Annotated in this window: 38 protein-coding genes; 17 read left to right on the forward strand and 21 right to left on the reverse strand. The window is 58.9% G+C overall.

Annotation, left to right across the window (positions count from 1 at the left end):
• Positions 1-1203 (forward strand): sodium:solute symporter family transporter (locus VSS37_RS09605; protein WP_324694694.1); only part of this gene is annotated, 1203 nt, incomplete at its 5' end.
• Positions 1204-1345: 142 nt separating this feature from the next.
• Here VSS37_RS09605 and VSS37_RS09610 read toward each other — a convergent pair.
• The 15 genes from VSS37_RS09610 to VSS37_RS09680 all read right to left on the reverse strand — a co-directional run bounded on the left by VSS37_RS09610 (position 1346) and on the right by VSS37_RS09680 (position 18545).
• Complete coding sequence (locus tag VSS37_RS09610) at positions 1346-2158, reverse strand: DUF481 domain-containing protein (protein ID WP_324694696.1); 813 nt, start codon at positions 2156-2158, stop codon at positions 1346-1348.
• Positions 2159-2308: 150 nt separating this feature from the next.
• Positions 2309-3562 (reverse strand): sulfotransferase family protein, encoded by a 1254-nt coding sequence (locus VSS37_RS09615; RefSeq protein WP_324694699.1) that lies wholly within the window; start codon positions 3560-3562, stop codon positions 2309-2311.
• Between the two features lie 68 nt (positions 3563-3630).
• On the reverse strand, positions 3631-4290 hold the full coding sequence (locus tag VSS37_RS09620) for a sulfotransferase family 2 domain-containing protein (RefSeq protein ID WP_324694701.1): 660 nt from the start codon (positions 4288-4290) through the stop codon (positions 3631-3633).
• Between the two features lie 4 nt (positions 4291-4294).
• Positions 4295-5368, reverse strand: a complete 1074-nt coding sequence (locus VSS37_RS09625; RefSeq protein ID WP_324694703.1) for a Glu/Leu/Phe/Val dehydrogenase family protein — start codon at positions 5366-5368, stop codon at positions 4295-4297.
• Positions 5368-6609: a pyridoxal phosphate-dependent aminotransferase gene (locus tag VSS37_RS09630; RefSeq protein WP_324694704.1), complete on the reverse strand. Its 1242-nt coding sequence runs from the start codon at positions 6607-6609 to the stop codon at positions 5368-5370. Before VSS37_RS09630 ends, VSS37_RS09625 begins: the two co-directional genes overlap by 1 nt.
• A gap of 14 nt (positions 6610-6623) precedes the next feature.
• Complete coding sequence (locus VSS37_RS09635; protein ID WP_324694706.1) at positions 6624-7682, reverse strand: isocitrate/isopropylmalate dehydrogenase family protein; 1059 nt, start codon at positions 7680-7682, stop codon at positions 6624-6626.
• Positions 7683-7702: 20 nt separating this feature from the next.
• Positions 7703-8977, reverse strand: a complete 1275-nt coding sequence (locus tag VSS37_RS09640; RefSeq protein WP_324694708.1) for a 3-isopropylmalate dehydratase large subunit — start codon at positions 8975-8977, stop codon at positions 7703-7705.
• Positions 8978-9002: 25 nt separating this feature from the next.
• Complete coding sequence (locus VSS37_RS09645; RefSeq protein WP_324694709.1) at positions 9003-9524, reverse strand: LeuD/DmdB family oxidoreductase small subunit; 522 nt, start codon at positions 9522-9524, stop codon at positions 9003-9005.
• Between the two features lie 56 nt (positions 9525-9580).
• Positions 9581-10810 (reverse strand): hydroxymethylglutaryl-CoA lyase-like TIM-barrel protein, encoded by a 1230-nt coding sequence (locus VSS37_RS09650; RefSeq protein WP_324694710.1) that lies wholly within the window; start codon positions 10808-10810, stop codon positions 9581-9583.
• Positions 10807-11667, reverse strand: a complete 861-nt coding sequence (locus VSS37_RS09655; protein WP_324694711.1) for a sulfotransferase family protein — start codon at positions 11665-11667, stop codon at positions 10807-10809. The genes VSS37_RS09650 and VSS37_RS09655 overlap by 4 nt, the downstream gene beginning before the upstream one ends.
• Before the next feature lie 21 nt (positions 11668-11688).
• Positions 11689-13470 carry a thiamine pyrophosphate-binding protein gene (locus VSS37_RS09660; RefSeq protein ID WP_324694713.1) on the reverse strand — a complete coding sequence of 594 codons (1782 nt, stop codon included), beginning with the start codon at positions 13468-13470 and terminating at the stop codon, positions 11689-11691.
• A 71-nt stretch (positions 13471-13541) separates the two neighbouring features.
• Positions 13542-14642: an agmatinase family protein gene (locus VSS37_RS09665; protein WP_324694715.1), complete on the reverse strand. Its 1101-nt coding sequence runs from the start codon at positions 14640-14642 to the stop codon at positions 13542-13544.
• The gene (locus tag VSS37_RS09670; RefSeq protein WP_324694716.1) at positions 14639-16549 is read right to left on the reverse strand and encodes a thioester reductase domain-containing protein; all 1911 of its coding nucleotides are present in this window, start codon (positions 16547-16549) and stop codon (positions 14639-14641) included. Before VSS37_RS09670 ends, VSS37_RS09665 begins: the two co-directional genes overlap by 4 nt.
• Positions 16550-16561: 12 nt before the next feature.
• Positions 16562-17854, reverse strand: a complete 1293-nt coding sequence (locus VSS37_RS09675; protein ID WP_324694717.1) for a coproporphyrinogen-III oxidase family protein — start codon at positions 17852-17854, stop codon at positions 16562-16564.
• A 109-nt stretch (positions 17855-17963) separates the two neighbouring features.
• A complete protein-coding gene (locus VSS37_RS09680) occupies positions 17964-18545 on the reverse strand; it encodes an acyl carrier protein (RefSeq protein WP_324694719.1) in 582 nt (193 codons plus the stop codon).
• On the opposite strand from VSS37_RS09680, the gene VSS37_RS09685 reads away from it, so the two are divergent.
• Both VSS37_RS09685 and VSS37_RS09690 read left to right on the forward strand, forming a co-directional pair.
• Complete coding sequence (locus VSS37_RS09685; protein WP_324694721.1) at positions 18544-20010, forward strand: class I adenylate-forming enzyme family protein; 1467 nt, start codon at positions 18544-18546, stop codon at positions 20008-20010. The genes VSS37_RS09680 and VSS37_RS09685 overlap by 2 nt on opposite strands.
• Entirely contained in the window at positions 20007-20822 is an 816-nt protein-coding gene (locus tag VSS37_RS09690; protein ID WP_324694723.1) for a hypothetical protein, read from the forward strand. The genes VSS37_RS09685 and VSS37_RS09690 overlap by 4 nt, the downstream gene beginning before the upstream one ends.
• A gap of 79 nt (positions 20823-20901) precedes the next feature.
• Here the strand turns inward: VSS37_RS09690 and VSS37_RS09695 are convergent, their stop codons facing one another.
• The 4 genes from VSS37_RS09695 to VSS37_RS09710 all read right to left on the reverse strand — a co-directional run bounded on the left by VSS37_RS09695 (position 20902) and on the right by VSS37_RS09710 (position 28246).
• Entirely contained in the window at positions 20902-23718 is a 2817-nt protein-coding gene (locus VSS37_RS09695; RefSeq protein WP_324694725.1) for a beta-propeller fold lactonase family protein, read from the reverse strand.
• Positions 23719-23928: 210 nt separating this feature from the next.
• Entirely contained in the window at positions 23929-24648 is a 720-nt protein-coding gene (locus VSS37_RS09700; protein ID WP_324694727.1) for a 3-keto-alpha-glucoside-1,2-lyase-like domain-containing protein, read from the reverse strand.
• On the reverse strand, positions 24645-25841 hold the full coding sequence (locus VSS37_RS09705) for an anaerobic sulfatase maturase (protein WP_324694728.1): 1197 nt from the start codon (positions 25839-25841) through the stop codon (positions 24645-24647). The genes VSS37_RS09700 and VSS37_RS09705 overlap by 4 nt, the downstream gene beginning before the upstream one ends.
• A gap of 101 nt (positions 25842-25942) precedes the next feature.
• Positions 25943-28246 (reverse strand): arylsulfatase, encoded by a 2304-nt coding sequence (locus VSS37_RS09710; RefSeq protein WP_324694730.1) that lies wholly within the window; start codon positions 28244-28246, stop codon positions 25943-25945.
• 401 nt (positions 28247-28647) lie between these two features.
• Between VSS37_RS09710 and VSS37_RS09715 the strand changes: the two genes are divergently transcribed.
• The 4 genes from VSS37_RS09715 to VSS37_RS09730 all read left to right on the forward strand — a co-directional run bounded on the left by VSS37_RS09715 (position 28648) and on the right by VSS37_RS09730 (position 34841).
• A complete protein-coding gene (locus VSS37_RS09715; RefSeq protein ID WP_324694731.1) occupies positions 28648-30612 on the forward strand; it encodes an MATE family efflux transporter in 1965 nt (654 codons plus the stop codon).
• A 185-nt stretch (positions 30613-30797) separates the two neighbouring features.
• A complete protein-coding gene (locus VSS37_RS09720; protein ID WP_324694732.1) occupies positions 30798-32456 on the forward strand; it encodes a bifunctional sulfate adenylyltransferase/adenylylsulfate kinase in 1659 nt (552 codons plus the stop codon).
• A gap of 32 nt (positions 32457-32488) precedes the next feature.
• Positions 32489-34483, forward strand: a complete 1995-nt coding sequence (locus VSS37_RS09725) for a heavy metal translocating P-type ATPase (protein WP_324694734.1) — start codon at positions 32489-32491, stop codon at positions 34481-34483.
• Between the two features lie 112 nt (positions 34484-34595).
• Positions 34596-34841: a hypothetical protein gene (locus VSS37_RS09730; protein ID WP_324694736.1), complete on the forward strand. Its 246-nt coding sequence runs from the start codon at positions 34596-34598 to the stop codon at positions 34839-34841.
• Positions 34842-34861: 20 nt separating this feature from the next.
• Here the strand turns inward: VSS37_RS09730 and VSS37_RS09735 are convergent, their stop codons facing one another.
• Positions 34862-35725, reverse strand: a complete 864-nt coding sequence (locus VSS37_RS09735; RefSeq protein WP_324694739.1) for a YcjF family protein — start codon at positions 35723-35725, stop codon at positions 34862-34864.
• Positions 35726-35872: 147 nt separating this feature from the next.
• On the opposite strand from VSS37_RS09735, the gene VSS37_RS09740 reads away from it, so the two are divergent.
• The gene (locus tag VSS37_RS09740) at positions 35873-36628 is read left to right on the forward strand and encodes a P-type ATPase actuator domain-containing protein (RefSeq protein ID WP_324694741.1); all 756 of its coding nucleotides are present in this window, start codon (positions 35873-35875) and stop codon (positions 36626-36628) included.
• A 30-nt stretch (positions 36629-36658) separates the two neighbouring features.
• On the opposite strand, the gene tssA is transcribed toward VSS37_RS09740, so the two are convergent.
• Positions 36659-37717 carry a type VI secretion system protein TssA gene (gene tssA, locus VSS37_RS09745; protein WP_324694744.1) on the reverse strand — a complete coding sequence of 353 codons (1059 nt, stop codon included), beginning with the start codon at positions 37715-37717 and terminating at the stop codon, positions 36659-36661.
• Positions 37718-37889: 172 nt separating this feature from the next.
• Between tssA and tssB the strand changes: the two genes are divergently transcribed.
• The 9 genes from tssB to VSS37_RS09790 form a co-directional block, all read left to right on the forward strand.
• The gene (tssB, locus tag VSS37_RS09750; RefSeq protein WP_324694745.1) at positions 37890-38438 is read left to right on the forward strand and encodes a type VI secretion system contractile sheath small subunit; all 549 of its coding nucleotides are present in this window, start codon (positions 37890-37892) and stop codon (positions 38436-38438) included.
• A 3-nt stretch (positions 38439-38441) separates the two neighbouring features.
• The gene (gene tssC, locus VSS37_RS09755) at positions 38442-39932 is read left to right on the forward strand and encodes a type VI secretion system contractile sheath large subunit (RefSeq protein WP_324694747.1); all 1491 of its coding nucleotides are present in this window, start codon (positions 38442-38444) and stop codon (positions 39930-39932) included.
• 43 nt (positions 39933-39975) lie between these two features.
• Positions 39976-40461 (forward strand): Hcp family type VI secretion system effector, encoded by a 486-nt coding sequence (locus tag VSS37_RS09760; RefSeq protein ID WP_324694749.1) that lies wholly within the window; start codon positions 39976-39978, stop codon positions 40459-40461.
• Positions 40462-40485: 24 nt separating this feature from the next.
• A complete protein-coding gene (locus tag VSS37_RS09765) occupies positions 40486-41295 on the forward strand; it encodes a type VI secretion system accessory protein TagJ (protein WP_324694751.1) in 810 nt (269 codons plus the stop codon).
• Positions 41249-41887 carry a type VI secretion system baseplate subunit TssE gene (tssE, locus tag VSS37_RS09770; RefSeq protein WP_324694752.1) on the forward strand — a complete coding sequence of 213 codons (639 nt, stop codon included), beginning with the start codon at positions 41249-41251 and terminating at the stop codon, positions 41885-41887. Before VSS37_RS09765 ends, tssE begins: the two co-directional genes overlap by 47 nt.
• Positions 41888-41896: 9 nt before the next feature.
• Positions 41897-43762: a type VI secretion system baseplate subunit TssF gene (gene tssF / locus VSS37_RS09775; protein ID WP_324694754.1), complete on the forward strand. Its 1866-nt coding sequence runs from the start codon at positions 41897-41899 to the stop codon at positions 43760-43762.
• The gene (tssG, locus tag VSS37_RS09780; protein WP_324694756.1) at positions 43726-44760 is read left to right on the forward strand and encodes a type VI secretion system baseplate subunit TssG; all 1035 of its coding nucleotides are present in this window, start codon (positions 43726-43728) and stop codon (positions 44758-44760) included. The genes tssF and tssG overlap by 37 nt, the downstream gene beginning before the upstream one ends.
• A gap of 25 nt (positions 44761-44785) precedes the next feature.
• The gene (locus tag VSS37_RS09785; RefSeq protein ID WP_324694758.1) at positions 44786-46705 is read left to right on the forward strand and encodes a vWA domain-containing protein; all 1920 of its coding nucleotides are present in this window, start codon (positions 44786-44788) and stop codon (positions 46703-46705) included.
• A gap of 3 nt (positions 46706-46708) precedes the next feature.
• A partial coding sequence (locus tag VSS37_RS09790; protein ID WP_324694759.1) for a serine/threonine-protein kinase occupies positions 46709-47793 on the forward strand: 1085 nt, incomplete at its 3' end.

A 47793-nucleotide genomic window follows, 5' to 3' on the forward strand; every position in this document is an offset into this window, starting at 1 on the left:
GGACTTTCAGTCCCTCTCGCAAACCCACCAGCTTTAGCTGGTGCGTTGTTTAGTGGCTATGTGATAGGCTACTTTGTATTTTACATCTTTGCGCGAAAAATTCACCAGGAATCCAAAGAATGCCATTATTACAGCATGGCAGACTATTTTCAGCACCATTATGGAAAAAACGCTGGCATCGCCATCAGTGCCCTCTCCATACTATCCGTGGGTGGCTGGATACTGACAAACCTGATTGCCGGAGGCATGCTGCTCAGTATCATTAGTGGCTGGCCAACATTATTCACCACCTCATTTCTTGCCCTTATCATTGCCCTTTACTTAATAAAAGGCGGGTTCAATGCCGTCGTCAAAACGGACATTATACAGTTCTATTCTTTAATCATCATTGGCTCAATCATTTCCATTGCCCTTTATCATGCAGACGGAAACCTGCCGCAAGCCAACATTTCCATCTGGGGAAGTGAAAGCTTACCTATAGGGAAAGTGATCTTCTTTATTTTTATTGGCTTATTGTTCCCCATGGGTTCCGTTGAATTATGGCAACGCGTTTATGCTGCGAACACCACCATGGATTATTTCAAGGCCACCACCATTGCCTCCGTATCATTTTTTATATTTGGCGGGATACTGTCCTTCATTTGTTACAAATTAATGCTAATGCAAAACCTTCAAAACATTGACCCTGAATTGAGGCTGGTGACAGGTGTCGCGGAGATCATGAATGGCATTCATCCTGCTTTGACCGCATTATGGTTTCTGGTCTTTTTTGCCGCCATTTTATCTTCGGCTGACACCTTCATGTACACAACAGCCGCTTCATTAGTACAAGACATATTGTTAAGGATGGGTTGGATAAAAGAAACAGCCGTCGTCAAATGGATAAGAATCAGCATCATCATGCTCGCCATCATTGGGACTGCTGGCTCTGTCATTTTCAAAGATATTGTGTCAGTGACATTTTATTTCTTGGGATTGACACTGATACTTTCCACCATCGCTTATGCTGTATGGATCACTGATAAACTGACAACTTGGGCATTGTTGCTTCCGATGGGGATTGGTTTTATTGCAAGCACTTATTCTGCCATCTCCCAAGGCATATCCATAACAACCTCAATGATTGCCTTGGTCGCCACCGTGGGCACCTTCATCCTTCAATTAATAGGCACCCACATCGCCAAACACTTTGCCCAAAAGTAATGGCTGCCAAGCTAACCCTAGAACCCCTGCACGCGACAATTTGCCTTGTGACCCTGCAAGCCATCAGCTTTTTTGTCGCGCACAGAGGAACACCCCCCTCCCGAGAAAGAGCCGTGCTCAGGTTTAGTTAACAGCACCTCTCCTAGAAATCAATTTCCAGATTGAGCTTGGTGGTGCTGTCAGTCTTGTCAATGGCACTAAGCGGAATATAGGTGTTGTGCGTGACTTCATGTTTCAGCACCACACCCACCTTATCCGTAATCGCATATTTCAGGTCGGTCTTGGCCCTGGAGGTGGTAAAGGAGCTGCCAGCCAGCACCACGATGCGCTCGCTGATACTGATGCTGTCCGTTATTTTTCCTTTATAGTCAACGGCAAAACGGCCAGCCGTTTCATCCAAGCCGTCAGTCCCGTCATTGTAATCACGGGAAATATAGGCAGCCCCAAGGGAAGCGGACAATTTATTCCGTTTGTTCTGGAACAGCTTTCTTGAATAGGCGGCACCGGCTGAATACTCAGAATCCAGCCCGGCAATCTTATCGCTTTCATAACCCACATAGCCAATCAGCGTATCTCTGGGGTTCAAGGCATATTCGGCTTTATAGGTGGCGGTGCTGGCGTTCTGCATTTCCGTTTTCTTTCTTCCCCGGCCTGCGGCACGCTCGCCGTAATCAGCGCTGCCCGCAATGGTATGCTTCCAATTGGTCTGCGGATCATAAACCAGGCTTAGGTCTGCATTACCCGACCCGGTATTGGTATTGCCTGTTATGGATTTAAGGCCAAATGAAAATGTCCCCGACCAGCCAGGTTTTTCCTCCTCGTCAGCCGCTGCCGCAACCTTTTTATCTTTGCCCTTATCCTTGGCCAGGGCATAACCCGGCATGGCGAAACTTACCAGGCAAAAGCCGCATAACAGGGCTTTCGGCACATTTCCAACAACATTATTTGCAGACACGGGCACCCTCCAATTTGTGATATTGAGCCTAATGCATACGGGAACCGATTCTAGTGACAGAACCCACCCCTCGAAAATAGCTCGCAACATTTCTTAACATTTCTCTTGTTGATTAGCGGGGCATGCCCAATCAAAAAACACTACTCAGCTTCAAGCACCTCCCTGTCCCGCTGCAATCCTGGCGACGAGGGAATCCAACCCTGGCAGCACCAACTCCAGCTCATCGGCGTGCTTGCGCCATTTTTCGGGGTGCGGCGTCGACAAGGTCATGCTCGACACCGGCAAAGTGTCCGCAACATGCTGATCCACATTGTCATGCCAACGCCAATCGGCAAAGCGGGCGATGTCCCGCACCGTTTTGCCCGGCTCCTGGATCAGGTCGGCATAATTCACCCGCAGCCAGTCGCTGGCTGGCAGCTGTTGCAGATCGTCCAGGATGCGCTCGTTGGTGAAACGCCACTGGCGGGCGGCGATTTCCACCAATGGCCGGGAATGCAGCTCCCGCCAGCCGGGGATCAGCATGAAACACCAAGTGCGGTGCGGCCAACCCGGCAACCGGGAATAAAAGCTGAAGCGGCGCGCGCGCCAGCCTTCCAGCATGCTGCTGATGTTGCCGCATGGCTCGCGGTACAGGAACAGGAAACGGGCACCGGGAAATGCCGCTTTCAGGAAGGGGATCCGCAAGGCGTTCTTGGGGGTTTTTTCCAGGAAGCGCACGGCGGCGGGGCGCATTTCGGGCGGCAGGGAAACATAGGTCTGGCCGTCGTGGTCCCGCAATTGCCGGGTAAAGCGTTCACGCAGGCTGGCGACGGCCTCCGGTGCAGCGTCCGCCGCGCCCAGGCAATTCGACCCATAGCCATGCGCCGCCGGATGCAAGGCCGGGATGCCTTCCACCACTTCATGGCTTTCCATGCCGATCGTCCACAACTCCGGGAAGCGCGACAAGGTTTCGAACAGGAGCGTGCTGCCCGAACGGGGGGCAGAAACAATGAACACTGGCCGGTCAAATTCAGGCGGTGGCACGCTGGCGGCGTTGTTGGCGGCGGCGCGGAAAACCCTGGCGCGCAACTGCAACAGGTGCTGGTCCAGGCGCTTGCGCTCATCCGCTGGCGGCTCCAGAAAGCAAAGGATTTTTTCCGCCGCGTATTGGCTGTCTTCGTGCAAATGCCGGTTCACAACCGGGACAATTTTTTCCCGGAAATCCAGCAGCAAATCCTGATACGCCAATTCGCCCGCCAACCCCCGCCCAAAGCGGGCAAACGCCACTCCCCAGCCATGCCGGAAGGTTTCCACATTATCGGTGAATTCCGCCAATACCGCCTGCGGCAAGTCAGCGCGCCCGCCATCCGCCAACAACTGGTTGGTCAGATCATTGATTTCTTCCGGGTTCAACAGGTTCAGCATCGGCTCACCCTCCTTGCCGGGTGCGGCGGTTAACAGGTTCTGCCGCTGGCAGACGCGCGGTTATCGGCTCAGTCCCCAAACCGGTACTGGAACAATGCAATATCCGTCTCGAAATGCTCCGCCACCATCCGCCGGGTGCGGTCGTTGTAATACGTGCGGTAATCATGGTGGCTGCTCTTGTTCAGGTGCGGCAGCGCAGCTTCCACGCCTATTTGCTGGCACACCTGCTGGAAATCCTGCGGCAGGCTTTCATAACGGCCCACAAAATCCACCAGCAACTCGCCCTGCCCATCGGCGATGGCTTCATACTGGTATTTCAGCCCGCCTTTGGGGTAAGGCCTGGGCGTGGCGACCACCCATTCCAGAAACGGTTCGAAACCACCCATGGACTTCACCAGCTCATGACGGATGTGGGTTTCCTCCCGCAGGATGAAATGGTACATCGACACCTGCCAGTCCCACGGGTTGCGGACAAACGCAAACTTGAAGTAACTGCCAAAGCTGTCCCCCGGCAATTCCTTGCGCGCATCCTGGGCGGTCGCATGCAGCAGCAGCGATTCCCAGATTTCGTAAAAAGGGTTGGGCTTCCCCTTGATGGACACAGGCGGGCGCGGAATGCGGAAGCGCTCCGGCTCCTCGCAATACGGGCCGAGCGCCTTGCGCACGCTGATGCCTGCGGTTTTCGCAATATGGAAAAAGATGAAGCGGTGGCTATGGGAAATGAGCATGTGGTCAGGCGTCCCGTGGTGGTAATGACGCCAAGGACTGCTGGGCAATCCTGAGGGCGGCGGCGGGGGTGGGAATCGCTTCTTCCGCCGCCAAATCCAGCAGCCGTTGCAAGGCTTGCCGGACATGCCCGCTGACGTTTTCCGTTGTCTGCGCCAGCGTCCAGCCGCATTCCTCCAGCCCGCCGACCGCCATGGCCCCACCGATGTTCACCACGTAATCAGGCACATACAGGATATTGCGTTGCTGCAACAGGTTGATGGCGTCAGGCTCGGCCAGTTGGTTATTGGCCCCACCGACCACGGCGCGGCATGCCAACTGGGGAATGGTGCCTTGGTTCAGCACGCCCCCCAGCGAACAGGGCGAGAAAATGTCACAGTGGGTGGCGTATGCTTCCGCAGGCGGGATGAACCCGGCTGTCGGCCATTCACTGGCGACGCGGCGAACCGCCTGCGCATCCACCTCCGTGAACAGCACCTGCGCCCCGGCGGACAACAGCCGCCCGATCAGCGCGCCGCCAACACTGCCAGCACCCTGCACCAGCACCTTGCGCCCCTTCAAATCAGAGCTGCCGAACAAACGCTGGCAAACAACTTCGATGCCGGTGAAAACACCCAGTGCGGTGAAAAATCCGGCGTGGGCGGACGAATCCCCCGCTGCCACATAATTCCCTGCGGTGGCGGCGATAATGTCCATGTCCTGCGCCGAAGTCCCCACATCCGGGCCGGTCAGGAACGAGCCACGCAACTGCGCCACCAGGCTCCCGTAGCGGCGCAGCAACCCGTCCCGCTCCGCAGGGTCGAAGCCTTCCGGCAGGGCGATCACCGCCTTGCCGCCGCCATTGGGGATTTGCGGGATGGCCAGCTTCCAGGTCATGGCTTCCGCCAGCCGCAAGGCATCCTGCAAACCGGCAGTCCAGTCGGGGTAAACTTTCATGCGGGTGCCACCTGCGGCGGGGCCGGCAAGCGTGGAGTGGATGGCAATAAACAGCCATGCCCCCGTCTGCTGATCATAACGGACTACGACATTTTCGCCGCCCCATTGGCGCAACAGCGCCTCCACCTTGCCGTCGCCACCCATCACAGGTTCCCCAATACATTCGCAGACAAAAAATTACTCATAAGGTATTCCCGGTTTTTGCCAGTCCTGGCCGTCGGGGGGCGCGCGCCGGTTTGTTCCGGTTGCTCAGGGTCAGCCAGATAAGCGGCCAGCCGCGCCAAGCCTGGTTCGATTTCCTGTGCCGCGCAAGCGAAATTCAGCCGCAGGAAGTTATTGTCCCGCTCCTGAAAATCGATGCCCGGGCTGGAGCTGATGGCGTGTTTGCGCGCCAGCTCCAACGCTGCCTGCATCGCATTGCGCCGGGAACCGGACACATCCAGGGTGGTGAAGAAACCGGCTTCCGGACGGGAAAGCAGCTTCAACCCCTGCTGTTTGGCGGCACGTTCAAAGATAGACCAATTGCTGATCAGCATTTCCCGGTGCTTGTTGACTAGGCTGTCCCAATGTTCCAGCAGCCTTTCGGCAAGCACTTGGCTGGGCAGGCTGGTGCACATGTTCAGGATGGCCTTGATGTTCGTCATCAATTGCATCTGGGGTTCCGGCACAATCAGGTAACCGACCCGGAAACCCGCAATCGCCAACGATTTGGAAAAGCTGTTCAGCACCAGATGCCGGTCAGAAAAACGGATGGCGCTGGGGATAACCGCCTCACTCAACGCCAGTGGCTGGTACACCTCATCAAAAATGACCGGGACGCCCAGGCTGGTGACGGCTTCCAATTCCTCTTCACGCAAAAAGGCACCATACGGGTTGCTGGGCGAATTGATGATGATCGCCTGCGTCTTTTTGGTGATCAGCTCCGGCAGGCGTTCAATGTCGATACGCCGATCCTCCCGCAGCGGAATGAAGCGGAACTTGGCTTCAAACACCTGCGCCAGAATCTTGTAGGCCGGGTAACAGGACTCCGGCAGCAAAATTTCACCGCCGGACTCCACCAGCATGGCGAACGCAATGGTCAGGGCACCGGACGCGCCATCGGTGATGCAGACCCGTTCCGGCGAGAGCTCGTAGTCAAACTTTTCCGCATAATAGCGGCACACCGCCTGCCGCAAGCTCATCAAGCCATTGATGTCGCCGTAGCTGACATGATTGCCCAATTGCTCATTGGTGAGCGGAATATCCAGGTAGGCAAAGGGGTTGAAGGTCGACACCCCCTTGCCAAAATTGACAGGCTCCAAACCGCGATGGTTTGCCCTGGCGAACACATCCATCACCTTGTCCATCGCCAAGGGGGGATAAAACCTGTAATTTCTGGAAGTCACGCCCAGCCCCTCCCTTACAAGGATGAACCAAGATTGGCGATCACCCGGTCACCCATTTCGCTGGTGGACACCAGCGTGCAACCGTTCTCGTAAAGGTCGGCAGTGCGGTATTCCGCCAGCGTCTTCTCGACTGCCGCCTCAATCAGCTGCGCGGCCTCTTCATGCTTGAAGGTGTGGCGGCACATCATCGCAACCGACAGGATGGTTGACAGCGGGTTGGCCTTGTTCTGCCCAGCGATGGTCGGCGCGGTGCCGCCAATGGACTCGTACAGGCCAAAACCGTACTCATTGATGCTGGCGGATGGCAACAAGCCAATGGAGCCGACCACACCCGCGCCCAAGTCACTGAGGATGTCGCCAAACAGGTTGGAGCACAGCAGCACGTCAAACCCGGTCGGTTGCAGCACCATCTGCATCGCCATATTGTCGACCAGGATGTCCTGGCAATCGACATCCGGGAAATTCATCGCCTCTTCCTTCAGCACGGCGCGCCAGATGCCGAAAATGTCGATCAGCACATTGCCCTTGTGCACCAGGTGCAGCTGTTTGCGGCGTTGACGCGCCACTTCCAGCGCTTTGCGGGTGATGCGGCGCATTTCGGTTTCGTGGTAGTACATCGCCTGTTGCGCCCAACGGCCTTGCTTGTCGAAGCCGCCGGAGTAGTCGCCGTAATAGATGTCGGAAACCAGCTCGCGCACGATCATGATGTCAGTGCCCTGCACACGCTCGGGGCGCAGCGGCGAAGCGAAGCTGATCTGCGGGTAAGCGCGGATCGGGCGCAGGTTGGCGAACAGGTCGTAACGCTTGCGCAGGATGCCGATCGGCTCATTGCTGACCGCGCCGAACAGAATCCCGGCGTTGGGGTTGGTTTGCAGCTCGTCGCACAATTTCTGGGTGGCCGCATACATCGGGTAGCCGGTTTCCGCCTGCACGGATTCGCCGACCTGATGCTGGGTGATGTCCACATCCAGGTTGTACAGCTTGCAGACCGCACGCAGCACACGTTCGCCTTCACGGACGATTTCAGGGCCGATACCTTCACCCGGCATGCACAAAATCTGATATTTGCTCATGGTTGTTGTCCTTGTCTTGATTAGTCGGTGATGTAACCGGCCACAGCGGTTTTGGCCGCCACGATCGGGGAGGCCAAGTAAACGCCGGAACCTGGGTTGCCCATACGGCCCTTGAAGTTGCGGTTGGTGGTGGAGAGGCAGACTTCCTCGTCGCCCAACACGCCGCCGTGCGCGCCGTAACAGGCTTTGCAGCCGGGGGATTCGATCACCGCGCCGCTGTCCATCAGGGTCTGCATCATGCCGCGCTCCAGCAGTTCGCGGTAAATGCGCATGGAGCCAGGCACCACGATCAGGTTGATGCCGGGGGCCGCTTTCTTGCCGCTGATTTCACGGGTGAAGGCTTCCAGGTCTTCCATCTTGGCGCCGGTGCAGGAACCGACATACACCTGATTGACCTTGATCTTTTCGCTCTTGGCCTGTGCGATGGTGCGGGTGTTGTCCGGGCGGTGCGGGTACGCCACCATCGGGGTGAGCTCTTCAGCCTGATAGAAAATTTTCTGGCTGTATTCGAAATCCGGGTCGGTGGTCACTTCATCGAAGCTGTCGCGGCCGGTTGCCTTGCGCAGGTATTCACGCGCGGCGTCGTTCATCGCCATAATGCCGTTTTTGGCACCGCCTTCCACGGTCATATTGCACAGCGTCATGCGCTCTTCGGCGGACAGGTTCTCAATGGTGGAGCCGGTGAATTCCAGCGTCTTGCCGGAAGCGCCCGCCATGGTGATGTCGCCCAACAGGCGCAGGATAATGTCCTTGGCCATCACGCCTTCCGGCAGTTTGCCTTCCACGCGCACTTCGATGACTTCCGGCACGCGGAACCACAGCTTGCCGGTGCGGAACACATTCAGCATGTCCTCCACGCCCACGCCGCTGCCGAAGGCATTGAACGCGCCGTAAGTGACAGAATGGGAATCGGTGCCGAGGATCATCTGCCCCGGCAACACATGGCCGCGCTCACACATCATGATGTGGCAGATGCCGTAGTTCTGGCCGTAAGGGTAATACTTGCTGATGTCCTGTTCGCGGGCGAAATTGTCCATCGCAATCGCCAGATGGCGGCTGCCTGCATCCTTGGCTGGCACCAGGTGATCCTGGAACAGGGCGATGCGGGTCGGGTCCCAGACGCGGGCGTCCGCACCGAATTCCTTGTAGAAATACTTGCGGATGATTTGCAGGGCCGGGTCATGGGTGAAGCACATGTCAATGTCGGCTTCGAGGAAATCGCCGGTGGCGACCTGCTCACGGCCACTGGCGCGGGCCATGATCTTGTGCGTCATGCTTTGGGGGATGTTGCTCATGTTACGTGTTCCTATCCTAATCCGTTCAGGCCAGTTCGCCAGCGGCGATGCGCTGCTTGGTGTAGTTGGTCAGGCCGCCCGCGTTGATGATCGGCCACAGCGGGCCAAAGTCGCCAAAGGTGTATTGCTTGTCCCCGACCTGGAAGTAACGCCCTTCCACATTGACGGTCACTTCCTGGCCGACAATGCCTTCGTCATACGGGTGGTCGTAGATGATCGGCAGGATCACGCCGAGATTGACGCAGTTGCGGAAGAAAATGCGCGCAAAGCTGCGGGCGATCACCACTTTGGCACCTGCCAGCGCCAGCGCCATCGGCGCAGTCTCACGGCTGGAACCGCAGCCGAACTCTTCCCCGGCGAAAATCACCGTAAAGGGGGAGCGGCCAGTGGCCGGGTCGACGAATGGCGGGTTGGCCTCATAATCGATCAGCGCAATACGGGCCAGCGCTTCATCATCGCCGAACGGTTCAAAACGCCCTGGCGACATCACATCCGTATCGACGAAATCACCGCAATAAAAAGCTTTTCCAGTAATTATGTTTTCCACACTAATGCCTCGTATCAAATCATTGCTTTCAATAAAATCCCTGCATCGGCGCGGCGTCAGGCGAGGCCACGGCCAGCAAAGTAACGGCGGATGTCATCGCCGTTCATCCAGGTGTTCTGCGACTTGGCGTATTCCAGCAGTTCGCTGGCCAGCTGGTCGGACGGGGGCAGGCCGATCTGCTCCAGAATGTAATGCGCGTTGTATTTGCCGCTGGTGGGCGTGACCACCACATCCTGCACCCGGCCCAGTTCACGCGCCGCAATGCTGGAAAACACCGCATCCTCAAACTCAATGCCCAGTTTGCGCGCTTTCAGCACGGCGGCGGAATGCGTGCCTGCGCCGGTCGCAAACGCTTGTTTGCCCACCAGGGGCATGGACGGCATGATGGCAATATCGGCGTATTCCGACCATTTTTCGCAGTAAGGCTGAATCGCCGCCAAGTTGTATTTCTCATTGCCTGCCTGATGCAGCAGCATAATGACCTGCTCCAGCGGGGTGTTGCCTGCCCGTTCGCCAATGCCGAGGAAGGTGCCGCTGATGGTGTCCGCCCCGGCGGAGGCAGAGGCCAACGCATTGGCCACACTCAAGCCCTTGTCGTTATGGCCGTGCCAGACCAGCTCGACATCCTGGCCGGACTGTGCAATCCGCTCCATGTAGAACTCGGTGATCCTGGCGGCACCATCCGGGGTGCAGTCGCCGACCGTATCGCAAATGGCCAGATCCTTGACGCCTGCATCCAGCGCCAGTTTGATGGCACGGTCCAAATCCTGCGGCGGCGCACGGGTGCCGTCCTCCAGGGAAATGCCGAAGTCGGTGTTGTTGTCGTTCAGGAACTTGCCCACTTGCGGGATGCGCGCCAAATTGGCTTCGAAATCCCAACCTTCCACTTTGCGGCGCAGCGGGCTGGTGCCAATGAACATTTCCGCCCGCACCCGGTTGCGGGGACAGGCTTCGTTCAGGGCGACAATCGATTCCAGATCCTGAACCGCAAGGCGTGACAGGAACGTCGGCAACACATCATAGCCTTGTTGCTCCACATGCTTGAGCAGCACCAAGCATTCCTCATACTCCTGCGGGGAAACCGCCGGGTAGCCCAACACGATGCTGTAAGTGCCGGTCTTGATGCTCAGATCCAGCAGTTCCTTGCGCTCTGTCAGCGAGGGGCGGCGGATGAAGGCGGCCTGCATGCCGTCGCGGATGTCGTCATCAATCCGCACGGTTTTCAGGTGAGCCGGTGGCTGTGCATTCCAGCTATACAAATAATCGTTAAGGTTTTCTTGGCTCATGGGTTTGCTACCTCCTTGCTTGTTTGTGTGACCCAGTTGTCTCCGGCATAACCCAATTCCCGCAACAACTCACCAGCGATGTCATCAAATTGCTGTTGCTGCGCGGCCGAGAGTTCCTCCTGCCAGTTGCCAGCTTTGCCCTTGCGGTAAAAGCCAGGGGGCATCTTGTATTCGGAAGAGGCGGATTTGCGCGAGCTTTGTAATTTTTCAAATGCCTGCTGTTCCAGAATGTCACCCACCTGGGCTTCGGTTATCGGCAGGTTGCAGAAATCGAACACTTTTTTCAGGGTGGCAACGCCATCTTCCAACAGGTCTTCGTAGCGTATTTCCAGGTATTGCCCGGCGAAACGGCTGGCGACCTGCGCTTGCCGCACTTTTTCATCCCAACGGGTAGCCGCTTTCTGCATGGTGTCGGTCTGGAACCAGAAATCCCGCGCCGCCGCCATCATCGAGGTCGCCACGTCGCGCCCGTCACGGATGATGTGGATAAAACGCGCATTGGGCAGCAGGGTCTGGATGGTTTCGACATGCTCCGAATAAGACGGGCGCTTGTCGAGCACATGGGTGGCTTCTGGCTTGGTGGCCAGCGCACGTTCGTAGGTCTTGTAGATGAAATCCTGCAAGAAACCGTGAAACTCCTGCTCCGTCCAGAACAGGTTCAGGCCAGGGCGATGCGCGTTTTCCACCTCATGCCGCCAAGTTTCCATCCACTGGCCGATGTAGCGGTCAAACAGGGTCAGCTCGACCGAGGTGCACACCTGCGGATGCTCGCCCAACATAATCTGCAACCAAGTGGTGCCACTGCGCGGCGCGCCGATAATGAACAAAAACTGCTTGTCTTGAATCGTACTGCTCATCTGTGTCTTCCATTCGCCTGTTCAGGAAATGCCTTGTGGCAGCATTTCCGCCGCATCGATATAAACATTCACCAGGGTCGGGCCTTTGCGCGCGCACATCGCCCGCCAGTCCAGCGCGGCGAAATCCGCCGGTTCACGCACGGTGACGCCTTGCGCGCCCATCGCCTCCGCCAGTGCCGCGAAATCCACCGGCGGCACATCCAGCTTCACGGCGGCTTCACTGGTCTGGCTGTGACGGTTTTTCACCATCCCCAACGCCTGGTCATTCAGCACCACGAAAATCACCGGCAGTTCTTCGCTGACCGCCACGGTGAGTTCCTGCCCATACATCAGGAAGGCACCATCACCGATCACCGCCACCACCGGCGTGCCACGCGCGCCCATGGCAATGCCGACCGCCGTGCCGGGGCTGCTGCCCATCGACGACTGGCCAAACAGGATGCGGTAGTTTTCCGGATGCTGTTGGAACAGGTAATGCGCCGTCCATGGCAGGCTGTTGCCAATGTCGATCATGAAACGGGTTTCCGGCGGGCAATGCGTGGCCAGCTCGTGCATCAGCCGCTGCGGCTTGATGGGGCAACTGCCGTCCTGCATCAGCGCTTGTTTCTGCACCTTGATCTGGGCGGGGACGCCGCCCCGTTCGCGCGCCGCCAGCCGTTGCTCCAGCATTGGATTGGCCGGGACGCCAGCGGCCTGCAACCGCCCGATCAGCTCGCGGAACACGCGTTTGACCACGCCCCGGACATGCAGGCGCGCCATCGGTGCCCGGGTGAAAAATGTCTCGGTGGGGTGGATATGGACCAGACGGTCGTTCAGCACACCCGCATCCCAGGCACCGGTCGCCGCCTGGGTCAGGCTGGTGCCGACCGCCAGCAGCAAATCCAACGGCTCATCCAGCACCTGGAAAGCGCTGGGGTGGCCCCACAATGGCCCGAAAATCCCCCGCGCCAATGGGTGGTAGGGGTCGACCCAGGCACGCCCACGCACGGTGGTCATGATGGGGGCATCCAACATTTCCGCCAGCGTCAGGATTTCCTCACTGGCTCCTGCGCATTCATGCCCGACCAGCAATGCCACCCGACCCTTATTGCCCACCACGGTCTCAATTTCTGCCCACAGTTTTTCCAACGCTGGGGCTTCCACGAAATCCGGCTGGCTACCCAGCAAGGCACCCAGGCCGGGGTAGGCAATGCTGTCCGACTGCGCCGGGGCTTCCAGAATATTCGGCGGGATGGCCAGATGCGCCACGCCCCGCACCGGCCCCTGCAGGGCGGCAGTCATGGCGGCGGCGACCTTGCCTTCCAGTTGCAACGGCGTGGTGACGACGCTGTTGTAGGTGGTGCAATGCTGCAACATGCCAGTGGCATCGATAATGTCCGGGAAATAGGCTTCATACGGCGAGGATTCCTGGATGGCACCCAACCCGAAAGCGTGGGTGACCGCCTGCCCGCTCAACACCAGCACCGGCAGGTGCTCGGAATGGGCGGAGGCGATCCCTGTGATGGCATTGGTGATGCCCGGCCCAGCAGTGGCGCAGCAGACGCCCAGCTTGCCAGTTTCACGCGCATAACCGGCGGCCATGAAGGCGGCACCGCTTTCATGCCGGGTCAGCACCGCGCGCGGCCCGCCCCGTTTGGCGCTGCGTGCCAGCGCCTCATACAGGCCGATGACGTGTACGCCCGGAATGCCAAAAACGTATTCAACGCCCAGCAACTCCAGGTAATCGACCAACAGGTCGCTCAGGGTTCGGGAGTTCGTGCGCTTCTGCGCCGCTGCCGGTTGTGCAGGGATAGGGGTTGTCATTGTCGCTCACAAATCCTGGTTAAAAACGGTTGTCCGCCAGTGCACCGCTGCTGCGGGCGTCCCGGCGCTATTTATTCCTCGCCAGCTGCAATGGGGTGCAGGTAGCGTTTGCCCGGAATCTCCAGCCTGCGTTGCGCCATGCCACTGAGCGCCTCCAACACCGCCCGGCGGGCGTACATGGCCGTGGTGTAGCCGGGGTCCAGATGCGGGGCGACTTCCACGATGTCCATGCCCACCACCTGGGTTTCATGGCAAATGCGGCGGATGGCAGGCAGCAGTTCGCGCGGGGTCAGGCCACCCGCTTCCGGTGTGCCGGTGCCGGGCGCAAACGCCGGGTCCAGCACGTCAATGTCAATCGACAGGTAAATGTATTCCGGGCCGTCCAACGCTTCCTCGATGGCTTTTTCCAGCACCGCCGCAAAGCCAATGCGGTCGATTTCCGCCATGTAGTGCGTGCGCATGCCGCGTTCGCGCATCCATGCCATCAGCTGTTCATCCGGCTGGGCGAAACTGTGCAAGCCGACCTGCACGAAGTTCTTGCCGGGAATATGCTCATCCTCAATCAAACGGGCGACCGGCGTGCCATGCGACGCCAGATGCCCGAGAAAGCTGCTGGAACAATCCGCATGGGTGTCGAAATGCACCACCCCGACCTTGCCGGGGCCGTACACGTCGGCAATCGCAGCCGCGTTCGGCCACAGGATGGAATGGTCGCCGCCAAGGATGATCGGCACCGCGCCGATTTCGGCCACTTCCCGCACCATCGCGCGGATCGGTTCCATCGAGTTGTCGATGCTGAACGGGTCTACCGGCGCATCACCGTAATCCACCACTTTCAGGGTGGCGAAGGGGCGCACCCGGGTGTCCGGGTTGATCATGGCGCGCGGGTTGTGCCACAGGGTGCGTTCATCACAACGGATGTAACGCGGGCCGAACGCAGCACCTCGCTGCCCGGAGGAGCTGTCCACCGGCGCGCCGAGGATGGCGACATCCACCTGCCCGGCTTTCAGGTCTTCCTGGTTCATGCACAACGGCACGCCCATGAAGGTCGGGATGCCCGCATAATGCGGCAGGGCGCGGAAGCGTTGCAGGTCGATCGGCCCCGGCTCCCGGGCGGGATTGCGCTGGGGAGGGCGCTCCTGTTTCCAATCGCCGCCGAGGTCGTTGCTCATGCGCCATCCCCCGCATCAGCCACCAACGCCGCACGTTTCAGCAGTTGATAGATTTCCAGTGAATAGTTGTTGGCGTTGGGGAAGCGCTTGTTGGTCAGCAGTTGCAGGCTCCAGCCATACTGGTCAGCAAAGCGGTGCAGGATGCCAACATCGCCGACCGAACTGGAAAAGCCGATCAGCAAACGGCCACCGGGCTTCACATAACGGCCACCGTCACGGAAGTAGGTTTCGATCGCGCCATAGCCCGGATCGTGCATGGCGAGGATTTCCAGGCTGCGGTCGTCTTCCGATGCCTTGTCGATCACTGCGACATAGGGCAGGTTGGCAAACACCAAGTCAAACTGTTCCTCATCCGGCAGCGCGGCGAACATGTCGCCCGCATACGCCTGCACCTTGTCCGCCACGCCGTGCAAGCGGGCGTTTTCCAGCGTGTTGTCAATGGCATGGGGGTTGATGTCAGCGGCCACCACCCGGCTGGCACCTTTCATGGCGGCGATCACCGACAGCAGGCCAGCGCCGCAGCACATTTCCAGAAACGTTTCGCCCGCCCGGATGGGGATCTGGCGGATGTAGAAAAAAGTGTCCTTGAACAAGGTCGGCGAGAACACGGTCGGGTAGGCGACGAATTCCATCTCCTGCCAAGTGAAGGGCTGTTTTTCCTTGAAGGTGCGGCTTTCCGCCAGCAGCCGGTTGGTGAACGCCACAAACTGGCTGCGGTCAGGGCGCGGCACCAGCCCCGCCTGCTGGAAATGCCTGAAATAGGCACCGACCAGATTCATATCGACTGGCGGCGCGCTTAGGCCCGTACCTTGCAAACCGGCGCGGGCGTTGGCATCGTCAAACGCCGGTTTCTTGCTGAAGATATTGTTGGGCATGCGCTCAATCATCTTCAGGTACTTGTACAGGCTGTTGTCCGGTTCCTGTTTGGCGCGTTTGCCCACTTCCTCAAACCAGTCCGCCACGGACACCTGCGCCAGCGGATAACCGAGCGAAGCAATCTTTTCAAACAGGCTGACCCAAGATTCCGCTTGCGGGTTGGTCAGGTGAAAGGTTTTGCCAAACGAATCCGCTTGCTGGGAAAGCGCCACCAACGCAGGGCAGGCGTAATCCACCGGCACGAAGTTGATTTCACCCTCCACCGCCGGGTATTGGTTCATTTTGACGACGCCTTCGAAAATCAGGTAGAGAAAGTCGTCAAAATTGCCAATCACGCCATCACGGCTATGCCCCATCACCCGCACCGGGCGGTAAATGCTGGCGGGCAGGCCACGGGCGATCGCCTGGTGCACCAGTTGCTCCGCCACCCACTTGCTCTGGGTATAGCCGTTGCGCTGCAACGCCGGGTCGACCGCATCCGTTTCCAACACCCGCTCAGTCGGCTGGTTAAAAACGATGCCCATGGTCGAGACGTAATGCAACGGCTTGGTGCGCTCCAGCCCGGCCAACCGCAGCACTTCCTGCGTGCCCTGCACATTGGCGGCCCTGGCCTGCGCATAAGGCGTGACGATATTGACGGCGGCGCCATTGTGGTAAATCGCCTCCACCGCCGCACCCAAACTGGCGAAAGCAGCCGCGCCCAGCCCCAAGCGCGGCTGCGCCAGATCGCCGCATACCGCGACAATCCGTTCTCGCCATTCCGGTTTCCACAAGCCGTAAAATTGCAGATGCTCCTGCAAACGCTGCGCCGCTGCGGCAGCGTCCGCCGCCCGCACCAGGCAATGCACCGTCGCTTGGGTGGTGTCCAGCAATTCCGCCAACAGATAGCCGCCAAGAAAGCCGGTGGCGCCGGTCAGCAGGATGGCGCTGGGTGCCGTGGGGCATTCAACCAACGGCGCATCAAAGCGGATGGCGGGGTCTAACGCCGCGTCCGCCTGCATGGCCTGCAATGTGTTGGCTTGGGAAGTCATGTTCGGCGCTCCTTAGTGGTACATCCGCATCAGGGATTGCGCGATGCGCTTGCCGGAATAGTCGCCATGCAGGACACCCTTGGGCGTCAGGCGGATTTCTTCCTCGCTGACATCGATGTAGCCTTCGTTGCGCAGTTCGCCGATGGCATCCGCGCACAGCTTTTCCAAACGGAAGCCGTACTTGGCCTGGAAGTTGTCCAGGTTCAGGCTGACCAGTTTCATGGTCAGCACCACGTCACGGGTCATATTGTCCTGGCTGGTGAGGAAGTGGCCGCGCTGCACCGGAATCTGGCCTTCGTCGATAAACTGGAGGTAGCGCTCTTCCTCATTGCTGTTTTGGAACACCCAGTCGCCCAAGCGCCCAAACGCAGACACGCCAAAGGCATAGCAGTCGTCGCCCCGGAAAATGCTGGGGGAATGCTTGTGCACGTTCTCGCCATTTTTGGTGAAGGTGTAGAACGACCACGGCTGGTAACCGGCTTCCATCAGGCGGTCTTGCGCATGCTGCATGTAGACCAGTTCCTCTTCATCCGTAGGCAGGACAATGGCCTGGTCGCGCAATTGCTTGTAATAGGTGGAGTTGGTGTACAGCTCGGTCTTGTAGACCGTGATGCTTTCCACGCCAGTGGACAGCGCCCGGCCAACGGAATGCCGCCAAGTGTCCATGGTTTCACCGGCCAGGCCGCTCATCAGGTCGATATTGATGACCGCACCCGTCTGTTTGGCGATCTCAATGGCTTTCAGCGCCTTTTTCTCGCTATCGGAACGGTTGGAACCCTTGATGATGCCATCATCGAAAGACTGCACGCCCATGCTGATGCGGTTGACATTCAGGCTTTTCAGCAACTCGGCCTTGCCCGGCGTCAGGGTGATGGGTTCGGCTTCCAGGGTGAATTCTGGCTGATGCCCCAGCTTGAACGTGTCTTGCAACGTTTGCGCCACGCGCTCCAACAGGGCTTCCGGCAATAAACTGGGTGTGCCACCACCAAAATAGATGGAGTTAATTGGCCGATTGCCTAACTGATAATGGTCGGCGGCCAATTTAATTTCCTGGCACAGCGCATTGACATAACGCTCCATACGGGCATTTTTGTCCGTACCACGCAAATTCGTGGTTTTGTAATAACAGTAACTGCAACGTTGCACACAGAAAGGCGTATGCAGGTATAAGTTCAGGGGTTTTCCCTCTGTACCCATTTGCCCGCTTTCCATACGCCGCCATTGCATGAAGTTGGGGTAATTGGTGACGAAGCCGGTTCTATTGGGATCCCAATAGTCATGTTCCTTGCGGGTATTAATGGTCATAAACCCTACCTTGATAATGTGTAAGATTGAATCCAGTCAAAACTGAAAATCACGAGCCTGGGCGCGGCAGGAAACTAGTACACTCAAATCCCGCCAAAGGTATTATGGATTAAGCCGAAGCGGCCGCCTGCATAAGGGACGCATCGCCATTAGCGATACATTCCGCTAATGTGCGTAAGTTTTTGAAATTATCCATATCCAAACCGCCTTCCTTGAAACGGTAGCCGGTGTTTTCTTCAATCAGCGTAATGAATTCCACAATGGCAATTGAATCCAGCCCCAAACCGTCCTCAAATAAAGAGACATCAGGATCAATCTCATCCCGGCTGATATTCACATCCATCTTTTCAGAAATAATTTCTTTCAATTGCCCAATCAAACCTTCAACTGCAACTCTGTCTGGCGTCATCTGAATCATTCCTGTGCCAATAAAACCAAAAAATAAAAACTGTGTGGCCCTGACGGGCAAAATAAACAAATGTCTATGATTTGCAGCCAACAACCACCTCCAGACTGCCATTTCAGGATGTTCCAAAAACCAACAGTGGTCAAAGGAAGAAATGTTAAGAAATGTTAAGTACAGTGTTGACTCGCAAGGTGCCATAGTAGAATCCTTGACCATACTTGCCGGTTTAATTTCCCCTTGATAAACCGCGCTCCCGAACCCAATCCAACACGCCCAAACCAGCATGACGTTTGCAGAAACCATCACCCAAAACGCAGGTTCGCCCCGCATCCAGCACAACCCCATCACGGATGGCGCGAGTGCCTGCACTTATGCGGAACTCCCCGCCCTGCTCGACCAACTGGGCAACCTGCTCCAGGCGCAAGGCGTCGGCAGCGGCGATTGTGTGGCGGTGGAATGCGCCAACTCGCTGGCAGGGGCGCTCACCCTGCTGTACCTGCTGCAACAAGGGCGCAGCTTTATGCTGCTGCCGCCCACCGGCAAACAGGATCAGGATCTGAAGCCGGTTCCGGCGTTCTGCCAATACCGGCTGGTGATTGCCCCGCCCGCCGCCCGCAGCATGGACAAGACCATCCCGCAGCAATTGGCGGATGCCCTGCGGGTGGAACGGCTGGACAGCTACGACCCGGCGCAGGATCACGCCGACCGCAGCACTGCCCGGTTGTATTTGCGCACTTCCGGCAGCATGGGAACCGCCAAGATTGTCGTCCATACCCACGACGCCCTGTTGCGCAATGCGCAGAACTGCGTGGCGCATTACGGTTACGCCAGCGACGACCGGGTCTGCATCCCCGTGCCCATTTTCCACTTCTACGGTTTCGGGGCCGCCTTCCTGCCAGCGGTGTTGGCGGGTGCCGCCATCGATGTGCAGCACGGTGCCAACCTGATCAAATACCTGCACCGCGAGAAACATTTCCACCCCAATATCGCCGTCCTGACGCCGAGCCTGTGCGAAATGCTGTCACATGGCTTCCAACAGCCGCGCCACTACAAACTCGCCGTCACCTCCGGCCAACGGATCAAGGCGGAGCTGTTCCGCAGCTTCGACCAAAGCGTCGGCGGCTGCTTGGTCAACCAGTACGGCAGTTCGGAAATGGGGGCCACCGCCGCCTGCCTGCCTGCCGACCCGCTCGAGACACGCGCCCTGATGGTCGGCAGGCCCATGCCCGGCGTCGTGTTGCAAGCCGCAGCGGAAGCCGACGGCGCAGCACCGCAAGGCGTCCTGCGCTGCCAGCATCCCTGCGGCTTTGAAGGCTATGTGGATGAAACCGGCGCATGGCTCCACCGCACCGTTCCGGGCGGCTGGTATTCCACCGGCGACCTGGTCAAGACCCACCCCGATGGCGAACTGGAGGTGCTGGGCCGGGCGGACAACAGCCTCAACCGCCGGGGCTATCTGGTGCTGCTGACGGATATTGAAAAAGCGCTCGAGCAGATTCCCGCCATCAGCCAAGCCATTGTGGTCGCCAGCGAACAGGAAAACATGCAGGGCCAGCAGCTCACCGCCTTTTGCCTTCCCCACCCTGGCAGCCAGCCATCAACGGAACAAATCCGCGCCAACTGCTTTGAGATGCTCCCGCCTTATGCGCGCCCTGACAGCATCCAGCTCATCGACCGCTACCCGATGCTGCCCAGCGGCAAAATCGACCGGCAGGCGCTACGCGCCCGAACCCTGGAGCCAACGCCATGACCAACAACCGCCTCCAGACCCTCTGCAATGAATGCGAGCAGATGCTGCATACCTGGCGCGAACCGCTGGCGGCCAAAAATATCCATACCCAGCAAGCCCTGCTGGAAATATTCAAGCTGGATTTCGAGAAGATCATCCACGCCATGCTGGAGGCGCACAGCAGGCCCGCCCAGCAGATCGTCGCCGACTTCTTCCACGGGCAGACCGAGATGCTGGATGAGCTGGCACCGGACTTTCAGGACAAGCGCCTGTATCACCTGGGCTTTGAGGTGCTGGAGCCGCTGGATTTGGTGCTGCAAGGCTTCGACAACTGGTTCGGCAAAGCCCGCCAGCTGTTGGGCGTCAACGTCCAGGTCAGCAAAATCCTGCGCTTTCCCGCTTCCCAGGCGTTTCAGGATCGCGTCGGCGCCTACACCGAAATCATGCGGATCTGGATACACATGGACCAGCGGACCATCATGCTGGAGCTGTTTGACATCCATCACCCCCTGCACATTTCCCCGACTGCCAGCAATGGGAACAATCGCCTGTTACAAAACCTGCGCCTGCAAAGCGGCTATTTGCCCGGCCACCGCCGCACCATGCGGCAGTTGTTCCATGCCGACCCGATCTGGCATTACGCCCTGTACGTCAATACGCCGGACAAAGTGCGCAACCTGCACGCCCGTTTCCAAACACTCGTCGCCCAACGCCCGCACTACCGCCTCGCCAGCGCCAACCCGATTGAAAACAAGCACGACAAATCTTTCCACACCAAGCTCATCAACCAGAACGCCCAATTGGAAATTGAATTCGTCACCCAATTGCACTGACGGCCACGCAACCGCGTTTTGCCGTAAAAACCGGCCAGCCACAAAGCAACTGGCCGGAATGCCGTTGGCAATGGAAAACTTATTCCCCAGTCAAAGTACGTGCCGCACCCAAGCGCTTGCGCAACCTGCCGCCCAGCAAACCCGCCAACGGCAGCAGGAGCATGACGGCAAAGTCGAAGCTGCCGCCGCCACCGCCGCCAGTGGACGTATCGCTGTCTGAGCTGGCACTGGTTGTGCTGCCCGCATCCAGCACCGGCCATACCCGGCCCATCGGGAAGCCATACTGGCTACCGCTGCCGTTTTTGGCGTCCGCCCAGTAAGCGCCGCTCCGCATCCCGGTAGCCCAGGCGCGTGACGCTGTGTTGGCAGGCGCATGCCCATCGGAAGTGGAGCTCCAGTACAAGACGTTGGCGACATTGTTGAACGGATTGCCCGCTGTCCATTTGCCTTGGCCACCGGTGTTGGCGATGGCAGGCGCACCGAGGCTGAAGTCAACCAATGTCTGGATTTCGCGGATATTGGGCAAACGCCAGCTGTATTTGCCTGCGCTGCACTTGTCATAGGTCTTGCTGTTGATGCCCTTGACGAAATCCAGCGCTTGTTGCCACGTCACCGTACCATCGCCTGCCGTGCCTTGCTGGTCATACTCGGGGTATTCCGTGCGCAAGCAATCCGCATTCTGCAACCAGCTCAAGCCGGTCAAAGCGTCGGTCACCACACCATCGCCCATCTGGAAGCGCGGGCTAGGCGTTTTCAGGCCCGCCTGCACTTCGCCATCCTGGCCGGTGCCGGTACAGGAAATGAAATTGCCGTCCACGTCATAGCAGGACTTTTGCCCAGTCTCGGCCACTGCCGCCACACCCTTGGTCTGGCCGCGCACCGGTAGCACATATCCCCTGAAGCCAGGGAAAATGACCGGCGTGCCGCCCTTGTCATCCGCCGTGGATTCGCCCGTTTTCATGCTGACCGACCAGGCGCGCCAAGTGGAACCTGCACCCGTTGTATAGAAGGCGGCGAAGGAACCTGGGTCATTTTCATCCGAAGTGGAAGACCAGTAAAAATCGCTGGCCAGATTGTTGAAATATTCCTTGCCCGCCATCGCTGGCTCGCCAGCGCCGTAATCAATCAGGCTTTGCAATTCATGCACATTGGGCAAGCGCCAGTCATTATGGCCGGAGGCGCAGTTCGCATAAGCCCCCTGATTGATGCCCTTGACGAAGGTCAGGCCCTGCTGCCAGGCGACCTTGCCGTCACCGACTTTCATGTTCTGGTCGTACTGCGGGTATTGGCTGCTGATGCAGTTGGCGTCCTGCAACCATTCCAGCCCAGTCCAGGTGTCGGTGACAATGCCGTTCGCCTGCACGAAACGCGGCGTTGAACCGCTGACGCCTGTCGGTTGGTCACCATTTTGCCCCGAACCCGCGCAGGTGACGCCAGCACCATTGGCGTCGTAGCATTCCGTCTGCCCAGTTTTCAGCACTGGGGCCTTATCCGCTGCACCAAAGCTGGTTTTCACTTCCACCGGAATGGTTTGGGTGAATACGCCATCGCGGTTTTCAGCCGTGACCTTCACCGTATACTGCCCGGCATTGGGCCAGTTGAAAGTGGCCTTCGCCCCTTCCGCGCCAGTGACCGGGCCGACGCTGCGGCCATCGGAGGTTTCCCAGCGCCAGGTAAAGGGGGCGCTGCCTTTCACCTTCGCACTGAAGGCGTCATCCGTATTGGCCAGCAGTTTCTGCGCGCCTTCGGCGGAGCCGATCGGTTTGCGGTACTGGTCGCCAAACGCCAGCGCGCCGCCATTGCGCTTGAACCAGACAGCGGCATTGTCGACCCGGCTGACGGCATAGACATTAGCCCCCTCCGGATCGACGATCATGTCACGCACATAGGTCATGCCGTCGATGCCTTCTTTGCCTTGTTTGGCCGCCTTGGGGTTGCTCAATGCGCCTGTCCCGGCGGCACGGTCAAACACGGCGATTTCGTTGCCATACAAAGCGCTGACATACACATTGCCGCCATCCGGGCTGACTTCCACCGCCAAAGCGCCCCACATGCCCGGCACGTCGCCGCCATCCGGGGTTTTGTTGGCATGGGTTTCGACAAACCCCAGCTCGCCGGTGTCAGGGTTACGGCTGAACACCGCAACCGTGGAATTAAGGCCAAGCTCAGTCCCCCAACTGGCCGCGTAGACATTCAGGCCATCCGGGCTGACAGTCAAACCGCTGATACCTGCCAGACCGTGCTCATTATTGGCACCCGCCGCCATCACCTGGGAGAAATGCAGCGCGCCGGTTGCGGCATCACGGGCAAATACGGCGATTGTGGATTCCGACCCGCCGCCGACATACACGCTCTTGCCATCCGGGCTGACCGTGATCGGGAAAGAGCCGCCAATGCCCTGGACACCGTTCTGGCCGTTTTCAAGCACGCCGGTATAAGCCAGCCTGCCGCTGGCGGCGTCACGGCTGAAGATTGAGACTTTCGAATCATGCCCGGCGGTGGCGTAAACATTCTTGCCATCCGGGCTGATGGCGACGCCGCTGGCTTCATGCAAACCATCCACGCCATCCACGCCATTTTTCAGCACCTGCACAAACGTCAACGCGCCAGTGGCGGCGTCACGGTGGAACACGGAAATGGCGTTTGCCAGCCGCCCTACCGCATACAAATATTGGTTATCCGGGCTAAGGACGATTTCGCTGACATAGCCCAAGCCATCGACGCCATCCTTGCCATCATAATACGCCTGCACGAACGCTAGGGAGCCGTCGGCTTTGACCTCGAACACGCTGATCGCGTTATCATCCCGCCCGGCGACATACAGATGGCGTTTGGCACCACCGGTATCCTTGCTCATGGCGACCGAAATGGCACCATTGAGGCCTTCAACAGGCACAGGCGTTGCCTGTGCAGTGGCAGTCAGGCTGACTGATGCCAGGCACAAAAGCGCACCTGCCATACTTTTTGAGCAGCATTGCAACATTTTTTTTCTCCCGATCACTTTTCTTGACACACAAATCACAGGAACAGCGAACCTGCGCACATGGGGACACTCTGGCGCGCTCTAGCGCCAGCCCACTACTCCACACCCCTCACTGGCCAATGCTTATTTGGGCGTAATGACCAAATTGGCAAAATACGCTTTGCTGCCGGGGTTCACCCACAGTGCGACGCCGCCGCCGCGCGTTGCGCCCAGCTTCAGGTCATTGACTGTCAGTAACGGTTGCCCATTGACGTACACCTTGGCGACTGCACCATCCACCTCGATCCGCAGTTTTATCCACTCGCCCAAGCCAATATCCGCGCCGGTTTCATACACGCCGGGGTTGGTTTTCCTGGAGACATCGAAGTGGAAATCCGGATGGGAAATGTATTGCAGGGCGCGGGTGCGGCGCTCCGGGTCGTCAATCCGCCCGTTTGCCGGACGCAAATAAATCGCCTCATAAGAATTGAGGTCAGGCGCAACCCGGAAAGCGATGCCGATGAAGCCGCGTGCCATGCCGCCGCTGCCTTCCGGAATGGTGCTCGCCAGATCCGCCTCGATCACGCCATTGGTGAACGACGAACCGTTCAACATGGCGATGGAGTTCGGGTTGCTGCCCAGGCCGACCAGGCTGCGGGCAAGGTTCAACCAGTCGCGCCAATCACCCCAGTCATACTCGACGACGGTGGCAGGCTTGCCCTGGAACTCGCCCTGGCTGATCAGGACTTTGGTCGAGGTGTATTCCGCAGTCTTGGCAATGGGCGTGGACGCTGGCAATGGCGTCAACAGCAACAGCGCAATCACCGCCAGCAACAGCAATGTGACCAGAAGCATTTTGTTCATATCCTTGAACCCTTTACTGATAATGAAATGGATCTGACCGGGATGGCCTGCACTGGTGCGGCGGCCATGTAGTGCTTGCGGTACAGATCGGCGAACATCCTGAAATCCTTGTCCGCCCGCTCAAAAAAGTATTTATAGGAAGCGCAAAAGTGGTTGTGCCCCCCGTCCCGTGGGTCATGCAGGCGGTCTTTGATGCAACCGCCATAACATTGGTGCAGCCATTGGCATTGCTGGCATTCCTCACCGTAGTCCGCCTTCATCGCACCGAACTGCCGGTGCGCTTCCGAATGGAAGGCGGCGTCCAGCGGCGTGGCGTGCAGGTTGCCCAGGAAGGTGTCGCGGGAAACCAGGAAGTCGCAGGAATACAAATCCCCATTGTGCTCCACCACCAGGTACTGGTTGCAGTGCTTGTGCAACACGCAGTGATCGGGCTGCATGCCGACATAACGTTTCAACAATTCGTCAAAAAAACGGATGGAGGTGTTCTGCTTCAAGGCGTGGAAATCAAAATCCTTGACCCAGAGCTTGAAAATTTTGGTCAGGAACCTGCCATAGGCGTCCGCCGATACGGTATAGGGCGCCGCGATCTCCGGGTTGTCCGGATTCAGCTCCACCACCGGGCTGAACTGCATGAAATGGAAGCCGTTATCGACGAAAAAGTGATAAATTTCACGCGGATGCTGGGCGGAGCAATCGTTGACGGTGGCCAGGATATTGACCGGCACCTGATGCTCCAGCAGCATTTTGGCATTGGCGAACACGCGCTCAAACGTGCCTTTGCCATGCACGTCCTTGCGGTAATGGTCATGGATTTCCTTGGGGCCATCCATCGACAGGCCCACCAGGAAGTTTTCCCGCCGCAGGAATTCGGCCCAGTCTGCGGTCAGCAAATGCCCGGCGGTTTGGAGGGCGTTGGAATAAGGCTTGCCATGCGCATGTTTGCGCTGCAAACGCACCACCTTTTCAAAGAACTCGACACCCAAGACAGTCGGCTCGCCGCCCTGCCAGGCAAAGGTCGGGTTCGGGGAACAGGCGAACATCTGCCGGATGAGGTTTTCCAAGGTCTCATCGTTCATCTTATGCGTGGATGGAGGGCCCTCGTAAAGCTCATGTTTTTGCAAATAGAAGCAATAAGCGCAACGCAGGTTGCAGAATGAGCCGATCGGCTTGATGACAATACTGTTGAGCAGCATTCCGTTCCCATCCTGTAGAAAATGCAGCCGACCAGCCGCCTAAGCGGCCAATCGGCAATGACGCAGGCATACGGGTTTCTGCTGTCAGAAATCCTGTGTGCTTACTTTTTCAGGCGCTTTCTCAGCAAACCCAACCCCGGCAACAGCGACAGGAACAGCAGGTCGAAACTGCCGCCACCGCCACCAGAGCTGGTGGTGGACCCACTTGTGTCACCGGAGGAGGAGCCGGTTCCGGTATCCGTACCGGCCTTGGCCGCAACCGTCCCCTCAATCGGGGTTTTGTTGCTGACCTTGGTCCCATCCGCCAACACATAGCCGAACTCAACCGACAGGTCGCCAGCGCCGAACTTCTGGGTCGCCAGCGGAATAAAGTGCCGTGTTTCCAGCGGAACGCCGGTGTACAGGAATGGCTTGTTATCTGCGGAAACCTTGGTCAGCCCCTGTTGCGTGGCGGCGTAATAGGTTTTCTCACCGCTAGGCGACGTATGGGTCAGGTAGGCGAAGATATTCGCTGTCTGCCCCAGATGCGCCGGGGACGGGATGATATTGAGCGCAACATCCACGGTGTCGGCAGTGGTGAAGCTATTGGTCGCCTTGTCCGCATAGTAGACATTGTAAGGGTCTGCCGGATCGACCTTGATCATGCCGCCGGTGAAGCTCGCATCCGTCGCGCCATTCGTTTGCAGCAGCGGAATCCGCTTGGTCGGGATATTGACGACGCCATTTTTCTTGGCGAAGTCATCATAAGCCGCCAGCATGGTCTTGAGCTGGGCTGGGTTGCTGGCTGACAGGTCGGTGGTTTCCGCCGGGTCGGTGGCCAGGTCATACATATAGATATGCTCATCGTTACGCTGTTGCGACAGCTTCCAGTCGCCGACGCGCAAGCCCTTGACGCCATCCAGCTCCCACGCCAGGTTGCGTTGCGGACACGCCGTGTTGCCTCTGAACAGGCCTGCCATCGAGACACCCCCCATCGGGGCCAGCGGTTCGCCCTTATAGGTGGTGGGGTAGGAAACGCCCGCCATATCCAATGCGGTGGGGGCGATGTCCATCAAGGAGAACAGGCAGTCGCTGCGCTGCGGTGCCGCCACGCTTTGCGGGTAGTACAGGATCGCTGACGTGTGCACGCCGCCTTCAAATGTGGTCGTTTTATGACTATTGAACGGCGTATTGCTCACCATAGACCAGCCCAGCCCGTAGCTGACGTAGGATGAGGCTGAACCCATATTGTCGTAATTGTCGTCCTTGGTGAAATGCTCACCACGGAATTTTTCAGCCGCTGCCGTTTCTGGCACGAAGTAGGCGGCTCCATTGTCGCTGGCGATCATGAAGACCGTATTGTCGTATTGGCCAATCTGTTTCAGATGATCGAGCAGGCGGCCAATTTCCGCATCCATCACCTCAACCATGGCGGCATAGATCGCCATTTTTTTGGCTTCGGTTTTCTTTTGGTCAGCGGACAGGCTATCCCACGCGGCCACATCCGCCCAGCGTTCTGGCACTTTGGCGTCAGCCGACAGCAGCCCCATGTTGACCAGCCGCTTGATGCGTTCCGCCCGCAGGACATCCCAGCCTTTTGAATACACGGACAGGTACTTGTCAGTCACTTCCGCTGGAGCCTGCAACGGGAAGTGGGCCGCCGTGTAGGAAACCGTCAGTTGGAACGGCTTGTTGGTGTCGCGCGTATCCAGCATCTTGATCGCATTGTCGGTATAGAACGTGCTGGAGTAAGCGTTAGGCGGGAATGTGCTCAACTGCTTGCCACGGCTGGTGTACGGTGAGGTGCGGGTTTCACCTGCCTGTTTCGACAATTTGGTGTAGGTGTTGGCCGGTTGGCCGGTAATCAGCTTACCCTCAGCATTGGACAGATAGTGCATATCATCACCCAGCAGCAGCACGCCCTCGGTGTCTGAATGCCCCCGGCTGATCGGGTCATGGTCTGCCGCACCGCCCAGATGCCATTTGCCGGTCATCATGGTGTAGTAGCCATTGCTTTGCAGGATTTCCGGGTAAGTCGGGACATCAACGGAAAGCTCGCCTTCATAGCCGGGCTTGCCGATCTGCTCATCCCGCAGGTAGGAAGCCTGGTTGCCGACCCCGGCGGGGTGGTTGTCCTTGCCTGTAAATAGGATGGAGCGGGCGGGCGCTGATGTGGAGGCGCCGTAAAAATTATCCAAGGTGGTTCCGGCAGCCGCAATTTGCGTCAGGTACGGCGTCTCAATTTCCCCCCCAAAGTTGCTCAGGTCGGAAAAACCCACATCATCCAGAATAATGGTTACGATGTTCGGCGCGCCGGTCGGGGCCGCATGGGCTACCGTAGGCGCAGAGGCGGTCGTGGCGGCAAGACTGGCCGAAACCGCCAACGCCACCAAGGAACGGCGGAAGATGGACAGGGCTGGTTTCATAATAGTTAACTACTCCTTAGCACGATGAGTTGGTGCCGTGATTGGCAGGAAATATATAAAAGGCCTAATGGCACATACGCTTTACCTATGCCTGCCGAAAACTTATCACAAGCTCATGGCCGAAATACGGCTTCTTAACATTTCTTTACAATTCTGCTTGAACCTTGCAGACACTCGGCCACACCGCAGCAATCATTTGATTTCGCTACCAGTTATGTGATGCCTGTTTAAATTCCCCAAGCTGATGGGGTAATTATTACCACACGCCGGAAAAGGCCTTCAAAAACTATTTTGTTAAGAAGTGTTAAGCGCACCTTTTACAATCCGTGCGCACTTATTAATCTAGTGCGCCGATTGCATCCGAACGGCTTGTGTTTCCATGGGCGAAAGGGGCGAAGCCAATGAGTAAAAGGGACTTGACCACAGGCAGTGAACGCGACCATTTGCTGCAAATGACCATCCCCACGATCTGGGGGATGCTTGCCATTATGTCCATGCACATTGTCGACAGCTGGTTTGTGGGGCGGCTCGGTGCTGACGAATTGGCAGCGATGGGGTTCACCTTCCCCATCGTGATGATCATTGGCAGCCTGGTCCAGGGGGTGGGGACTGGGGCCTCCTCGCTGATCGCCCGTGCCATCGGCTCCGGCCAGACCGACTGGGTGCACCGTTACGCCACCCATTCGCTGATCATCGCCTTCAGCATTGCGTTGGCGTTCGCCATCGTTGGCTTGCTGACGGTGAACCCGTTGTTCCGCCTGCTGGGCGCGCCCGAACATCTGCTGCCCCTGATCCACAGTTACATGGACACCTGGTACTTGGGCTGCTTCCTGATCGTCATGCCCATGGTCGGCAATGCAGGCGTCCGCGCCGCTGGCAACACCCGCCTGCCCAGTTACGTGCTGATCAGCGTGGCGATTATCCATGTCGCGCTCAATCCATTGCTGATTTTCGGCCTGTTCGGGTTCCCACGCATGGAATTGCAGGGCGCGGCGCTGTCCACGGTCATTTCCTATGCCATCGCCTCGGTCTTTATCCTGTATATCCTGGGCTTCCGGCTGAAATTCCTGACCCAGGACGCGCTACGGCAGCAAGCGGCGCAAAGCTGGAAAGCGATCCTGCGCTTGGCCGTCCCTGCCGCCAGCACCAACCTGATTGAGCCATTTGCCGCCGCCATCACCACCTGGATCGTGGCGCAATACGGCAGTTACGCGGTGGCGGGGTACGGCGTGGCTTCCCGCATCGAAGCACTCAGCCTGATTGTGCTGGGCGCGCTGGCGGCGACGCTGGCCCCGTTCGCCGGGCAGAACTGGGGTGCCCGCCAGCTTGACCGCCTCAACCGGGCGCTGGATTTGAGCTTTCATTTCGCGTGGCTGTGGGGGCTGGGCATCGCCGTCCTGCTGTGGTTCAACGCCGAAGCCGTCATTGGCTGGTTTACGCACAATCCCGAAGCAGTCCAGTCAGCCAAACAGTATCTTTACATCGTTTCCGCCAGCTTCGGCCTGATGGGGGTCGTCATGATCATCAGCAGCGTGGCCAATGGCATGGGCGCGCCTGCCCCCGCCCTGGTCATGACGCTGGCGCTGCTGACGATTTACCTGCCGCTGGCGTGGCTGTTGCCGAAAAGCTTCGGGTTAAGCGGCGTCTACATGGCGATCGCCATCGCCAATGCGCTGGTCGGCCTCGGCGCATTTGTCTGGGCCAAGCGCAAGTGTTCCCGCCGGGCCGCCGCCCGCAAGGTCGCCGCCGCGAAGCAAACGCGCTGGGACCAGCAGTACAGCGCCAGCGAAAGCTACCTTTACGGCACCGAACCCAATGATTTCCTGCGCAGCAACGCCGCCCGCCTGCCGCTGGGCAAAACCTTGTGCATCGGCGCAGGCGAAGGCCGCAACGCCGTTTTCCTCGCCGGGCTGGGGCATACCGTCACGGCGCTGGACGCGGCGGAGCCAGCGCTGGAAAAAGCGCACAAGCTGGCCGGGCAAAAGCAGGTCAGCATCGAAACCGTGCACGCCGACCTCGCCACTTACCGCTTTGAACCCAACCGTTGGGATGCGGTCGTCTCCATTTTCTGCCATTTGCCCGCCCCGCTGCGCAAACAAGTGCACCGGCAAGTGCTGGCGACGTTGCGCCCAGGCGGGATTTTTCTGCTGGAGGCGTATACGCCGCAACAGTTGCAGTACAAAACCGGCGGCCCCACCGACCCGGCCATGCTGGCAGACCTAAAAACGCTGCAACAGGAATTGGCGGGGCTGGAATTCCTGCATGCGCAAGAAACCACGCGGGAAATCCACGAAGGCGAACTCCATCGCGGCGTGGGCGCTGTCGTGCAGATCATCGCCCGGCGCCGCGCCGACCTGCCCGCCTGACGCAGGCAAAAACCCGCACTACGCTTCATCAGTGGGCTTTCCGGCATTAATGTAAAGAAATGTTAAGTTCACTTCTAAAATCCCGCTCCCCGAATTAGTCTGTCTATTCATTAACCTATCAACGCTGGCAAGCCAGGGCAGGTGACCCTGCCGGATTGCCACGCGCCAGCAGCAAGGGATTTTTCATGAACAAACGCCACTCTCTCGAAATGGCAAAGGAATTGCCATCCTGGAACCTGACCCCGCGCCAATTATGTGATGTGGAAATGCTGCTGAATGGCGCATTCGCCCCATTGCAGGGATTCTTGGGCAAACAGGATTATGACCGCGTGGTGGACAGCATGCGGCTGGCGACGGGCGACCTGTGGCCGATGCCGGTGACGCTGGACGTTCCCCGCCAATTTGCGCAAGAGCTGACGCCGGGGCGGCAAATCACCCTGCGCGACCCCGAATTTGTGGCCGTCGCCATCATGACCGTGACGGATATCTGGCAACCGGACAAACTGCGTGAAGCCCAGCAAGTCTACGGCGTGACCGACCCTCACCATCCGGGCGTGGACCACCTGCTGCACCGCACGGAAGAATGCTACCTGGGCGGCGTCCTGGAGGTGGTGGAGCCGCCGCAGCATTATGACTACCACTACCTGCGCCATACCCCGGCGGAGCTGAAAGCGCACTTCAGCAAACTGGGTTGGCAGCGCATTATCGGTTTCCACACCCAAACCGCGATGCACCGCCTCCAGCATACGCAAACCGCCCACCTCGCCCGTGAGCAGGAAGCCAATTTGCTGATACATCCGATGGTGGGCTTCCCGCAAACCGGCCATTTTGACCACTTCACCCAGGTGCGCTGTTACAAGCACATCCTGGCGGAATACCCCGAACAGACCACCGCGCTCAGTCTGCTGAACTTGGCGACGCGCATGGCCGGGCCGCGTGAAGCCTTGTGGCACGCCCTGATCCGCAAAAATTACGGCTGCACGCATTTCATTGTCGAGCACCACCACGCCAGCCCCACCGGCGCGGATGGGCAGCCCGCCTTCTACGCACCCAACGCCGCATTGCTGCTGGCCCGCGAATTTGCCGCCGAAGCTGGCATCAATATCGTGGAGGCCCCGCCCATGGCCTATGTGCAGGAACGGGCGGAATATGTCCCGGTGGCGCAGGTCAAGCCGCACGAAGCCGCACAGCACCTCGACGAGCCTGAATTGTTGCGCCGCCTGCGCGCCGAGCTGCCGATCCCCGACTGGTTTTCCTACCCGGAAATCCTGGCGGAAATCCGCAAGTCCTACCCGCCCTGCTACCAACAGGGGTTCACGGTGTTTTTCACCGGCTTGTCCGGCTCCGGCAAATCCACCATCGCCAATGCGCTGCGCATCAAACTGCTGGAGCTGGGCGGACGCCCGGTGACCCTGCTGGATGGCGATGTCGTGCGCAAAAACCTGTCCAGCGAACTGAGCTTTTCCAAGGAGCACCGCGACCTCAACATTCGCCGCATTGGTTTTGTCGCCAGCGAGATCACCAAGAATGGCGGCATCGCCATCTGCGCGCCCATTGCCCCTTACGCCTGCATCCGCCGCGAAGTGCGCGCCATGATTGAAGCCGTCGGCGGTTTTATCGAAGTGCATGTCTCCACCCCCCTGGAGGAATGCGAACGCCGCGACCGCAAGGGCCTCTACGCCAAGGCGCGCGCCGGTCTGCTCAAGCAGTTCACCGGCATCGACGACCCCTATGAAACCCCGGAAGACCCGGAATTGCGGCTGGACACCACTGCCATTTCGCCGGACGAATGCGCCCATCAGGTCTTGCTGAAGCTGGAAAAACTGGGGTATATCAAGGACTGAGACATGAACACCGACAAGCGCAGGAACAGGCCATGCCATTTCCGCTGATCATACTGGGCGGCGGCCTCGCCACGGCAGCAGTGGCGTCTTGGCTGCATGGGCAGAAAAGCAAGCAGCCCGCCCTGCCCATCGCGGTGCCGGAAAACGCCACGGTCAAATCCCTGGTCGAACAGCACCAGCAGGACATGCAGCGGCGTAAGGAAGACGCAGACAAGGAGCTGAAAATAGCCCTGTTGGCGATGGGCGCCACCGGCCTATCGGAATTGCTTTACCCACCGTTGCTGCTGGTGTCCGTGCCGCTGACGCTGTACGGCTCCGCGCCTATTTTCCGTGATGCTTGGGAATACTGGCGGGAAAAGCGCCGCCTGCACTCCAGCGTCATCGACTCCATCGCCATTGTTGGCACAGTGGCGACTGGCTATTACTTCGCCGCCACCATTATCAACGGCATGTACTTTCTGGGGCAGAAAGTGCTGCTGAAGACCGAAGACCATTCCAACCAGAAACTGCTCAAACTGTTCCATGAGACGCCGCGCAGCGTCTGGCTATGGCGTGACGGGGCGGAAGTGGAGACCTTGTTTGAAGACGTGCACACCGGCCAGACCGTGGTGATCCATGCCGGTGAGGCGATCCCTTTCGACGGCCAGATTGTGCAAGGCATCGGCACGGTAGACCAGCACATGCTCACCGGCGAATCACGCCCGCAGGAAAAAACCGAGGGGGACGCCGTGTTCGCCAGCACCCTGCTGACGGCGGGCAAACTGCACATCCGCGTCGACAAGGCGGGCAAGGACACGGTTGCCGCCCAGATTGGCGAAATCCTGCAAAACACGCTGGATTTCAAGTCCACCGTCGAAGCGCGCGGCGTCCGCATCGCCAACCGGATGACCCTGCCCACCCTGGCGCTCAGTGGCCTGGCGTTGGGCAAGCTGGGGCCGGTCAGCGCCAGCGCGGTCGCCAATTGCAACTTCTCCGACATTATCCGCATCACCATCCCGCTGGGTGTGCTGAACCATCTCAAACTGGCGGCGGAACAGGGCATCCTGATCAAGGATGGCCGGGCGCTGGAGCTGTTGGGCGAGGTCGACACCGTGGTGTTCGACAAAACTGGCACGCTCACGCGTGAAGAACCCGAAGTTGGTCGGATCCACGCCTGCAACGGCTTCAGTGAAGAGCGCGTGCTGACATTGGCCGCCGCCGCCGAACACCGGCAGACGCACCCGGTGGCGCGCGCCATCCTGGAAGCGGCCCGCCAGCGCAAGCTGAAGCCCGAAAGCTGCGACCACACCCATTACGAACTGGGGCGTGGCATCCGTGCGCAAATCCAGGGGCAACAAATCCTGCTGGGCAGCCAGCGTTTCATGCAGCAGCAAGCCATCGCCATGCCGCCGGACGCCACCTGGCATGAGGCTGAGGCGGGCCACTCACTGCTGTATCTGGCGGTGGATGGCGAACTGGCGGGCGTGATCGAATTGCAGCCCCAACTCCGCCCCGAAATCCCCGCCATTATCCAGCAACTGCGCAAGCGCGGGCTGGAGCTGTGCATCCTGTCCGGCGACCAGGAACAGCCGACCCGGCAACTGGCGGAAGCGCTCGGCATCCAGCAATACTTCGCCGAAACCCTGCCGGAGGACAAGGCGCGCCATATCGAAAGCCTGCAAGCCGCCGGGCGCAAGGTCTGTTTCATCGGCGACGGCATCAATGACGCGGTCGCCATGAAAAAAGCCCAGGTCGCCATCTCGCTGGCGGGTGCCACCACTGTCGCCACCGACACCGCCAGCATCGTCTTTCTGGACAAGAGCCTGCAACAACTGGACGCCCTGTTCGGGCTGGCGAAAGGTTTCGAACGCAATATGAAGTCCGGGCTGGCCTGGTCGATCCTGCCCGGTGTCGCCGGAATCGGCGCGGTGTTTGCGCTGCATATGCGGATTTACGGCGCTGTGAGCCTCTATATCCTCAGCCTGGGTGCCGGTGCGGCCAACGCCACCCTACCGCTCCTACAGCACAAGAAAACCCCTCCGCCATGAGCGCCAGCCAATGCAGGCCGTTATTTTTCCAGCAAGCTCTTAACAATTCTTAACATTCTTGCCATCATGGTGGGGTGTATAATAATGAGGCTTTGTACCAAGGAGAAACGCCATGTTGAACTTTATTGTAGGGGCTGCCGTTGGCGCAGTCGCCACTTACGTTTTCAAAGACGAACAGGCCAAGCAATGGCTGGACGACACCAGTAAAAAGCTGCAAGAAGGTGCCGCTTCCTTCATGGATTCCTTCAAGAAGAAACCAGAGGAAACTGCTGCCGAAGCTGTCCAGACAACGGCGGAAGCTGTCGTCGAAACGGTGGAAACCATTGCCGACAAGGGTGAAAATATCGCGCCTGCTTGATGCGTGAGCCCTACGGGCGTTCAGTTTGGGCGTCCCGTAGGTTTTTTCGCCACAGCAAGCTGTTTTCCCTCCCGCAATGCTTGCTGAAATTCCGCTTGCGCCTGTTTGCCATCGAAGTTTTCCAGGCTGCCACCCGCCTCAAAATGGCGGATGAACACTTTGCCGACAGCAAAAATCACCCCCCCTGCCACTGCTGACAAGCCTAGATTGCCACCTATCGAACCGATTCCGGGTATTGCCTTGCTGATACTGCTCAACGCCATTAAAGCGGTGGTCGGCAATGAGCCGCACAACATGGCGACCACCAACGATTTGCCCCGCTCCTTATTGAAATCCACGCCGTAATGGGCGCTTAAGTTATCCAACATATTGAGTTGTGCGCCAGTCAGGGCCGCCACATCCAGGATCGGAATCGGTGCCAGGCTCAACGTCATGCCAACCGCCATGTGTTTCCTGACAATGCCCCAGGCTTGCTGGTGCCGGAGTTCGGTGTTAATAGGTTCGGCGGGGGGCGGTACGGCCACGCTGCCTGTTTCCGACGGCGCATTCTTTGTTCCCGCGCCGCCGTTGCCGTCCTCACTGGCGGGCTGGCGTATTTTCCAGCCCTTCAGTGCCCCTGCGTCCAGGCGTATCCTTGGCGGAGCCACACGCAAGCGGGATAGCCATTGACGCGGCAACCCGTGCGTGGAGCCATCACGTCGGGCAGACACCAATAAAACCAGCACCGCCAGCAGGATCAGCACGCCGCCCCCGGCCAGCAGCTTCAGCGGCAAGGCCCCAACCTCGCACCCGCCCATCATGGATGGGACAAACAGCACCAGGAGAATGAACCCCGTCATCATCAAAATAAGGGCTGGCGCCCAAACTTCGCACTTCAATTTCATATGTTGACACCCTAGCTCCATGGGTTTTTGCCGCATACTCTAGCATTTCATGAGGCGTCCAAATGTAAAGAAATGTTACGGATGCTTTTCATTGGAGCCACACCAGTGGAATAATGGGTCTGCTCAATTGATTGGCGGAGTAAGGGCATGATCCAGTTAGGCGTTCTGTTGATGGCGGGCGGCGTGGCGGGGGCGTTATGGCGCGACTACCGAAAAAAACAGGCATATAAAAGTCATGCCGCGCTACCCTATGCCAACCCGGAGCCGCAAACCTCCAAACTGCCACCGCCCACCCGCGTCAAAGTTTTTGATGATGTGGGGGAACTCAACCACTACCAGAAAATTTCCTGGTATGCGCTGGCATTCGCCGCCTCTGGCTCTTGGTTCTATCCGCCCGCCAGGCTGGTCAGTTTGCCGCTGCTCAGTTACAACACTTATCATTTTTTCCGCACCATCAGGCAATCGGACAAAGCTGACCAGAAATCCCCGGTCACCCTGTTTGAAAGCATTGGCATAGCCGGTTCGCTGGCGACCGGGAGCCCCTTCACCGCTTCAATGCTGATGGTGTTTTCGTTCGGGACCCGCAAGCTGCTGTTACAGGCGGGCAACATCTCCAACAACATCGGCTTTTCCCAGCCATTCAATCCGCGTTATGCCAAGGTATGGGTGATGCGCGACGGGGCTGAACTGGAAACCACAGTCGGCAACTTGCGCGAAGACGATGTCATTGTCTTGCATGCTGGCGACACCATCGCCCTGGAAGGCAAGGTTCTGGATGGTGTGGGCAGTGTGCGCCAATTCAGCCTGCGCAAACAGATGAAGCTGATCCCGAAACAGGAAGGCGACCGGGTGTACCCCTTCACCCAACTGGAATCCGGCTGCCTGCATGTGCAGGCTGTCTGAGCAACCAGCAGCCTGCCTTGCCGGACACTTTCACGTTTTTCCCGAACCAAACAGCTTGGCGATCTGGGCGGCACTTTCAGGGCTGAGTTCCTGCAAGATGCCGATAAAATCCTTGTTTACCAGATTGCGCGCCCGCGCCAACATCAGGGGAACCGGGCTGCCGGGTTCATAACGGGTGTAATACTCGCAAATCAAATCCAGCGCCCTGAGGACGTCATCGCGGTTTTGTATGCTCATGGGACTGTTTTCCCCTCCCTGCGTAATGGCGGCCATTTGAGGCGGCATAGCCATATTATTGCCTTCTGGCTTATTCAGGGTTTCCACTATGTTGTCCTGGGGCTTAATATTAACGGGTTCAGGAATTCTGGAGGCAACCAATTTAAAAGCCGCATCAATTATTTCCTGTAAAGCCATAAAGTTTGGCGCATTGGCATGCCCCACCTTATCCTGGAATAATTGGCTTATCCTGTTGATATATTGCCGACAGGCATCCAAGACATTTAAAACATCCGGCAAAACACCGGCCTCAATTGCCTCCCTAAATGCCGCTTCCACCCGCTGATATTGCTGGATTTCCTCATTTACCGTTGAGGTTTTGTGGTTTTGGGCTTCTTGTATATCATGGAGGCTGAATTTGCCGAATATTTTGGTAGTGATCAACGGCTGCCTTTTCATCGACATGAGAAAGCGGTAATCGACGAGGCAGAGCAGCGCATTGCCCCGCATGATGGCCGGGTTGCCGTCATCAGGGTCCAGTTCAGGGTGAAGGCAACCCCAAAAGGTTTCCAGCAAGGTCTTGGTCAGCAGCAAACCATCGCGGAAGCCCGTAAAACCGTCAGTATGCAGCAATGCGAGGCTCAGGCTGGCGGCGACCCGTAAATCTTTGGTGGAGTCGAACAATTGAAGAGCAAGTTTTTCAACCAGTTTCCAATCCGGTTCGACGGCGTCAATCACCGATTTGCCGATGGCGCGTTCGGGTTCCCCTTGCCGGGCTTTTTCCATTTCCATAAAAAGGCCGGAATATTCGGGGTCTTCACCACAGGGGCTATTTTCATTCAAGGGAGCGGTCAGCTTTTCAATATCAAGCATGGCGATTTACTAATATGCTAATGTTTATTTACAGACTGTAAAGCAATCCATAACTCATGGAACTGTTGTCTATAATAAGATTCAGCATATAAAAATATCAAGCAATGCCTATTTTCGGCGGGCGCGGAAACTTATTCACAAGCGTGTGGACAGATAAGTAAGGAGGTCAACAATGGCCAAACAAAGCAGCCAGAAATTTATCGGCAGAAACCGGGCGCCACGGGTGCAGATTGAATACGACGTTGAACTTTACGGGGCGGAAAAGAAAATCCAGCTGCCTTTTATTATGGGCGTGCTGGCTGATTTGTCGGGCCAGCCCGCAGAAGCATTGGCACCGGTCAGCGACCGCAAGTTTCTGGAAATCGATGTCGACAATTTCGATGAACGCATGAAAGCCATGAAACCGAGGGCGGCTTTCCGGGTGCCGAACACGCTGACGGGCGAGGGCAATCTCAGCGTCGACCTCACCTTTGAAAACATGGATGACTTTTCCCCCGCCGCCGTCGCCGCCAAAGTGGAGCCATTGCGCCAGCTATTGGAAGCGCGCACCCAACTGAAAAACCTGCTGACCTACATGGACGGCAAATCCGGGGCCGAGGAACTGATCGCCCAGGCGCTCAAAGATCCGGCGCTGCTGCAATCGCTGACCGCAGCGCCCAAACCGGCAGGCGGGGATGCACAGGCAACGGACACCGCCAGCAAACCGGCGGGGGAGGAATAAGGCATGGCTGATGTGATGCAGGAAACCGGCGCGGCCCCCCAGGCGCAAGCCGTGGAAACGGATGCTTTCGCCGCATTGCTGGAAAAGGAATTCAAACCGAAATCCGACCGCTCAAAGGAGGCGGTGGAGCAGGCCGTCAAAACCCTGGCGGAACAGGCGCTGGCCAAAACCGGGCTGGTGTCGGACGACGCTGTCCGCACCATTGAATCCCTGATCGCCGAAATCGACCAGCGCATGACGGAGCAGGTCAACCTGATCCTCCACCATGAGAATTTCCAGAAACTGGAAAGCAGTTGGCGCGGCCTGCACTACTTGGTCAACAACACCGAAACGGATGAAATGCTCAAAATCCGGGTGCTCAACATTTCCAAGCAGGATTTGCACAAGAGCCTGAAAAAATTCAAGGGCACCGCCTGGGACCAAAGCCCACTGTTCAAGAAAATCTACAACGAGGAATACAGCCAGTTCGGCGGCGAACCGTATGGCTGCCTGGTGGGGGATTACTACTTCGACCACAGCCCGCCGGATGTGGAATTGCTGGGCGAAATCGCACAGATTTCCGCCGCCGCGCATGCGCCCTTCATCACCGCGCCTTCCCCCACTCTGCTGAATATGGATAGCTGGCAGGAACTCAGCAACCCGCGTGACCTGACCAAGATTTTCCAGACACCGGAATACGCGGCGTGGCGTTCGCTGCGGGATGCCGAGGATTCCCGCTATATCGGGCTGGCGATGCCGCGTTTTCTCGGGCGCCTGCCTTACGGGGCCAAAACCAACCCGGTCGAGGCGTTCGCGTTCGAGGAAGCCGTGGAAGGCGCGCAGCACAACCGCTATTGCTGGGTGAACGCCGCCTATGCGATGGCGCGCAATATCAATTTGGCCTTCAAGCTGTACGGCTGGTGCTCACGCATTCGCGGGGTCGAATCCGGCGGCGCGGTTGAAGGGCTGCCCACCCACACCTTCCCCACCGATGACGGCGGCGTGGACATGAAATGCCCGACCGAAATCGCCATCGACGACCGCCGTGAAGCCGAGCTGGCCAAAAACGGCATGATGCCACTGCTGCACAAGAAGAATTCAGATTTCGCCGCCTTCATCGGCGCGCAGTCGCTGCAAAAGCCGGTGGAATACGACGACCCCGACGCCACCGCCAACGCCAACTTGGCGGCGCGCCTGCCCTACCTGTTCGCCACCTGCCGGTTTGCGCATTACCTGAAATGCATCGTGCGCGACAAGATCGGCTCCTTCAAGGAGCGCGAGGACATGGAAAAGTGGCTGAACAAATGGGTCATGAACTATGTCGAGCCGAATCCGGGATCGGCTTCCGAAGAGGACAAGGCGAGGAAACCGCTGTCTGCCGCGCAGGTGGTGGTCGAATCAGTCGAGGGCAACCCCGGTTATTACACCTCGAAATTCTATCTGCGCCCGCATTACCAGTTGGAAGGGCTTACGGTTTCTTTGCGGCTGGTTTCCAAACTGCCTTCCGAAAAATAAGCGGCGGCAGGGGCATACCCGATAACTTGTGGAGGACAATGCAATGGCAGTTGATATGTTTCTCAAAATCGAAGGCATCGACGGGGAAAGCACCGATGACAAACATCCAAAATGGATAGAGATTGACAGCTATAGCCACGGGGTTTCCCAGCCGGTTTCCGGGGCCAGCCGCACCGGCGGGCGCACCGGCGGGCGCGCTGACTTTCAGGATTTCATCATCGTCAAGACCGTGGACACCTCCACACCCGACCTGCACCTGCATTGCTGCAACGGCAAGCACATCCCCAAAATCGAAATCGAATGCTGTCTGGCGACCGGGGACAAACATGTGTTCATGAAATACGAAATGGAGGATGTGATCGTCAGCGCCATCACGGCAGGCGGCAGCGCCCAGGAAGTGCGCCCCTCGGAAACGGTTTCGTTCGCCTACGGCAAGATCAAGTGGGAATACACCCCGATTGACCAGACTGGTGCCGCCGGAGCCTCCAGTGACCGCACCTGGGATCTGGAAAAGAACAAGCAGGCCTGATGCGCCTGCCAACGGAGCCTGGGTATGCAGCATGAGGAATACCTGAAACAGGGCCAGTTGCCGGAAGCATTGGCCAACTTGCAGGAACAGGTGAGGAACGACCCGGCCAACAGCCGCTACCGTGTCCTGCTGTTCCAGTTGCTGGCGGTGCTGGGGCAATGGGAGCGCGCCCTGAAACAGTTGGATGTGTTGCGCGGCATGGATGATGCGGCGCTGGCAATGGTGCACCTGTACCGTTCCGCCATCGCCAGCGAAATGTTGCGCGAACAGGTGTTCCGGGGGGAACGCGAGCCGGTGTTCCTCGGCCAACCCGAGGAATGGCAGGCACTGCTGTGGCAGGCGCTCAAGCTGACGGCGACGGGCGAACAGGCTGCGGCAGGCGAAATCCGCGCCCAGGCGCTGGAGCTTGCGCCGACTTCCAGCGGGACTCTCAACGGCATGGCGTTTGCCTGGATAGCCGACGCCGATTCCCGCCTGGGCCCATTGCTGGAAATCATCACCGATGGCGGCTACCGCTGGGCTTCTTTCACCCATATCCGCATGCTGACAGTGGAAGCGCCGGAAGACTTGCGCGATATGGTGTGGCTGCCTGCGCACATCCTGTGGCAAAGCGGCGGCGAAGCCTACGCCTTGCTGCCCGCCCGTTACCCCGGCTCGGCGCAGCGCGGTGGCGCGCTGGCCCTATCACGGCAAACCCAATGGGAGGAAGCCGCGCCGGACACCTATTGCGGTTACGGCCAACGGATACTGGTGACGGACGCTGACGAATACCCCTTGATGGACATACGTGCCGTGGAATTCACGCCGCAAAGGCAGGCAGGCGATGCCGGATGAACCCTACCTGCCTTCGCTGCTGGATCGGCTGACGGATGATTCCTACCTCAGCGGGATGGCCAATGCCTGCCGCACTGAAATGGATGGGTTGCTGAAAAAGCTGGCCAACCAGGCGGATGCAGCGGCAGAAACCCGCCAGCAATGGCAACAGGCGCTCAAACAGCAGCAACAGCAACTCAGCTACCTGCAAGGGATAACCGGCTCCCGCCAGAACCTGCGCGATTGCGTCAAGCGCGACCTGCAATGGCTGCTGAACACCCACAATATGTGCCAAAGCGATCTGGAGGAAAACTACCCGGAAACCGCCAAGTCAGTGCTGAATTACGGCCTGCCCGACCTGACCGGGCGGACGGCTTCCAGCCTGGAGCTCGGCAAGCTGGAAAAGATGCTGGAGAAGGCCATCCTGCTGTTCGAACCCAGAATCCTGCCGGATTCCCTGCAACTGCGCCTGCTCAGCAACGAATCCATGCTCGACCACAACGCGCTGATGTTCGAAATCACCGCGCAACTCTGGGCGGAACCGACCCCGCTATACCTGCAACTGACCACCCAACTTGATCTGGAAAACGGCGAGATCAAAATTTTGGAGTAACGGAACCCCATGCACCCCAAACTGCTCGGCTACTACGAAAAGGAACTGAATTTCCTGCGCGGGATGGGCAAGGAGTTTGCGGAACGTTACCCAGAAGCCGGGCAAAAGCTGGATCTGGGCCGGTTTGAATGCGCCGACCCGTATGTGGAGCGGCTGCTGGAAGGTTTCGCCTTTCTAGCCGCGCGGGTGCAGTTGAAGCTGGATGCTGAATTCCCCGATTTCACCCAGTATCTGCTCAACATTGTCTACCCCCATTACTTGTCGCCAACGCCGTCGATGGCGATTGTGCGCATGGCGGCGGACATGAAAGGCGGGGTGACCGCAGAAGGTTTCCGTCTGCCGCGTGGCGCACGGCTGTTCAGCGACCCGGTGGCGGGCGGGCAGTCCCGCTGTGAATTCCGCACTGCCCGCGACGTGGCGTTGTGGCCGCTGACGGTCAGCGCGGCGGAATACCTGTCGGCGGCGGATGCTGGCTATTACCCCAGCGGCGGACGGCAGGCGCGCTCCGGCTTGCGGCTGCGTTTGCAGGCGGCGGAAGGCGTGCCCATCAATACCCTGGCGTTGGATGAACTGGTGTTTTACCTGGATGGTGGGCGTGAAACCACCGGGCGGATCTACGAACTGCTGGCGGCGCATACCGCATCCATCGTGGTACAGCCGATGACTTCCGGCGGCAAGGCAGCGTGGAGCCAGACCTTGCCCGCCAGCATGCTGCAACCGCTGGGCTTTAGCGATGAGGAAGCCTTGCTGCCGTATACGGACGCGTCATTCCAGGGCTACCGACTGTTGCAGGAGTATTACGCCTTCCCCGAGCGTTTCCTGTTCGTGCGGCTTGCTGGGCTGCAACCGGCCATCCGCAGGCTGAAGGAGGGCGAAGGGCTGGAAATCGTCTGCCTGTTCAGCGACCGCAACGAACTGCTGCGGGGCGCGCTGGATGCAGGCAATTTCCTGCTGCATTGCGCGCCCGCCATCAACCTGTTTCCGCGCCGCGCCGACCGCATCCACGTCTCCCCACAGGCGCGGGAACATCAGGTGATCGTCGACCGCACCCATGCGCAGGATTACGAGGTGTATGCCATCACCGGGGTCAGCGGCTACGATGTCAATTTGCAGGAAAGCCAGCAATTCCGGGCATTCTACGATTGCCGCAATGGCGACAAGACGGGCAATGCCTATTACAGCTGGCGGCGCGTGCCGCATCTGCCGCCAACCAACAGCCGCACCGGCAAGGATTATCAGGGCAGCGAGGTTTACCTGTCGCTGGTGGATGGCCGGGGGGAAGCTTACCTTGCCGGGTTGAAACAATTGGGTGTCGGCGTGTTGTGCACCAACCGCGATGCGCCTTTGTACGTCTACCAGAATCGCGGGCGGGTCGGCTTCACCCTGGAGGAAAGCGCCCCGGTCACACGGGTGGAAAGCATCGCCGGGCCCAGCCGCCCGCGCCCTGCCCATGCCGAAGGGGAACGCGCCTGGCGTCTGATCAACCATCTATCCCTGAACTATCTGTCGCTGCTGGACAATGAACGCCAGCAGGGCGCGGCGGCCTTGCGCGAATTGCTGCGGCTGTATGCGGATGAAGGCTCCGCCGGTTTCAGCAAGCAACTGGAAGGTTTGCTCTCTGTCAGCAGCGAGCCGGTGGTGCGGCGTCTGCCGGGGGCCGGGCCGATCACCTTTGGCCGGGGTGTGGGCATCACCCTGCATTGCCGGGACAGCGCCTTCGACGGGCTGGGCGCATTCCTGCTGGGTTCGGTGCTGGAAAAGTTTTTTGCCCGCTATGTTTCGATCAACAGTTTTACCCAGATGACCCTGACCACGGTGGAACGGGGGGAGGTGATGCGATGGCCAGTGCGGACGGGAACGACCCCGGTGCTGTAGACATCCTGCCGGAACTGGGTGAACAGATCCGGCAGTACGATTTTTTCGCGGCCCTGCGGCGGCTGGAGCGCCAGTTTGCGCAGCATCCGCGCCTGGGGGAAAGCTTGCGTCCGGCGGAAGACGCAATCCGGCTGGGGCAGGAGCCTTCCGACCTGTTTGCGCCTTCCACGCTGCATTCCTGCCAACCGGATGAGGATGGGCGCTGGCGGCTGAAAGTGCTGTTTTTCGGGCTGTTCGGGCCGCAGGGGCCGTTGCCGCTGCACCTGACCGAATACGCCCGCGAGCGCATCCGCCATGCCCGCGACCATTCGCTGGTGGATTTCCTGGATTTGTTCCACCACCGCCTGCTCAGCCTGTTTTACCGCGCCTGGGCGAACAAGGAGCCGACCGTCCAGTATGACCGCCCGGCTGACAACCGTTTCCATGCCTACATCGGTTCGCTGCTGGGGATAGGCGTTCCCGAACTGCAAAACCGGGATGCCATGCCGGATGACAACAAGCTGTATTTCGCCGCGCACCTGGGGTCGCAGACCCGCCATGTCAGCGGGTTGGAAGCCTTGCTCAAAGCCTTTTTCCAGATGCCGTTGCACATCGAGGAATTCGTCGGCGAGTGGCTGAAGATACCGCCGGAAAGCCAGTCCCGCCTGGGGCGGGCGGCGGGCGGGCAGTTGGGGATGGACGCCGTGCTGGGCCGTTACAGCTGGCAGCGGCAGTACAAGTTCCGTATCCGCCTAGGGCCGATGCGTTTGCAGGAATACGAAGCCCTGCTGCCGGGCGGGGACAAGCTGAAGCTGCTGGGGACCATTATCCGGAACTACCTGGGCGACGACCTGAACTGGGATGTGCAATTGGCGTTGCGCAAGGAAGAAGTCCCTCCGGCGCGGCTGGGCGGCTACGGGCGGTTGGGCCTGACCACCTGGATCGCTACGCAAACCCTGACGCGGGATGCGGATGACCTCGCCATTGGCCGCGAACGGCTCAGGCATGACACTGTTTAAAACAACACTGAATGGGGAATTGAGCATGAAACGGAAAACGGGAATACCTCTGCTGCTGGCTTGTTTATGCCTGCTATTGCTGCCGTTGCAAGCCATGGCGAAGGACAGTGCCATCATCGTCTTTGACGGTTCCGGCAGCATGTGGGGGCTGGTTGACGGCAAGCCCAAAATCGAAGTCGCCCGCGATGTCATGGGCGCGCTGGTGCAGGACTGGAACGAAGACATCAACCTCGGCCTGATGGTGTACGGCCACCGCGAAAAAGGCAGTTGCGACGATATTGAAATGGTGGTGCCGGTTGGTGCGCCGGATGGTTCCAAAGTCATGCAGGCGATCAAGCAGATCACCCCCAAAGGCAAAACCCCGATCAGCGCCGCGCTCAAACAGGCGGCTGAAAACCTGCGCTACACCGAAGACCCGGCGACTGTCATCCTGATCAGCGATGGCGAGGAAAGCTGCAATGCCGACCCCTGCGCCGTGGCGAAGGAACTGGAGGGCAAAGGCATCCATTTCACTGCCCATGTGATCGGTTTCGACATCAAGGGCAACCAGCAGGCGCAGGAACAGCTCAAGTGCGTGGCAGAAAGCACCGGCGGCAAATTCTTCGAGGCGCAGAACACCGAGGGCCTGAAGGAAGCGCTGGCGGAAACCGCCAAAGCTGTGGCGGAGCCGCCGCCTGCGCCGCCCAAACCCGCGCCTGCGCCCGAGAAGAAAAAAGCTGCCGCCGAAACCGGCCTGAAAGTGGCGACGGCACTGACGGCAGGCGGCGCGCCACTGACCGACAAACTGGCCTATTCCGTGGAAAAGCCTGAGAAAAATATTGAAGGCAAGCGCGAACAGGTCAGTTATTCCTACGACGCCCAGCCGGTTTTCAAGCTGCCTGCGGGCAAATACGTGGTGGTGGTGAAATATGGCGACGCCGGGACGGAAGCGGAAGTCGAAGTGCGCGATGGGGAAGCGGTCAGCCAGACCCTGGTGCTCAACGCCGGTTACCTGAAAATGGCCGCGCTGCCGAAGGAAGGTGCCAAACCGCTGGACGACAAGCTTGCCTACGCCGTTTACACCCAGGAGCGGGATCTGGAAGGCAAGCGCAAACAGGTGTCGTATTCCTATGACGCACAGCCCTTGTTCCGCCTGCCGGAAGGCAAGTATTTCGTCACCGTGCAGCACGGCGATGCCGAAACCGGCGGCGATGTCGAAGTCAAGGCAGGCCAACAAACTGAGCAGCAACTGGTACTGAATGTCGGCTACCTGAGCCTGTCGGCCTTGCCGAAGGAAGGTGCCGCGCCGTTGGCCGACAAGCTTTCCTACGCCGTCTACACCCAGGAGCAGGATCTGGAAGGCAAGCGCAAACAGGTGTCGTATTCCTATGATGCGCAACCCTTGTTCCGCCTGCCTGCGGGCAAGTATTTCATCACTGTCCAGCACGGCGAAGCGGAAACCGGCGGCGATTTCGAGGTGACGGCGGGCGAACGCAAGGAAGGCAAGCTGGTGCTGAATGTCGGCTATTTGCAGGTGTCGACCGTGCCGAAGGAAGGCGCGGCGGCGCTGGACGACAAGCTTTCCTACGCCGTCTATACCCAGGAACAGGACTTGGAAGGCAAGCGCAAACAGCTTGCGTACTCCTACGACGCGCAACCTTTGTTCCGGCTGCCGCAGGGGCATTACTTCCTGACCGTCAAGTACGGGGAACAACAGGCATCGCAGGAAGTCGATGTCACCGCCGGGCAACGCAGCACCGCCGTGCTGAACCTTGCTGCGCCTGCGCCCGCTCCGACTGAGGCGCCTGCGCCCACGCCTGCTCCGGCCACTGAACCTGCGCCCGCCGCACCTGCTGTTGCCCCGACGACTGCGCCTGCGCCCGCCGCGCCTGCTGCCGCTCCGGCTGAAACGCCTGTGCCTGCACCCGCCACACCGACTTCCCCTGCTGCCCCGGCGCAGCCCTGAGCGATGGCAGTCCCCAATCACGACATTCGGGAAGTGATCGGGCAAGGCGGCATGGCGACCGTTTACCGTGCGGAGCATGTGCTGCTGAAACAGGAACGGGCGCTCAAGCTCATGTCGGCGGAGCTTTCCCGCGAGCCGGGGTTCCAGGAAAGCTTCCTGCGTGAAGGCCAGACCGTGGCGGGTTTGCAGCACCCCAATATCGTCACTATCCACGATATTGGCCAGTGCGGGGACGGGTATTTCATGTCAATGGAATACCTGCGCGGCGGTAGTTTGCAAGCGCGGCTCAAAGCCGGGCCGTTGCCCTTGCAGGAAGCGTTGACGGTGTTGCGGCAGGTTGGAGGCGCGCTGGCGCATGCGCATGAACGGGGTTTGATCCACCGCGACATCAAGCCCGCCAATATCCTGTTCCGCGCCAATGGCGAGGCGGTGCTGACCGATTTCGGCATCAGCAAGTTGCAGGATACGGACAGCGACCTGACCCGCCACGGTTACGCCATGCTGGGCACGCCGCGCTACATGAGCCCGGAGCAGACCGGGGCGCAGCGGCTGGATCGGCGTTCCGACATTTATTCGCTGGCACTGGTGTTCTACGAAATGCTGGCAGGCAAAACGGCGATCCGGGCGGATACGGTGGCGCAGATTATCCGCGAACATGCGCTCGCCCCACCGCCGGTGCTGCCGGAGCATTACGCCTGCCTGCAAGCGGTGTTGGACAAGGCGCTGGCGAAACAGCCGGAGGAGCGTTACAGCAACGTCGCGGCGTTTTTGCAAGCAGTGGAGCAAAGTCTGGCGGCGGGGGCGGAAGACCAAACGGTCATCCTCCCGCCACCGCAGGCCACGGAACCGCCTGCCAAGCGGGGCAGGCGGCCAGCGTTGTATCTATTGCCGCTGTTGCTGCTGCCAACAGGTGCAGGCTGGTGGTACTGGGCGGGAGGCAAGGCGGAACAGGCACCATCAGCGGTTACGCCGCCAGTTGTTCCGGCAGCAAGTATCCCGGCCAAGGAGGTGGAAGCGCACACGCCGCCTCCGCCTGTACCGCCGGAACCCGCCGCCCCACAAGAGCTTGCCGCCGTACCCGTGCAGCC

Source organism: Candidatus Thiothrix phosphatis (assembly GCF_035668035.1).
Lineage (GTDB): Bacteria > Pseudomonadota > Gammaproteobacteria > Thiotrichales > Thiotrichaceae > Thiothrix > Thiothrix phosphatis.

Excerpts from the sequence above, each read along its gene's own strand:
- VSS37_RS09765 (WP_324694751.1), top strand. The coding sequence starts at position 40,486 with ATGCAGCATGAGGAATACCTGAAACAGGGCCAGTTGCCGGAAGCATTG.
- VSS37_RS09740 (WP_324694741.1), top strand. The coding sequence starts at position 35,873 with ATGATCCAGTTAGGCGTTCTGTTGATGGCGGGCGGCGTGGCGGGGGCG.
- VSS37_RS09660 (WP_324694713.1), bottom strand. The coding sequence starts at position 13,470 with ATGACAACCCCTATCCCTGCACAACCGGCAGCGGCGCAGAAGCGCACG.
- VSS37_RS09785 (WP_324694758.1), top strand. The coding sequence starts at position 44,786 with ATGAAACGGAAAACGGGAATACCTCTGCTGCTGGCTTGTTTATGCCTG.
- tssC (WP_324694747.1), top strand. The coding sequence starts at position 38,442 with ATGGCTGATGTGATGCAGGAAACCGGCGCGGCCCCCCAGGCGCAAGCC.
- VSS37_RS09665 (WP_324694715.1), bottom strand. The coding sequence starts at position 14,642 with ATGAGCAACGACCTCGGCGGCGATTGGAAACAGGAGCGCCCTCCCCAG.
- VSS37_RS09730 (WP_324694736.1), top strand. The coding sequence starts at position 34,596 with ATGTTGAACTTTATTGTAGGGGCTGCCGTTGGCGCAGTCGCCACTTAC.
- VSS37_RS09735 (WP_324694739.1), bottom strand. The coding sequence starts at position 35,725 with ATGAAATTGAAGTGCGAAGTTTGGGCGCCAGCCCTTATTTTGATGATG.
- VSS37_RS09615 (WP_324694699.1), bottom strand. The coding sequence starts at position 3,562 with ATGCTGAACCTGTTGAACCCGGAAGAAATCAATGATCTGACCAACCAG.
- VSS37_RS09635 (WP_324694706.1), bottom strand. The coding sequence starts at position 7,682 with ATGAGCAAATATCAGATTTTGTGCATGCCGGGTGAAGGTATCGGCCCT.
- VSS37_RS09720 (WP_324694732.1), top strand. The coding sequence starts at position 30,798 with ATGAACAAACGCCACTCTCTCGAAATGGCAAAGGAATTGCCATCCTGG.
- VSS37_RS09690 (WP_324694723.1), top strand. The coding sequence starts at position 20,007 with ATGACCAACAACCGCCTCCAGACCCTCTGCAATGAATGCGAGCAGATG.
- VSS37_RS09655 (WP_324694711.1), bottom strand. The coding sequence starts at position 11,667 with ATGAGCAGTACGATTCAAGACAAGCAGTTTTTGTTCATTATCGGCGCG.
- VSS37_RS09710 (WP_324694730.1), bottom strand. The coding sequence starts at position 28,246 with ATGAAACCAGCCCTGTCCATCTTCCGCCGTTCCTTGGTGGCGTTGGCG.
- VSS37_RS09705 (WP_324694728.1), bottom strand. The coding sequence starts at position 25,841 with ATGCTGCTCAACAGTATTGTCATCAAGCCGATCGGCTCATTCTGCAAC.
- VSS37_RS09650 (WP_324694710.1), bottom strand. The coding sequence starts at position 10,810 with ATGAGCCAAGAAAACCTTAACGATTATTTGTATAGCTGGAATGCACAG.
- tssB (WP_324694745.1), top strand. The coding sequence starts at position 37,890 with ATGGCCAAACAAAGCAGCCAGAAATTTATCGGCAGAAACCGGGCGCCA.
- tssA (WP_324694744.1), bottom strand. The coding sequence starts at position 37,717 with ATGCTTGATATTGAAAAGCTGACCGCTCCCTTGAATGAAAATAGCCCC.
- VSS37_RS09700 (WP_324694727.1), bottom strand. The coding sequence starts at position 24,648 with ATGAACAAAATGCTTCTGGTCACATTGCTGTTGCTGGCGGTGATTGCG.
- VSS37_RS09725 (WP_324694734.1), top strand. The coding sequence starts at position 32,489 with ATGCCATTTCCGCTGATCATACTGGGCGGCGGCCTCGCCACGGCAGCA.
- tssF (WP_324694754.1), top strand. The coding sequence starts at position 41,897 with ATGCACCCCAAACTGCTCGGCTACTACGAAAAGGAACTGAATTTCCTG.
- VSS37_RS09625 (WP_324694703.1), bottom strand. The coding sequence starts at position 5,368 with ATGGGTGGCGACGGCAAGGTGGAGGCGCTGTTGCGCCAATGGGGCGGC.
- VSS37_RS09675 (WP_324694717.1), bottom strand. The coding sequence starts at position 17,854 with ATGACCATTAATACCCGCAAGGAACATGACTATTGGGATCCCAATAGA.
- VSS37_RS09760 (WP_324694749.1), top strand. The coding sequence starts at position 39,976 with ATGGCAGTTGATATGTTTCTCAAAATCGAAGGCATCGACGGGGAAAGC.
- VSS37_RS09715 (WP_324694731.1), top strand. The coding sequence starts at position 28,648 with ATGAGTAAAAGGGACTTGACCACAGGCAGTGAACGCGACCATTTGCTG.
- tssG (WP_324694756.1), top strand. The coding sequence starts at position 43,726 with ATGGCCAGTGCGGACGGGAACGACCCCGGTGCTGTAGACATCCTGCCG.
- VSS37_RS09670 (WP_324694716.1), bottom strand. The coding sequence starts at position 16,549 with ATGACTTCCCAAGCCAACACATTGCAGGCCATGCAGGCGGACGCGGCG.
- VSS37_RS09680 (WP_324694719.1), bottom strand. The coding sequence starts at position 18,545 with ATGCTGGTTTGGGCGTGTTGGATTGGGTTCGGGAGCGCGGTTTATCAA.
- VSS37_RS09620 (WP_324694701.1), bottom strand. The coding sequence starts at position 4,290 with ATGCTCATTTCCCATAGCCACCGCTTCATCTTTTTCCATATTGCGAAA.
- VSS37_RS09685 (WP_324694721.1), top strand. The coding sequence starts at position 18,544 with ATGACGTTTGCAGAAACCATCACCCAAAACGCAGGTTCGCCCCGCATC.
- VSS37_RS09640 (WP_324694708.1), bottom strand. The coding sequence starts at position 8,977 with ATGAGCAACATCCCCCAAAGCATGACGCACAAGATCATGGCCCGCGCC.